Raw genomic sequence first — 57671 nt, 5'->3', positions numbered from 1 at the left:
GATTCGGCCAGGATCAGGCCGTTATCCTCCAGCACCGGGGATTTACCCAGCGGGTGGACTTTGCGCAACGCGGCGGGGGCCATCATGGTTTTATCCCGCTGATAACGTTCAATCTGATAAGGCAGAGCGAGCTCTTCCAGCGCCCAGAGCACGCGCTGGGATCGGGACTGGTTGAGGTGGTGGACCTTAATCATGGTTATCTCCAGTTGGGCTTGTCCACTAACTATAGAAAATTGCACAACCTGGCGAAAAAATTTTGCCGAGATTTTGCGCTGTGGCGCTGGCAAACCCGGGCTCCCGGCCTAGACTTAAATTGTCAGCACAAACCGGAACCTCCAAAGCATGCTCGACTGAGGGGTGTTGATGTCGGGGGAAACCCTCCTGTAAACCAGCGGGATAGAGAGAAAGACAAAGACCGGGAATAAACTAAAGCGCTCAGTTGTGGCGCTTTAGTTTTTTTATGCGTCGGGCTAATCCTCTTCCAGCAGCCGCGCGCCGGTGCCCTGCTCGCCCAGCTTATCGCCAGGGTTACGCAGCGGGCAGTCGCTGCGCGACAGGCATCCGCAGCCAATGCAGCCGTCAAGCTCGTCCCGTAGCGCCTCCAGGGTGTGAATGCGCCGATCCAGCTCGTCGCGCCACTGGGAAGAGAGTGCCTTCCACTCCTTCGTGCTCAGGGTATGCCCCTCCGGCAGGATACCTAAGGCTTCGCCGATGGTGGCCAGCGGGATGCCGATGCGTTGAGCAATCTTAATGATCGCCACATAGCGCAGCACGTCGCGGGTATATCGCCGCTGGTTGCCGGTGTTGCGGATGCTCTTAATTAACCCTTTGCTTTCATAGAAATGCAGTGCTGACACCGCCACACCGCTGCGCCTTGCCACCTCGCCCGGCGTCAGCAGCGGTTTAATCCGCGGTAATTTCTTTTCCATAAAACCTCTTTACCTCAAGTTAACTTGAGGAATTATACTCGCCCGCAGACAAAACGACGAATTAACCGATACAGGTGTAACCAGAAAGAGGCTGCTCTATGTCGCATCAACAGATTATTCAGACACTTATTGAATGGATGGATGACCATATCGATCAACCCTTGAGTATCGATGTGGTGGCAAAAAAGTCGGGTTACTCAAAGTGGTACTTGCAGAGAATGTTCCGCGCCGTTATGCATCAGACGCTGGGCGAGTACATTCGTCAACGCAGATTATTGTTGGCGGCTCAGGCGTTACGCACCACCCAGCGCCCTATTTTTGATATCGCCATGGACCTGGGCTATGTCTCCCAGCAGACGTTTTCCCGCGTATTCCGCCGCGAGTTTGATCGCACCCCCAGCGACTATCGTCATCAGCTGAATTAGTGGCTGTGGGCGAGTGATGGCGTGACAGGCTGTTGCTGCCAGGTCATGAAATCCTGCGGCGACATGGCCTTCGCGAAGTGCCAGCCCTGACAATACTGCACGCCGCGCTTGTTTAACCAGGTGACCTGTTCCGGTGTTTCCACCCCTTCGGCGATGGTTTTTAAGCGCAGGCTTTGGGCCATTTCAATAATGTGCTCGACGATCAGGTGGCTGGTGCTGTTGGTGGTCAGCGTGTCGATAAAGGATTTATCGATTTTCAGGATATCGACGTTCAGCGAGTAGAGGTTGTGCAGGTTGGAATAACCGGTACCGAAATCATCGATCGCCACTTCATATCCCGCCTGACGAAACGCCTGGATCACCGGCGTCGTTTTCGGCACGTCGATAAACCCGCGCTCGGTCACTTCGATTTTGATTTGCTGGGCCCGAACGTTGTAGTGGCGGGCTTTGTCACTGATCATCGCAATCAGGCGTGAAGAGTGGAAGTCCGTGGCCGACAGGTTAATGGAGATATAGATATGCGGGTTGCAGGCCAGGAAAGGGCCCAGATCGCTGAAGACTTCTTCCACCACGTAGTCAGTGATGCGCTCGCTCATGCCCTCCTCTTCTGCCAGCGGGATAAATTCTACCGGGCTCATCACCGGGCCGTTAAAACCTGGCCATCGCAATAGCGCCTCCGCCCCGACACAAACATTGCTTTTAATATCGATAATCGGCTGGTAGTGCAGGCAAAGCTGTCTTTTATTTAATGCCCGATGCAATAAGCGACCCGGAGAGTTAAATTCGCGTCGCGTTCTCGACCACATCAGTAAAATAATAATACTGCTGATCATTCCCAGCGGCAGGGTTAATGTCGCCTGATGATAAAGCACTTCATAAAAACGCTGGTTAGTGGTGGAGACAATGGCGGCAATCGGGCGCTTGTCTGAACGAACAATAGTATAAAAACGGCCTTCATTCTGAAATGCGAGATTGTTCTCGCCAATCAGCGCTTTTAATTGTTTTTGGTTAGCCTGTTCACTAACGGAAAAGAAGGCATTGGTCACCGTATCAAATACGCCCCACGCCAGAGAGCGATCCGAAGACATTACTTCGCTATAGGTCAGAGGGTTAACGACCACCACATAATGACCTAACTGCATATAGATCATTTTATATCCCTCATAAAAGGGCGTGTCGCGGTAATAATAGATAGAGACGTCTGGCTGGCGTTGGTAATTAGCGGCGGAAATCGTATAGGGATCCGCGGGGGTGGTCGTCGTTGAGCAAAGAAATTGACGGCCATCCGCATACAATAGATCGGCAATGTAGAGCCGACCGCGGACGATATTTAACATATATTGCCGGTGTGCTGGCGTGCAAATATCGCCCGAATACTGTTCTGCAGAATGGCGAGCCAGTTCAACCTGCTGAATGACCAGTTCAGTTTTATCTAAAGCGAGTTCCGCAAAGGATCGAAGCTGGCTGCTTGTTTCGTTAACCGCGCGTTGCTGGGCAAACCATAGCGCAAGCATCACAGGTAGCAAAACTACCATGATAACCCCGACTATCCTCAGCACCTTGTCCCGTGCGCTACGATTCATTTCCGCCCTATATCCCTGCTTTTTATGTGCCTGTAATCTTGAAGGCCGGATGCTTTGCTAAACAGGTGATTACGTTGCATGAATCATGCGAAGTTAGCAACTGACTTTTAACACCAATAACCTAATAGTTGGTTATGCCGATAATATTTGTCCGTAAGCCAAACTGAAAGTATTCGTTTCCTGTTTATTAAGGAAAATAATTACCGGTTCTGAAAGCCAGGCTCCCGGATAACTCAACAGAATGTCGTCGATTAAGTCAAACTACCGACAGCGTGAAAAAAGCGCAACTTCATCATGAGATTTTGTGCTATTTATCCCATGATAATGATTAAAGTGATTTATAAATAATCAACCGCGACGATTGTTTTTCCTCTTCCCGCACGCTTGGCATCATAAAGTGCCTTATCTGCGCTAATGAGTAGCGAGGAGGTATCATGCTGTTTGTCGCTCACCTCCACCACTCCCGCGCTAAAGGAGAGAGTCAGCCTCCGGCTGCCGACGTTAAGGGGCGTGATGGACAGCGCCCGGCGCAGCCGGGTAGAGAGCCGCACCGCCGCGTCGCTGCGGGTCTTCGGCAGCAGCAGTAAAAACTCCTCTCCGCCTACCCGACCCAGCGCCGAGCCGGGCGGGATCAGCCCCCGCAGGCAGTCGCAGAAGTGCACCAGGGCGGCATCTCCCACCAGATGACCCCACTGGTCATTAATCTGTTTAAAGAAATCCAGGTCAAACATCAGGACCGAGAAGTGGCTGTCGGCCTCCTGCCGCTGGCTGATCTCCAGGGCAGCGGCAATCTGCTGCAGGATGGCAAAACGATTTAAGCAGCGCGTCAGATCGTCGGTCGTGGCCTTCATCTCCAGCTGCCGCTCCACTTTTTTGCGGGCGGTAATATCGAGCCCGATATTGAGGATCGAGCCGTCCGGCAGGGAGATGTTCGACCACAGGATGGTCAACTGCATCCCGTCCCGGCGCACCGGGTGCCATTCGTACATGTCGTTCAGCGGGGAGGTGTTAACCGACTCGTGGACCCGGCGACGCACCTCCGGGTCAGAATAAAACAGCGCCAGCGGATCGGCATGAGCGTTGATCTCCGCCATCGTCCAGCCAAACACCTTTTCGCATTCAGCATTCCACAATACGCAGCGGCTACTCCGGTCGAAAGAGTTCATCAGCACCGGTGCCCGTTCAAACAGCGTTTTGTACTGGGCGATCATCCGCTGCATCTCTTTTGCCGTACGTTCACGGGCCACCAGCCCGGTGACAAAATCCTTCAGCTTTTCAACAAGGATAATCACCACCTCTTTCAGCACGGTGAGGGTGCTTTGCGGTTGCGTAAACCCGAGGAAGAAGTAGCCGTGCTGATGCGGGGCCATTTTACACAGCACGCCGCACTGTAACTGGTGATGTCCCGGATGCCCGGGAGGAAATATCAGCGTGCCTGTATTCTCTTTCCAGCCGATTATCTGCCATGAACGGGGATGACGTTGCAATAACTGGCTGGCAATAAACCCATTAATTTCCAGCGGATGGCAGGTTAATTCCCCGGCACTGACAAACTGCGGCTGGCCCGTATCATCCTGCATCATCATCCAGCTGAGCTGGGCGCCAAAGGTATGATTAATCGTCTCCAGCAGAGACGTTAAGGTCGCATGGGATGATAATTTTGGCATTAATTTAGCTAATGCGTGCAGGGCCCGGGTACTGTCATTAATATTTTCTCGATTTACTTGCTTCATTGTTTATTCGTAGCTCATTAACGAGACAGAAATACCGCAACGAATTAATCAGGAATAAAATGATATTCAGCCAGCATACATTAATTTGACTGCCTTACCGGGACGCGTGTGTAAAATTAAAATGATAAAAAATAATAAACAGCAAAAGACGTTCAAGCCTGATTTATTTATTACGAACAGAGTAAGCAACCGCAAGAAGCATAAGCTATAGCCCGGAGGCTGTAAATATTGTACATCGCCATCCGGCCTGTACATGTTTTCTTATCCCGATGAATTCTCAGCAAAGTTGTCATAAATAGTCCGCTTAGCAGCCTAAATATATATTTCTGCTCACTATAACCCTGGTGATAATGGGGTTAAGAAAGGCCATTTTTATGCATTTGCCCAGTGGCGAATAAAAGAACAAACGTGATATAGTTCACATATCTTATGTAACAAGAAACATTGTTTCATTGTTGTGAGTCTGAGCCTGCCGATAGCCAGTTTGCCACAGTGTGTGGGCAACGTCGCGCTATCCCCGGCGGCGGTTATCTTTGAGGATCGTTTTTATGGCAGCTATTACCACTGGCGTTGTGTTTGCACGCTGGGAGTTGTTGAGCGCGGTGCTGATGTTTCTGGCCAGCACGCTGAACATTCAGTTTCGTAAATCAGATTACACGGCGCTGGCGGTGATCAGTACCTGTCTCGGTCTGGCGGCGGCATGCTGGTTCGCCACCGGCCTGCTGGGCATCACCCTGCTGGATGTGGCCGTTATCTGGAACAACGTTAAAGCGGTAATGGTTGAGGCGATGAGCCATACGCCACCAGACTGGCCAATGATGTACACCTAGTGAATATAAAAAAACCCAGACCAGTCTGGGTTTTTTGTGGTTGCGAAACGCAGGTTCTGATTATCAGAATGGGATGTCGTCGTCGAAATCCATTGGCGGTTCGTTGGACTGCGCGGGTGCAGACGGCTGCTGCTGCGGACGAGACTGCGCGCCGCCGCTGAACTGGTTGCCGCCCTGTGGCTGCTGAGGCTGACCCCAACCGCCCTGCTGCTGCTGCTGACCGCCACCTGCTGGTGCGCCACCGCCCTGACGGCCACCCAGCATCTGCATGGTGCCGCCGACGTTTACCACCACTTCGGTGGTGTATTTTTCTGCGCCGGCCTGATCGGTCCATTTGCGGGTACGCAGCTGGCCTTCGATATAGACCTGGGAGCCTTTACGCAGATATTCACCGGCCACTTCGGCCAGTTTGCCAAACAGCACAACGCGGTGCCATTCGGTCTGCTCTTTCATCTCACCGGTCGCTTTATCACGCCAGGATTCGGAAGTAGCCAGCGTAATGTTGGCCACTGCACCACCACTCGGCATATAGCGTACTTCCGGGTCCTGGCCCAGATTACCGACGAGAATCACCTTGTTTACGCCTCTGCTGGCCATGATCGTGTCTCCTGAAAACTTGTCTGAATAGTGTAAGCGCGCGAGTGTACCATTTCCACGTGGTCTTTCGATAGTTTCGAAGCATCTTCCAGAGTTCTCACGAAGGTTACATTGTTGCACAAGTAATCAGAAGATGCATTCCAATACTGTATATCCAGCCAGTTCAATTTGTGTCATAATTAATCGTTTCTGCCGGTTGTCCTTCAAACAAACCAGGCATTCCGTGTATCTACCTACCGGGAAAGGTGAATGGATAAGATAGAAGTTCGGGGCGCCCGCACCCACAATCTCAAGAATATCAACCTCGTCATCCCTCGCGACAAACTGATCGTCGTGACCGGGCTTTCAGGCTCAGGCAAATCCTCCCTGGCTTTCGACACCCTGTATGCCGAAGGTCAGCGTCGTTACGTTGAATCGCTTTCTGCTTATGCGCGTCAGTTCCTGTCGCTGATGGAAAAGCCGGATGTCGACCATATCGAAGGGTTGTCGCCAGCTATCTCTATTGAGCAGAAGTCGACCTCCCATAACCCGCGCTCCACCGTCGGGACCATCACCGAAATCCATGACTACCTGCGTCTGCTGTATGCACGCGTGGGTGAGCCGCGCTGCCCGGACCATGATGTCCCGCTGGCGGCTCAGACCGTCAGCCAGATGGTGGATAACGTGCTGGCGCAGCCGGAAGGCAAACGCCTGATGCTGCTGGCGCCAATCATCAAAGAGCGTAAAGGCGAGCACACCAAAACGCTGGAAAACCTGGCCAGCCAGGGTTATATCCGCGCCCGTATCGACGGGGAAGTGTGCGATCTCTCCGATCCGCCGAAGCTGGAGCTGCAGAAGAAACACACCATCGAGGTGGTGATCGACCGCTTTAAGGTGCGTGACGATCTGACCCAGCGCCTGGCTGAGTCGTTCGAAACCGCGCTGGATCTCTCCGGCGGTACGGCGGTGGTTGCCGACATGGACGACCCGAAAGCAGACGAGCTGCTCTTCTCTGCCAACTTCGCCTGCCCGATTTGCGGTTACAGCATGCGCGAGCTCGAACCGCGTCTGTTCTCGTTCAACAACCCGGCCGGTGCCTGCCCGACCTGTGACGGTTTGGGCGTGCAGCAGTATTTCGATCCTGACCGGGTGATCCAGAACCCGGAGCTGTCCCTGGCTGGCGGCGCGATCCGCGGCTGGGATAAGCGTAACTTCTACTATTTCCAGATGCTGAAGTCGCTGGCTGAACACTATAAGTTCGATGTCGAAGCGCCGTGGGGCAGCCTGAGCCCGACCGTGCACAAGGTGATCCTGTTCGGCTCTGCGAAAGAGAACATTGAGTTCAAATACATGAACGATCGCGGCGATACCTCGGTGCGCCGTCATCCGTTCGAAGGCGTGCTGCACAACATGGAGCGCCGTTACAAAGAGACGGAATCCAGCGCGGTACGTGAAGAGCTGGCGAAGTTCATCAGCAACCGCTCCTGCGCCACCTGTGACGGCACCCGCCTGCGTCGCGAAGCGCGCCACGTGTATGTTGAAAACACGCCGCTGCCGACCATCTCGGACATGAGCATCGGTCACGCGATGGACTTCTTCAATAACCTGAAGCTCTCCGGACAGCGGGCGCAAATCGCCGAGAAAGTGCTGAAAGAGATCGGGGATCGCCTCAAGTTCCTGGTTAACGTCGGCCTGAACTATCTTACCCTTTCCCGCTCGGCAGAGACCTTGTCCGGCGGCGAAGCGCAGCGTATCCGTCTGGCGAGCCAGATCGGCGCGGGCCTCGTGGGGGTGATGTACGTGCTGGATGAGCCGTCTATCGGCCTGCACCAGCGCGACAACGAACGCCTGCTCGGGACGCTGATCCACCTGCGTAACCTCGGCAACACGGTGATTGTGGTTGAGCACGACGAAGACGCCATCCGCGCGGCTGACCACGTGATCGACATCGGCCCGGGGGCTGGTGTCCACGGCGGCCAGGTAGTGGCAGAAGGGCCTCTGGACGCCATTATGGCGGTCCCGGAATCCCTGACCGGCCAGTACATGAGCGGTAAGCGCAAGATTGAAGTCCCGCAACAGCGCGTGCCCGCCAATCCGGAAAAGGTGCTGAAGCTTACCGGTGCTCGCGGCAACAACCTGAAAGACGTGACCCTGACTCTGCCGGTCGGCCTGTTCACCTGCATCACCGGGGTGTCGGGTTCCGGTAAATCAACGCTGATTAACGATACCCTGTTCCCGATTGCTCAGACCCAGCTGAACGGGGCAACCCTGGCTGAACCGGCGCCGTATCGCGAGATCCACGGCCTGGAGCACTTCGACAAGGTGATCGATATCGACCAGAGCCCGATCGGTCGTACGCCGCGTTCCAACCCAGCGACCTATACCGGCGTGTTTACGCCAGTACGTGAACTCTTTGCCGGCGTGCCGGAATCGCGTTCACGCGGCTATACGCCGGGCCGTTTCAGCTTTAACGTTCGCGGCGGGCGCTGTGAAGCCTGTCAGGGCGATGGGGTGATCAAGGTCGAAATGCACTTCCTGCCGGATATTTATGTGCCGTGCGACCAGTGCAAAGGCAAGCGCTATAACCGCGAAACGCTGGAGATTAAGTACAAGGGCAAGACCATCCACGAAGTGCTGGATATGACCATCGAAGAAGCGCGTGAGTTCTTTGATGCCGTTCCGGCGCTGGCGCGTAAGCTCCAGACCCTGATGGATGTTGGTCTGACCTACATTCGTCTGGGCCAGTCGGCGACCACTCTCTCGGGCGGCGAGGCGCAGCGCGTTAAGCTGGCGCGTGAGCTCTCCAAACGCGGCACCGGTCAGACGCTGTACATTCTGGATGAGCCGACCACCGGTCTGCACTTTGCTGATATCCAGCAGTTACTCGACGTGCTGCATCAGCTGCGCGATCAGGGCAACACCATCGTGGTGATTGAGCACAACCTGGACGTGATTAAAACCGCGGACTGGATTGTGGATCTCGGTCCGGAAGGCGGCAGCGGCGGTGGCGAAATCCTGGTTTCCGGTACCCCGGAAACCGTTGCGGAGTGCGAAGCCTCGCATACGGCCCGCTTCCTTAAACCCCTTCTGAACTAGTCAGACTGACAGCTGCTGCCGGGTCATCTCCGGCAGCAGTTCCACCGCCTGCTTGTAAGAGGCATCCACCAGATAGTAAATCTGCGAATCCGGTATCGATCCATCCAGATAGACCGTGCTCCAGTGCGCCTTATTCAGGTGCTTGCTGGGACGCACGTCGGTATGCTGCTGGCGCAGCAGATCCGCCAGTTCCGGGCTGGTTTTTAGCGCGGCCGCCGGACGCCCTTCCACATCTTTCACCATCGCAAACAGCACGTCTGCAACCTTAATCTGGGTTGCCTTCCAGTCGCTGTGCACGCTTTGCTCCGCACCCGGCTTATTCATGCAGTACTGAAGTATCTCCGAAATTGTCATCATTATTCCCCTTGTAGCGTCGCGATAATGGTGCGCGAACCGCCATGGATACGGTGTTCTCCCAGCCAGATCCCCTGCCAGGTGCCGAGCTGCACGCGGCCGTGATTGACCGGCAGCAGCAAAGAGACGCCCAGCAAGGAGGATTTAATATGGGAAGGCATGTCGTCTGGCCCCTCGTCATCATGTTCCCAACGGGCATCATCGGGAACGGATTTGAGAAAATGCTGCTCCATATCGGAACGGACGGTGGGATCGCAATTCTCGTTGAGGGTGAGAGAGGCTGACGTGTGTTGCAGTAACAGATGCAGTAAACCGACCTTGATGCGGGATAGATCGCGGATCTGTCCGAGGACCTCGTCCGTCACCAGGTGAAAACCTCGGGACCTGGCGCGCAGGGTCAGGGTTTGCTGATACCACATGTGCTGCTCCGTTCTACAGGATAATCACTCTAAGTGTGCAGCAATACGACGAAAGGTAAAACCCGTAGCGGGTAAATCTGCTTAAAAAAGCGTCTTTCCTGCCGCGATAAGGTACTCAGTATTCTGAATTGACGATCACCTCTTCGCCAAACGCCCCGGCCTGCGGCAGCGGTTTCCAGGTTGAGTTGGAGGCACGCAGCACCCGAATGCCTCTGGCCCCCGCCTCGCGAGCAGCAATGATGTCGCTGTCGGCGTCGCCGTAGTAAATCTTGAGCTGCTTCTGCTCCATCCACGAGGCTTTGTTGTTTCTGCCTGAGCTCTCACCGGCAAAAATAACCGGGTTCATGGCCGCGGCGGGGATCAGAAAGGCGTCCTGCAAGGCTTTGGTGACGGATTCGGTTTTAGTGGCATGACGCCCGGTAATAAACCAGATCCTGTCGCCACGCTTAACGTGCATGGCAATCAGCGCGCGGGCCACCTCTTTCGGAATGCTGAACTCATCCCAGCCGTTGTTCATCTGCTGCCAGAAATCCGGGTTTTTCAGGTAATCGTCGCTTTCCGGCGACCAGCTCTTTTTACCCCGCCAGAAGCCCGGGCTGGAGAACAGCACGGTGTCATCGATATCAAATCCTACCGACATGGGCGCACGTCCCATCAGGCTGTTTTCAATCTGGGCCACGGACACCCAGTGGATTGGGGCCTGCTCGGCCAGCCTGGCGGCATTGGTGCCGGTGTAGAGTGGTGGAGGTGATGAGGGGCGCGCCACCGCCGGGTGGCTGAGTGAGAGCAATAAGCAGACAGCGCTGAGCGCCTGTGTGATCTTGCGCATATTTTCCCCTGAATATTTAAACCGTTATTTTTATTTTGAGCGGATGGTCAAAAACCACATCGAAAATAACCGTAGCCGCAGGGGATTGAAAGGGGATTTTTTATATAAGCCGTAATAAAAAGAGGGATATCACAACACGGGGTTTTACCCATTCCGGCCCCCTCGCAAAAGAAGGAGGCCGTGAGTAAGTACTTACATTACAGCGGCAAAGGCCTGCGCTACGCGCTGAACATTGCTGCTGTTCAGGCCCGCCACGCACATGCGTCCGCTGGCAATCAGGTAGACACCAAACTCATCCCGCAGGCGATCCACCTGCTGCGCGCTAAAGCCGGTGTAGCTGAACATGCCGCGCTGCTGCAGCAGGTAGTCGAAATTATGCCCTGGAACCGCCTCTTTCAGCACCTCGACCAGCGTCTGACGCATGGAAAGGATACGGGTACGCATCGCCTCCACTTCCGCCAGCCATTCGGCTTTGAGCTCGTCATCGCCCAGCACGGTCGCCACCACTTGCGCACCAAAGTTTGGCGGGCTGGAGTAGATACGACGCACGGTGGCTTTCAGCTGGCCCAGCACGCGTCCGGCGGCATCCTGATCTTCGCAGACCACCGACAGGCCACCGACACGCTCGCCATACAGCGAGAAGATTTTGGAGAAGGAGTTGCTGACCAGCGCCGGCAGGCCTGCGCTGGCGATGGCGCGAATGGCGTAGGCGTCCTCTTCCATCCCGGCGCCAAAGCCCTGATAGGCAATGTCGAGGAACGGGATCAGGTTGCGGGCCTTCAGCACTTCAATCACCGCATCCCACTGATCGTTGGTCAGATCGGCACCGGTCGGGTTATGGCAGCACGGGTGCAGCAGCACGATACTGCGCTCCGGCAGGGTGCTCAGTTTTTCCAGCAACGCGCCAACGCGCACGCCGTTGGTCTGATCGTCAAACCATGGGTAGGTGTTAACCGTGAAGCCCGCGCCTTCAAAGATGGCGACATGGTTTTCCCAGGTCGGGTCGCTCACCCAGACAGCGGATTCCGGGAAATACTTGTGCAGGAAGTCGGCACCCACCTTCAGCGCGCCTGAGCCGCCCAGGGTCTGGATGGTGGCAACACGCTTTTCCACCAGCACCGGATGATCTGCGCCAAACAGCAGCGGAGCAATGGTGTGACGATAGCTGTTCAGCCCTTCCATCGGCAGATAGAACGACGCACCGTGCGGCGTGGCATTGAGACGTGCTTCGGCTTTGGCCACCGCCTGCAGCTGCGGAATAATGCCTGCTTCGTTGTAGTACAGACCGATACTGAGGTTAACTTTATCGCCCCGGGGATCTTCTTTGAAACGCTCCATTAAGGAGAGGATGGGGTCGCCAGCATAGGCGTCGACTTTCTGGAACACGCGATGGTTCTCCGGATAATAATGAGGCAGGGAATTCAACAATAAACCGGAAGCAGAAGAAGATCGAGAGGATGTTAAGGAAGATGGGGTGTGGGCGGCAGAACCTGCTTTACTCCCTCTCCCTGGAGGGAGAGGGAAAGTCGGGATCAATCGAGGTAGTGCATCGCCACCCGCGACGTCAGTCGGGTAATAAGTTCGTAAGCACTCACTTTTGTTATTTCTGCAATCCGCTCCACGGGTAATCCTTCACCCCACAGGGTCACCGGATCGCCCGCTCTCTCCTGCGCCTCTGGCCCGAGGTCAACGCAGATCATGTCCATCGCCACGCGTCCGACGATAGTCACTTCCCGACCGTTGACCAGCACTGGCGTACCGGAGGGAGCAGCGCGCGGGTAGCCGTCGCCATAGCCCATCGCCACCACGCCCAGACGGGTGTCACGCTCGCTGACCCAGGTGCCGCCGTAGCCTACCGGCTCCCCGGCTTTGTGCTCGCGCACCGCAATCAGGCTGGAGGTGAGCGACATCACCGGCTGAAAACCGAAGTCCGGCCCCCAGGGTTGGCCCTCCAGCGGCGAAACGCCGTACAGGATTATGCCAGGACGCGCCCAGTCGAAGTGGGACTGCGGCCACAGAAGAATACCGCCGGAGGCCGCGATCGAGCGCATCCCCGGCTTGCCTTCGCAGAAGGTGTTGAAGATATCGAGCTGCTGTTCGGTCGCGCCGCACTCGGGCTCGTCGGCCCGGGCGAAATGGCTGACGATATTGACCGGCTGGCGAACGTTCTGGCACTGGCTTAAGCGCTGATAAAAGGCCTCCGCCTGTTCCGGACGCACGCCCAGGCGGTGCATGCCGGTGTCGAGCTTCATCCACACGGTGACAGGCTCGCAGAGCACCGTGTTCTCCAGTGCCTCGAGCTGCTCCATGTTGTGCACGGCGGTATGCAGCTGTTTTGCGGCGATGGTCGGCAGGTCGGCACCATTAAAGAAGCCTTCGAGCAGCAGGATCGGCTGGGTGATGCCCCCTTCGCGCAGGCGCAGGGCTTCTTCGAGACGGGCGACGCCAAAGGCGTCGGCATCGGGGAGCGTTCGCGTGGTCTCGATCAGACCGTGTCCGTAAGCGTTCGCTTTCACGACTGCAACCAGTTTGCTGGCGGGAGCCAGTTCACGCAGGCGTTGCAGGTTGTGTCGCAGAGCGCGGCGGTTAATGACTACAGTTGCCGCTTGCATTTGAATTCCTTAGAAATCACTCATCATCATATTGCGGTCCCGCATAGTTATCAAAGCGTGACCATTGGCCGTTAAAGGTCAGACGCACCGTACCGATGGGGCCGTTACGCTGCTTACCAATAATAATTTCTGCGATGCCTTTCAGGTCGCTGTTCTCGTGATAAACCTCATCACGGTAGATGAACATGATTAAGTCGGCATCCTGCTCGATGGAGCCCGATTCACGCAGATCGGAGTTGACCGGACGCTTGTCGGCACGCTGCTCCAGGGAGCGGTTAAGCTGCGACAGCGCCACCACCGGCACCTGCAACTCTTTCGCCAGCGCTTTCAGCGAGCGGGAGATTTCGGCAATTTCCAGGGTACGGTTGTCCGACAGCGATGGAACGCGCATCAGCTGGAGGTAGTCGATCATGATCAGGCCAATGCCGCCGTGCTCACGGGCGATTCGGCGCGCGCGGGAGCGCACTTCCGTTGGCGTCAGGCCGGAGGAGTCATCGATATAGATGTTCCGTTTTTCCAGCAGAATGCCCATGGTGCCGGAGATCCGCGCCCAGTCCTCGTCGTCCAGCTGGCCGGTACGAATGCGGGTCTGGTCCACGCGGGACAGCGAAGCCAGAGAACGCATCATGATCTGGTCTGATGGCATCTCCAGACTGAAGATTAATACTGGTTTATCCTGCAACATCGCCGCGTTTTCGACGAGGTTCATCGCAAAGGTGGTTTTACCCATCGACGGACGCGCGGCGACGATGATCAGATCCGACGGCTGAAGACCGGCGGTCTTTTTATTCAGATCGTCATAGCCGGTGTTAACCCCGGTAACCCCGTCGTGCGGCTGCTGGAACAGCTGTTCGATACGCGCAATGGTCGAATCGAGAACGTCGGCAATGTTCTTCGGCCCTTCGTCTTTATTGGCGCGGCTTTCGGCGATTTTAAAGACCCGGGACTCGGCCAGGTCGAGCAGTTCGTCGCTGTTACGCCCCTGCGGATCAAAACCAGCTTCGGCGATCTCGTTGGCGACGGAGATCATGTCACGCACCACCGCACGTTCGCGTACGATATCAGCATAGGCGCTGATGTTCGCTGCACTTGGCGTGTTTTTCGATAATTCGGCCAGATAGGCGAAGCCGCCAACGGTCTCCAGTTGCCCCTGACGCTCCAGCGATTCCGCGAGGGTGATCAGATCGATGGGGCTACCCGACTCCTGCAGACGCGCCATCTCGGTAAAGATATGGCGGTGCGGGCGGGTATAGAAGTCGTCTGTGACGACGCGCTCGGCAACGTCGTCCCAGCGCTCGTTATCCAGCATTAAACCGCCCAACACCGACTGTTCCGCTTCAATCGAGTGCGGCGGGACTTTTAACCCGGCTAACTGCGGATCGCGTTCACGGGGTTCAGTCTGTTTGTTGAAGGGTTTGTTTCCTGCCATAGTGAATGGAGTTACCGAGATAGAGAGTGGGTCGAAAGATTACCATATTTTCTAATTCTAATGGAGGGAGCATGGCAACGCGTATTGAATTTCATAAGCACGGCGGCCCGGAGGTTTTGCGGGCGGTAGAGTTTACGCCCGCCGCGCCAGGCGAGCAGGAAATCCAGGTCGAAAACAAAGCCATTGGCATTAACTACATTGATACCTATATCCGCGGGGGCCTCTATCCGCCTCCGGCCCTGCCTAGCGGGCTGGGTACCGAGGCGGCCGGTGTAGTGGTGAAAGTGGGCAGCGCCGTTAAGCATATAAAGGAGGGCGACCGCGTGGTGTATGCGCAATCCGCCCTCGGCGCCTACAGCTCGGTTCACAACGTGCCGGCGGATAAAGCCGCCATTCTGCCGGATGCCATCTCCTTCGAGCAGGCCGCCGCCTCCTTCCTGAAAGGGCTGACGGTCTTTTATCTGTTGCGCAAAACCTATGAGATCAAACCTGACGAACAGTTCCTGTTCCACGCGGCCGCAGGCGGCGTCGGGCTGATTGCCTGCCAGTGGGCAAAAGCGCTGGGGGCCAAGCTGATCGGCACCGTTGGCAACGCGCAAAAGGCGCAGCGCGCGCTGCAGGCGGGTGCCTGGCAGGTAATTAACTACCGCGAAGAGAGCATCGTTGAGCGGGTGAAAGAGATCACCGGCGGTAAAAAGGTGCGCGTGGTGTATGACTCGGTGGGCAAAGATACCTGGGAAGCCTCGCTGGACTGTCTGCAGCGCCGGGGCCTGATGGTCAGCTTCGGCAACGCCTCCGGCCCGGTGACCGGCGTCAATCTGGGCATTCTTAACCAGAAAGGCTCGCTGTTTGCCACCCGCCCTTCGCTGCAGGGTTACATCACTAATCATGACGAACTGGTTGAGGCCAGCAACGAGCTGTTCTCGTTGATTGCCAGCGGGGTGATTAAGGTGGATGTGGCTGAGGCGCAGAGGTATCCGCTGAGTGACGCGCAACGCGCGCATGAGGTGCTGGAGAGCCGGGCGACGCAGGGTTCGAGTTTACTGATCCCCTAAAAAGAAATTGGGCTTCCCGAAGGAAGCCCTTTTCTTTTCTTTTTTTAGTTCGGCTGTATGTAGGGTACAGCGCGATGAATTCTTTAACGGCGGCAATAGTGACAGATTCGATAAGTAAATCCTATTCCGTTCTAAGCAATGCTGCCGTAAAAGTTGCAAGGATGTGACGAACCACTCAATACCTTAGTAACGAAAGCGGTTATTGCGCTGATAGCGTGGGATTTTTGGCGATTTAATCGCCCGTATCGCCCACACCACCGCCACGGCCAGCAGCAACCACGGCAGCAGTTTCAGCATCAGGGCAAACAGTCCGCCGATAAACATCACCACGGTGGCGACCACCAGCGCGGCAATGATCCCCAGCAGCGAGACGCCGGTTGCCATCAACATGACAAAAAATCCAATCACAAAAAGTAGTTCCAGCATGGCTCTCTCCCGAAATGCATCACAACGATACGCTGAGTAATACCATTACAAGATCCGTGCCAAAATATAACTCATTGAGTTAAAAGCAAAACGCCCGACGATATTGCGCCGGGCGTGGTGAATTTGACGAAGTTTTAGTGAAAATTATCGCTTGTCTGCCACCAGACGCAGCGCCTGTTCCAGCACTTCAATATCGGCACCGGCTTTATGAGCATTTTCACTCAGGTAACGGCGCCACTGGCGCGCGCCCGGGATCCCCTGGAACAGACCCAGCATGTGGCGGGTCACGTGGCCCAGATAGGTACCGTTGCTCAGCTCGCGTTCAATGTAGGGATACATCGCCCGCACCACTGCCACCGGATCGCGATCGGCGCTGTCCACACCGAAGATCTCACGATCCACCGCTGCCAGCACGCCCGGGTTCTGGTACGCCTCGCGCCCCACCATCACGCCATCCATATGCTGTAAATGCGCTTTGGCCTCGTCAAGGGACTTGATGCCGCCGTTGATCGACATCGTCAGCTGCGGGAAATCACGCTTCAGCTGATAAACGCGGGGGTAGTCCAGAGGCGGGATCTCCCGGTTCTCTTTCGGGCTCAGGCCAGAGAGCCAGGCTTTACGGGCGTGGATGATAAACATCTCGCACTCGCCCTTGCCGGCCACCGTGCCGATGAAGTCGCAGAGAAATTCGTAGCTGTCCTGATCGTCGATGCCGATACGGGTTTTGACCGTCACCGGAATGGAGACCACATCGCGCATCGCTTTCACGCAGTCGGCCACCAGTTGCGCATTGCCCATCAGGCAGGCACCGAACATACCGTTCTGCACGCGATCGGAAGGGCAGCCGACGTTGAGGTTGATCTCGTCGTAGCCGCGCGCCTCTGCCAGCTTCGCGCAGTGCGCCAGCGCGGCCGGATCGCTGCCGCCGAGCTGCAACGCTACCGGATGCTCCTCTTCGCTGAAGGCGAGGTAGTCGCCCTTGCCATGAATAATCGCCCCGGTGGTCACCATCTCGGTATAGAGCAGGGTATGGCGCGACAGCAGGCGCAGGAAGTAGCGGCAGTGTCTGTCTGTCCAGTCGAGCATCGGCGCGATGGAGAAACGGTGCGGCGGGAATTCAGCTGATTTCTCAGGTATCACGCTGGTTTTCAACGCGTTTATGGACTCTTTGATATGATGCATTTTTAAACTTTATTGGCGTATTTCTAATTCCTCAGTACACCAAACAGTACACCGCATAAGGGGTGTACTCAGATACAGAGGCCGACGAAAATAGGGCTTACTATAACATAGTCAACCGCCCTCACAGGGAAGGGACTAGATGGTTTTAAGCTGATTGATAATAAAAGGGTTGGTCTGTAACAACAGCAAGAGTTTTCGCGGTGCGCCAGTAGGCTGCCGCCGTTTTGTCTCCCAGCTTCTTACAAGGTCATAGCTGACGCCAACGGCCGCCGCGAAATCCTGCTGTTTTAACCCAGTCGCCTCTCGAATTGCCTTAACATCAATCGGGCTAAACGTATGAACGTGCTCCGGCTCTGGCGTCTGTTCACCCTTTTCAATTCTTACCATTTCTTCTGCACTGGCCAGCAGATCGGCAAATAATTCATCTTTCATCTGTACCTCATTGCCCTCGTAGATATCGCACCGGGCCTTATTCTTCACCCATATGGGAGTTACAGAACCTCAGGGCTATGCCAGCATATCGGATAACTGCTTGAGAACTTTCTTTTGCTCTTCAGTTAAATCATCCTGCTCATTTTTTGGATAAACCAGAGCCAGATAAATTCGCCCTTTACGCGTCACATTATAGTAAATCACCCGCACGCCACCGCGTTTTCCCATTCCCGGGCGACTCCAGCGGATCTTCCGAAATCCCCCCGTCCCTGCGATAGTGTCTCCGGCTTCAGGGTCTTCAATCAATGCTTCCTGAAAGGCCCGAAACTCGTCATCTGGCAGAAGCGCCTGGCGCTGTTTACTAAAACCCTGCAGTTCAATAAAAGTAAACATCTCGCTCCCTGAGGTTACTTAATTCTTATAGCACCTTAAGTGTACCCCGTACATTATTCAAGTTATTTAATGTACCCGGTACATATTTACAGAAAGAACATTGATATGAGAAAGCGTTAACCCTCTGATAAAAAATCAGATTGCGTCCGGATCCGGTCAGAACCGCACGCTGAATTGCGCCCCGGCACCCCAGGTTTCATCCTCCCCGACAATGCCGGTGAGATCGAAATGCACGGTGTTAAACGGGGCGAAACCGAAACCGCCGGTAAAGACGTTGCTGTCGTTGCCCTTCACGTCCCCACGAAAGCCGCCGCGCACCGCCAGCCAGCCGAGCAGGGACACCTCCGCCCCCACCCCGATATACTGCGAGTCGTCTTCGCTCCTGAAGCCCCGGGTTTCGGTCAGATCGCCATCGGCGCTGAGGGTGAGAAGATCGGTATGCCAGGCCACGCCTGCCGTGACAAGGGGCCGGATTTGGTAGGTGTCCTGATAACTCACCTCTTCCCCGGTGCGCCCGTTGAGAATGCGGATATCATTGGTATCAATGTCACGTGAGAACAGGTTCTGCCCGCTGAGGCCCACTGTCCAGTTTTCACCAAAGTCGACCGCCACGCCGACATCAACGTTAAAACTGGTGTCGTCATTCCGGTAGCGGCTGCTGTTAAAGTCGCTGCTGTCGTAGGTATAGATGGAGGTGGTGTAGTTGTAGAGCCAGGTTTGCTGCAGTTTTGGCGTCACGCCGACCGAAACAGGCAGACCGTTGAACTCAAACTGGCGGGCCACCGCCACGCCGTAGTCAGAGACGATCGCCGCCCTGCCCAGGGCGACAGAGTTAAGGTTGCGGGTAATCACGTCGCTGCCGTTTCGCGCCGCCCCCAGCGCCATCTGGTTGGTCATCCCTGCATTGCCCTGCAACCTGCGCAGGAACGCAATATCCTGCGGATCGATCTCCGAACTGACGCGCGCATGGGCATTGGCCTTAGCGACAAACGCCAGCGACAGTCCCGAGCCCGGAATACTGACGGCTATTCCTGCCCCGGCGTTGCCGTGGGCGGTTTTGCCCTCTAGGAACTCCAGCTGATCGGCCAGACTGCCTGCTGCGCCCTGAAGATCGCTGAGCGTCCCCTGTGGATCGGCCAGGATCTGCGCCACGGTGAGATCGTCGATCATCTCCCGATCGGCGCGGATCTCATCGCTGATTTCATCGATCTTGTCCTGCAGATTGTCCTTATCGCTGATTTGCGCCCCGACCGAGGGAAATATAATGGCGACATCATCCTCTGCTTGCGATTTTGCCAACAGGGCCGGGTTGATCAGCACCCCGCTGCTATAATGCGCCGCCGCAACGCCCGCCCCACCCATGGCATCGCCGCGTGCTTCCGTCCAGGTATTTGCTGCTCCAGCGTGATTAGGCAAAAGAAAAGCGGTGGCAATTCCCGCCACAGAAAGTTTGAATTTAATTTTCACAGGACACCTGACTTATTGTGGGTGAATAAACCCCGGCGGCTAAATACCGCGCAGGGGCATACGTCCTTTGTGAAAAAAGTATGAGAAGCCGAATTTATCTAAACTTTAGTATTAGATTAAGTTATTGATTTCATTATTTCTTTAATATGTATAGAACAAGAAATTACTTTTGCCCTGGTTTTCCATCATGAGGACCAAAAAATTGCGGAGGATGATCTATCCAGCGATCTTCGCGCGTGGCGGCATATACCGCATTCAGCGGATAATAAATACGGTTATATTTTTTATTCGCTTCTCCCACGACTAATAACCGTACCTCTTCACTGGTGTTATTAATAAAGGTGTGGCAGACCCCTGTCCCGGCAGGAAAACCGACGCTGTCCCCCGGCTCCAGTTTCCATAAATAACCGTTGACCCAGACTTCGGGATAACCTTCGAGCACAAAGATGAACTCTTCTTCGTCGCTTTCGGCATGCGGGTACGAAGTACGGCGCCCGGGCGGAAGGCGCTCATGATGGATACCGAGGCGGCCCAGCCCCAGTGCTCGGGCCAGCGGTGCGCCAATGGAGAAACGCTCTGCGCTGTCGGGATAGGTTGAGTTGTCAGCGCCTTCTACTTCGCGCCAGTGCCGAATACAGTCAGGTCTTTTCATCTTTTCATCCCCTGTGGTTTTTGGTGAGGGTAGCACACCCGGGGGATCTCGGCGTTTAGGCCAGAACATGGTAAACTGGCGGTTTGTTATTCCACGTTATTCGAGGTGCAAAATGGAAACGACCACAATGCAGGCACTGTTAGCGCAAGCCGAAAAGCTGTGCGCGCAACGCAATGTGCGCCTGACTCCGCAGCGCCTTGAAGTGTTGCGTCTGCTGAGCCTGCAAAACGGGGCCATCAGCGCCTACGACCTGCTCGACCTGCTGCGCGAAAGCGAGCCGCAGGCTAAACCGCCTACCGTCTATCGGGCGCTCGATTTTTTACTCGAGCAGGGTTTTGTACATAAGGTGGAATCGACCAACAGCTATGTGCTGTGCCATCTGTTCGATCAGCCGACCCACACCTCAGCGATGTTTATCTGTGACCGCTGTGGCAGCGTGAAGGAAGAAGGCGCGGAAGGAGTGGAAGATATCATGCATACCCTGGCGGCGAAGATGGGGTTTGCTCTGCGCCACAACGTGATTGAAGCGCACGGTCTGTGCCGCAACTGCGTGGAAGTGGAAGCCTGTCGCCATCAGGAAGATTGTCAGCACGATCACTCTATCCAGCTGAAGAAAAAGCCGCGCTGAGGGCAAAAAAACGGGCGACCTGAAAGGTCGCCCTGGGCATACATCCGTGTACCTGCGGGTATAGGTTAATTACCAGCGATAGTTGTTACGGGTTTCCCAGTCACCAACTTCTTTCTCCGCCTGGTCTTTCTCATAACCATAGCGTTCCTGGATTTTACCCACCAGCTGGTCACGTTTACCTTCAATGACGGTCATATCGTCATCAGTCAGATCGCCCCACTGTTCTTTTACTTTACCTTTAAATTGCTTCCAGTTACCGCCGACTTGGTCTTTATTCATCATCGATTCCTCTTCGTTCGGTCGTTAAGGTTAAGTTCGTCCTGAAATACGTTTCGTGCTGGACGTGATAATAATTATAGATAAGCCTGCGGCGTTAGGTTTGTTATTCGGAATCTTTTACCATTTGGTCAGGCGAAGCCGCTACAGAAACCAGGTTCCGTTGCGCCAGTGCCGGTGCCAAATCCACGCCAGAGAGAGCCCACGCAGGGCCAGGAACACGCTCAGGGCCAGCCACAGACCGTGATTACCCAGCCACGGCAGGGTGAACAGCGTCAGGCCAAACCCGGCGGCCGCAACGGCCATGCTGTTGCGCATCTCTGCTCCGCGGGTTGCGCCGATAAACATGCCATCCAGCAAATAGCACCAGACGCCCACCACCGGTAACACCACCTGCCAGATAAGATAGTGGCTTGCCAGCGCGCGCAGCTCGGGCAGCGAGGTCAGCAGGGCAATGATGTTGTCGCCTGCCAGGGCATAGATGAGCGCAAAGGCCAGCGCCACCAGGCCGGACTGACGGCAGGCCGCCCGCCACACTTCCCGCAGTTGACCGCTTTCCCGGGCACCATAGGCCTGCCCGGAGTGCGCTTCGACCGCATAGGCGAAGCCATCCAGGGCGTAGGCGGTAAAGGTCAGCAGGGTCATCAGCACAGCGTTGACCGCAATAATCTCCGGCCCCAGCCGCGCCCCCATTACCGTCAGCGCCCCGAAACAGAGTTGCAGCAGCAGCGAGCGCAGCATGATGTCGCGATTGAGGGCCAGCAGCTTGCGGATATTGCCCCGCCAGCTTGCCTTCAGCAACGCCAGCGAAATACCGCGCAGGGCCAGCACCCGCCAGACCATCCACAGGCCGATCGCCAGGGTGGCATATTCTGCGATAGCGGTCGCCAGGGCCGCGCCCTGCACGTTCATCTGCAGGCCCATCACCAGCCAGAGATCCAGCACGATATTGAGCAGGTTACCCACCACCAGCAGGATCACCGGCGCCCGGGCATACTGGACGCCCAACAGCCAACCGAGCAGGACCAGGTTAGCCAGCGATGCCGGGGCGCTGAGCCAGCGGATCTCAAGGAAGCGTCGCGCCTGATAGAGAACGGCCTCGCTGCCACCGACGATATGCAGGGCCAGATCGATAAGCGGCGTGCGCAACAGCACAATCAATAATCCGGCACCCAGAGCCAGGATCAGCGGCTGTACCAGCGCCCGGGCCAGACGCAGCGGATCTTTCGCGCCATAGGCCTGGGCGGTAAGCCCGGTTGTGCTCATGCGCAAGAAGAGCAGCAGCATAAACAGGAAGCTGGTTGCCGTCGCGCCGATGGCGACACCGCCCAGATAGACGGGCGAATCGAGATGACCAATTACTGCCGTATCCACCAGCCCAAGCAGAGGGACGCTGATATTGGAGACGATCATAGGAAGTGCAAGACGCCACAACGCCTTGTCGGAAGCAGTCAGGAGAGACATGGGAATGTTCGCCAGAGGCAGAAGAAACAGACTGCGACAGGGCCGCAGTCTGTCAGAAAGGAGTTATAACCACTCACCGTTGCGGATGACGCCAACCGCCAGGCCTTCGATGGAGAAGTTATTTTCACGCAGGTCGACAACAATCGGGGAAAACTCACTGTTTTCCGGCAGCAGTTGTACGGTGTTGCCCTGCTTTTTCAGGCGCTTAACGGTCACTTCGTCGTCGATACGCGCCACAACCACCTGGCCGTTACGCACGTCCTGCGTTTTATGAACCGCCAGCAGATCGCCGTCGAGAATACCGATGTCTTTCATCGACATGCCGCTTACGCGCAGCAGAAAATCTGCGCTCGGTTTAAACATGCCAGGATCGACCTGATAGTGGCCTTCGATGTGCTGTTGCGCCAGCAGTGGTTCACCAGCGGCGACGCGACCGACGAGCGGAAGGCCCTCTTCGGCTTCAATCAGCAGACGTATACCGCGAGACGCACCGGAGACAATCTCAAGCACACCCTTGCGCGCCAGTGCCTTAAGGTGCTCTTCAGCGGCGTTTGGAGAACGGAAGCCCAGACGCTGCGCGATTTCTGCACGCGTCGGCGGCATACCCGTCTGGCCGATATGATCCCGAATGAGATCAAACACCTCTTGCTGCCTGGTCGTTAACGCTTTCATTCCGCCCCCTGGGTGTATATACAGTTATGCTGTGAGTATATACAGCTAAAGGTGATTTTGGAACCACAAACCGCATAAAAAACCAGAGACTTGTTCGGTTTCTGAAGGCTTATCGTAAATGTCCCCAAAGCAGCGTGACCCAGGTAAACAACGCAACGATAATCGCCATCAGCACCGCGGCAGAGCCCATATCTTTCGCCCGACCCGAGAGCTCGTGAAAATCAGTGCCAATGCGGTCGACTACCGCCTCAATCGCACTGTTCAGAATTTCGACTATCATCACCAACATCACCGAGCCAATCAGCAATACGCGGGTGATAGGATCAACATCCAGCCAGCAGGCAATAATAATCGCCACGGCGACCGCAACCCCCTCCTGGCGAAATGCGGCTTCATTGATCCAGGCAGCACGGATGCCTTTCCATGAATAACCGGCAGCTTTAATGATTCGGGTTAACCCAGTGGTATTATTGGCCATTAAAAGAAACCTTTCTTCGAAAATAGCGTCAGAAACGGTGGCTTAAGCGCTATGCGCCGCCCCCGGAAGTATGACGGGTAACAACAGAAATCTTGCGCGCTTTCTGTTATCCTTGCGCCGCAATTGCATTTTTAACCAGAGGCTTTACATCGTTTATGTCTGGCTGGCCACGAATTTACTACAAATTACTTAATTTACCATTAAGCGTCCTGGTAAAAAGCAAGTCTATCCCGGCGGTTCCCACGCTGGAATTAGGACTCGATACCTCGCGTCCTATTATGTATGTGTTGCCTTATAACTCGAAGGCCGACTTGCTGACGCTGCGCGCCCAATGCCTGGCGCACGATCTTCCCGATCCGCTGGAGCCGCTGGAGATCGATGGCACCCTGCTGCCGCGCTACATCTTTATCCACGGTGGCCCTCGTGTGTTCACCTGGTACACGCCGAAAGAAGAGTCTATCAAGCTGTTCCACGACTACCTCGATCTGCACCGCAGCAACCCGCTGCTGGACGTGCAGATGGTCCCGGTGTCGGTGATGTTTGGCCGTCGTCCGGGGCGCGATAAGGGCGAAGAGAATCCGCCGTTGCGCATGCTCAACGGGGTGCAGAAATTTTTCGCCGTCAACTGGCTGGGCCGCGACAGCTTTGTCCGTTTTTCGCCGTCAGTCTCACTGCGCCGGATGGCCGATGAGCACGGCACGGATAAGACCATCGCCCAGAAGCTGGCCCGCGTGGCGCGCATGCACTTTGCCCGTCAGCGTCTGGCTGCGGTAGGCCCACGCCTGCCCGCTCGTCAGGATCTGTTTAATAAGCTGCTGGCCTCAAAAGCCATTGCCCGCGCCGTTGAAGACGAAGCGCGCAGCAAAAAAATCTCCCATGAGAAGGCGCAGCAAAACGCCATCGCCCTGATGGAAGAGATTGCGGCTAACTTCTCCTACGAGATGATCCGCCTTAGCGACCGTATCCTGAGCTTTACCTGGAACCGGCTCTATCAGGGCATTAACGTGCACAATGCCGAGCGTGTGCGCCAGCTTGCTCACGATGGCCATGAGATTGTCTATGTGCCCTGCCACCGCAGCCACATGGACTACCTGCTGCTCTCGTACGTGCTCTATCACCAGGGGCTGGTGCCGCCGCACATTGCAGCGGGGATCAACCTCAACTTCTGGCCGGCAGGCCCGATCTTCCGCCGTCTGGGTGCGTTCTTTATTCGCCGTACCTTTAAAGGCAATAAGCTCTACTCGACGGTGTTCCGTGAATATCTGGGCGAGCTGTTCAGCCGTGGCTACTCGGTGGAATATTTCGTGGAGGGTGGCCGTTCCCGTACCGGGCGTTTGCTCGATCCGAAGACCGGCACCCTGTCGATGACCATTCAGGCGATGCTGCGTGGCGGTACGCGTCCAATCACCCTGGTGCCGATTTACATTGGTTACGAGCACGTGATGGAAGTGGGTACCTACGCCAAAGAGCTGCGCGGCGCCACCAAAGAGAAAGAGAGCCTGCTGCAGATGCTGCGTGGTCTGAGCAAACTGCGTAACCTCGGTCAGGGGTATGTTAACTTCGGTGAACCGATGCCGCTGATGACCTACCTGAACCACCGGGTACCGGAGTGGCGCGAGTCTATCGATCCGATCGAAGCGGTACGTCCGGCCTGGCTGACGCCAACGGTGAATGCCATTGCTGCCGATCTGATGGTGCGTATTAACAACGCCGGGGCGGCTAACGCCATGAACCTGTGTTCTACCGCCCTGCTGGGCTCTCGCCAGCGCTCGCTCACCCGCGAACAGCTGCTCGAGCAGCTCGACTGCTACCTGAACCTGTTGCGCAACGTGCCGTACGCGGAAGATGCCACGGTGCCGACCGCCAGCGCCAACGAGCTGCTCGAGCACGCGCTGCAGATGAACAAGTTCGAGGTCGAGAAGGACACCATCGGCGATATCATCATTCTGCCGCGCGAGCAGGCGGTACTGATGACCTACTACCGCAACAACATTGCGCATATGCTGATGCTGCCTTCGCTGATGGCGGCCATCATCACCCAGCATCGCCAGATCACCCGTCAGGCGCTGCTGGAGCATGTGACTGCCCTCTACCCTATGCTGAAAGCGGAGCTGTTCCTGCGCTGGGATAACGACGAGCTGGCAGAGGTGCTGGATAAGCAGATTGAAGAGCTGACCCGCCAGGAGCTGATTTCGCAGAGAGATGACATTCTGCTGATCAATCCGTCCCGGGCACGCACGCTGCAGCTGCTGGCGGCGGGGGCACGCGAAACCGTGCAGCGCTACGCCATTACCTTCTGGCTGCTGAGCGCCAACCCGTCGATCAACCGCGGGACGCTGGAGAAAGAGAGCCGCACCCTGGCACAGCGCCTGTCGATGCTGCACGGCATCAACGCGCCGGAGTTCTTCGATAAAGCGGTGTTCAGTTCGCTGGTGTTGACGCTGCGCGACGAGGGCTATATCAGCGACAGCGGTGATGCCGAGCCGGCCGAGACGATGAAGGTGTACCAGATGCTGGCGGACCTGATTACCTCTGACGTGCGCTTAACGATTGAGAGCGCGACGCAGGGCGAGTAGTGCGTAAAAAAGCCGGGTGGCGCTCACGCTTACCCGGCCTACGATTCTGCACAATATGTAGGCCGGGTAAGGCGAAGCCGCCACCCGGCTTTTTTTACGCCATGTAACTCACCGCCAGCCCCAGGAACAGCACCAGACCGACGTAGTTATTGTTCAGAAACGCTTTAAAACAGGCTTCGCGCTCGCGGTTGGCGATAAGTTTCTGCTGGTAGATAAACAGCACGCCCGCCGCCGCAACCGCCGCGTAAAACGCCCCGTTGAGCTGGTTCAGGTAACCAATTGCCACCATTAGCCCCAGCACGGCCACCTGCAAAATCCCGATGATCAGCTTGTCCTGCCGACCAAACAGAATGGCAGTGGATTTGATGCCGATTTTCAGATCATCATCCCGATCGACCATCGCGTATTGCGTATCGTAGGCCACCGCCCAGAGGATGTTGGCCAGGAACATCAGCCAGCAGCTCAAGGGTACGCTCTCGCTGACGGCGGCAAACGCCATCGGAATCGACCAGCCAAAAGCGGCGCCCAGCACCACCTGCGGCAGATGGGTGTAGCGCTTCATAAACGGGTAGACCCAGGCCAGAGCCAGTGCTGCCACGGAGAGCAGGATGGTCATGGTATTCAGGGTTAACACCAGCAGGAACGACAGCAGGACCAGCACCACAAACAGCGTGCGCGCCTCTTTCTCGGTGACATCGCCGCTCGGCAGCGGGCGATTAGCGGTGCGTTTTACATGGCCATCAAACTTACGGTCGGCATAGTCGTTGACGACACAGCCTGCCGCACGCATCAACCAGACGCCCGCCACAAACACCGCCAGGATCCACAGCGGCGGCAGTCCGGGGGTCGCCACCCATAGCGCCCACAGCGTCGGCCACAGCAGCAGCAGCGCCCCGATCGGCTTGTCGGTTCGCATCAGACGGTGGTACGCCAGCAGCTTGTTCTGCGTCAGACTCCACTCCATTTTCTCTTCCTCTTAGTACAACGGCGACGCCGGTAAAAACAGCTCGGTCAGCATCAAGGGTTTACCACTCAGGCGCAGGCGGGAACGACGTCCCAATAGCCCGGCATCGCGACCAATCTCAATAAAATCACGGGTAAGCTCGGAGGAGGTGAACAGATAACGTCCCAGCGGGGTTTTGCCCATCTGCTGCAGCGCCAGCTCCGGCCCGGTAAGAGTAGATTCCGGCACCACGGTGCGCCCGGCCAGCCACGGCTCGCCGTCGGCACAGAGCAGGATCTCCCGCAGCCAGTAACGGGCCTCTTTCGGCAGCAACGGCAGTTCATCCGCTACCGCGTCAGGCGTGACGAATCCTTCCTGAATAAGGGTCACGGTGACCTTTTTGCCCTGCTGCTCAAAACGTTTGGTCATGGAATCTTCCAGCAGCAGCCAGTCGAGCTGCTCCGGTTCCAGCGCAGGGATTTCGTCAAAATAACGCAGCGCGCGCAGTTGCGTTAGCGCGGGGTGTGACATGCCAGACTCTCCGATACATAACGTGAAGCTATTGTATCGCAGAAACGCGGAATGGGGGCGGGCAAACGTGAACTAGCGAACATTATCGCAACAGAGATGCAACAGCGGCAGACCGTGCAAAAAAAGTGCGCCCGTAAGGGCGCACCAAACTACTGACAAAATCAGCACTGTGGGGAGACGGTCACCCCTTGCCTTTTACACTGCTGATAAAGGTGGAACGGGCAGTGGTCGAGCCTAAACGCTCGGCTTCATCAAGAAGTTTCAGCGCCTTGTCGACGTCGCCTTTAGCAACTGCCTGTTTAATCGCCTGATTGAAGTAGGTTTCGGTGTCGTTAAGCACCGGCTCGCTCTTCTTCGCGGCAACCGGGGCAGCGACTGGGGCAGCAGCGGTAGTCGGTGCAGCGACTGGCGCGGCATAGACCGGAGCTGGCGCTGCGGTGTTACCCACTGTGACCGGACCCGGGCCGGAAGAGCCAAACAGCGGGCCGACCAGCACGCTGGAGGCGTTGTTGGTCGAGACTTTCAGCTTCAGCTCACCCTCGGTAACGTGGCGGGCAAGCGGGTCCGGAATATCCGGTACGGCGTTGCCGGTGCCTTTGGCATAGGCTTTTGCCGGGTTGAGAAGTTTGGTGGTGTGCTGCAGATCTTTATCGGTAGTAAACACCAGCACATAGAGTTTTTGCTGACCCAGCGCTGGCGTCAGGCGCATGACCCCTTCCAGGCGGTCCGCGCTCATCACGCCCGGCTCCTGGTAGGTGAAGTATTCGCTCGGGAAGTAAGCCGATGGCGTCAGGTTCTGATCCAGAATCAGCACGTTCGGGGCAAATACGCTGGTTTGTTTATTGACAATACTGGTCAGCGTGAGGGTGATTTCACCGATATTGGCAGGCACGCTGTAGGCGGCCACCGGGCCGGCAATCCCCGGCACATTAAGCGACTGACCGCCGGTAGAGAGCTGGGTGGTCTGGGTTTTAGACTGGTCGACAGGCGTCCAGACCAGCTGTTGCAGCGCGGCGGCCGGAACAGCAGGCGCGGCGCTGGTGTTTTGTGGAACAAAATTGACGTTCGCCAGGGTGATGGCGGGAGCACTTGCCAGCAACCCTGCAGAGAGGCACAGCGCGACGAGACTTTTCTTCATTTTCATTGTTATTACCTCAGATAGCATAAGCACTGCGGTGGCCAGGCAATAGCGCGCAGGACTCTATGAAGAGAGGGGCTTGCGCCCCTCTTTTAGGTCAATACATCAGAGACTACGTCTTACCACCAGATTTCCATCTGGGCACCGAAGGTCCACTCATCGTTGTCGCCGCGGCTGAAGGTCTTCGCGGAGGTGTCGTTATACGCTACGCCAGAGGAGTAACCGGTATCGCCATTGTTAGCGTAACCCCATTTCTCATCCCACTTGGCGTAGGTTGCGAAGACACGGATAGCCGGACGAGACCAGATGCTGTCGCCAGCCTGCCACTGTTGTGCCAGGGTGATTTTGTACTGGTTGTTGTTGTCTTCAGTACGCTGGGATTTCACGTTGTCATAGCCAACTTCCAGCAGGGTGGACATGATTGGTGTCCATTTGTACATAGGACGAATACCGACGGTCCACCACTCGGTACCGTTGTTGTTGTCCAGATCGATATTCTGGTACATACCGACGTACATCAGATCCCACTGGTCTGCCAGGGTGATGGCACCGTGGTCGAGAACGCGGATCAGAGAACCGTTGTTGTTCAGGCCAGCACCCTGCGGAATACCTTTCCCGTTAGAGGTCATGGAATCCGTTGCGTACTGCAGCACAAACTTGTTGAAGCCTTTCAACATGCTCTGGGTATGTTCAGCGGTGAACATCCAGCCATCTTTAGAGGCGCCAGGTTGCAGGTAGTAGTCGTCTGGAATGTTGGTGTGACCGTAGTCAACGCCCAGCTCCAGGGTACCGCCTGGGTTGATTTCCATACCGGCTAAACGAACGTCGAAGACATCGTTCGGCACGATATTGTCGTAAATACGGTTGCCATCAGTATCGAAGTCAGCGAACGCAGAAGAGCCGCCGGATTCAGAAGAACGGGTCGCTGCCAGAGAGAGTTTACCGAAGCCCAGATCGATGTTTTCGATACCCGCACCAGGGCCGGAGATATCCCAGTAGTAGAAGTCGATCATGTGAACGTCATGACGCTGATAGAAGCGCTTACCGGCCCAGATGGTGGAGCCTGGCAGCCATTCAATCAGGTTTTTACCCTGCACGTTTGCTTCACGGAATGCCGGGTCAGTGGCTTCCCAGTCATTACGCTGAGAAACGGAATACGCTACGTTGGTGTCGAAATAGAAGCTCTTGTCGCCCTCTTTCCACACTTCCTGGCCCAGTTTAATCTCGGCATAGGTTTCACATTCGTTACCAAGACGGTATTTACTTTGTGCACCTGTTGCCTGGAAACACTGCTGTTCGCCACCACTCCCGGTCCAGCCAATGCCAGAACGAGCATAACCTTTAAAGTCTACAGCGCCGGCCTGGGCAGACAGGATGCCTGCCGCAATGGCGACCGCCAGAGGGACTTTGCGCAGAGTAATCATTGTTCTATCTCCTGAGATCATTGCTTTTCTTTGAACACTTCACCTGATGGTTTCGTGCTTATTATTGGGATTGCTTAAACGCCGGGCTCCTGATGCAGCCGACGACATGCAGTGCCATCTTCTCGGAAGAGATGGCAGCGCTCTGGCGGCAAGCCGATAGCGAATGTGGCACCCTCTTTTACCAACACCACGTCATTCTGGCGGTACACCAGGTTCTGACGAATGGCGGGGATCTGGATATGAATCTGTGTTTCGTGACCAAGTTGCTCAACCACCTGAACCTCGCCTTCAAGCGTCACATCAGCGATGTGGCTCGGCAGCAGGTGCTCAGGACGGATCCCGAGGGACATGTTGGCCCCGACATTGACGTTTGCGCTGTCGACCGGTAACCACACCTGCTGGCGGTTCGGCAGTTCAACCTGAACCTGTTCAATGGCGGTGGCGGTGACTTTGACCGGCAGGAAGTTCATCTTTGGCGAGCCAATAAAGCCCGCAACAAAGCGGTCTGCTGGGTAGTGATAGAGTTCCAGCGGTTTGCCAACCTGCGCCACGCGGCCAGCATCCAGCACCACAATCTTGTCGGCCAGAGTCATCGCTTCGACCTGATCGTGGGTGACGTAAATCATGGTGCGGCCCAGACGCTTGTGCAGGCGGGAGATTTCAATACGCATCTGCACGCGCAGTGCGGCGTCGAGGTTCGACAGCGGCTCATCGAGCAGGAACACGCGCGGTTCCGCCACCAGCGTACGGCCAATCGCCACACGCTGACGCTGACCACCGGAGAGCGCCTTCGGCTTACGCTCCAGCAGGTGCGCCAGCTGGAGCACTTCGGCGACCTGAGTTACGCGCTGGTTAATGACCTCTTTTTTGGCGCCGGCCAGCTTCAGGCCGAACGACATGTTCTCGGCAACGGAGAGATGGGGATAGAGCGCATAGGACTGGAAGACCATCCCGACGCCACGTTCCGCAGGCGGGATATCATTCATCCGGGTATCGCCAATCATCAAATCACCGCTGGTGATGGTTTCCAGACCGGCAATCATGCGCAGCAGCGTCGATTTACCGCAGCCTGACGGGCCAACAAAAACCACGAATTCGCCTTCCTGGATATCGAGGTTGATATCTTTTGACACCACCACGTCACCCCAGGCTTTCGTTACGTTACGCAGTTCTACGCTCGCCATGCCCTACTCCCTTCGTTACAACCTGTCGCCGACAGAAACATTCAAGATAAGTTCACTATGGGGTATCACGCGGCGTCGCAAATCCTCCACCCCCAGCCTTTTTTATGGGGGAGGAGGCGGGAGGATGAGAGAGAGGGCTCCGCCAGCGCGACCGGGGGGGTGAGGCTAAATTCGTGATGTCACTGGCAAAATTCACCGTAGTTTTATGTGCGCTGGGACACATAACTTAAATTTATGCAACGCAGATCACATAAAGCGGGGGTGGGGCGTAGGGGACAGGAGGATGGAAAGAGGATGTCAAATAAGGAGACTGAGCGACGTTGAACCACCTCATGTATCCACAGCACATCACCAAAAAGGATGGCAGATATGAATATCAAGACTGGCGCACGCGTTTTCGCATTGTCCGCCCTTGCAGCAATGATGATCTCCGCTCCGGCGCTCGCCAAAATTGAAGAAGGTAAGCTGGTAATCTGGATTAACGGCGACAAAGGCTACAACGGCCTGGCCGAAGTGGGTAAAAAATTCGAGAAAGACACCGGCATCAAAGTTACCGTTGAACACCCGGACAAGCTGGAAGAGAAATTCCCGCAGGTTGCGGCGACCGGCGACGGCCCGGACATCATCTTCTGGGCGCATGACCGTTTCGGCGGCTATGCACAGTCTGGCCTGCTGGCGGAAGTCTCCCCGGATAAAGCCTTCCAGGACAAACTGTTCCCATTCACCTGGGATGCCGTACGTTACAACGGCAAGCTGATCGCTTACCCGGTCGCGGTTGAATCCCTCTCCCTGATCTACAACAAAGACCTCGTACCGAACCCGCCGAAAACCTGGGAAGAGATCCCGGCTCTGGATAAAGAGCTGAAGGCGAAAGGTAAGAGCGCGCTGATGTTCAACCTGCAAGAGCCGTACTTCACCTGGCCGCTGATTGCTGCCGATGGCGGTTACGCGTTCAAATTTGCTGACGGCAAATACGACGTGAAAGATGTCGGCGTGGACAACGCAGGGGCGAAAGCCGGTCTGACCTTCCTGGTTGACCTGATCAAGAACAAGCAGATGAACGCGGATACCGATTACTCCATCGCTGAAGCGGCCTTCAACAAGGGCGAAACCGCGATGACCATCAACGGTCCGTGGGCGTGGTCCAACATCGATAAGAGCAAGATTAACTACGGCGTGGCGGTGCTGCCAACCTTCAATGGCAAGCCGTCTAAACCCTTTGTTGGCGTACTGAGCGCCGGTATCAACGCTGCTAGTCCGAACAAAGAGCTGGCGAAAGAGTTCCTCGAAAACTACCTGCTGACCGATCAGGGTCTGGAAGAAGTGAACAAGGACAAACCGTTGGGTGCCGTGGCGCTGAAATCCTTCCAGGAAACGCTGGCGAAAGATCCACGTATCGCCGCCACCATGAGCAACGCCGAGAAAGGCGAAATCATGCCGAACATCCCACAGATGGCTGCCTTCTGGTATGCCACCCGTACTGCGGTGATCAACGCCGCCAGCGGTCGTCAGACTGTGGATGCCGCGCTGAAAGATGCTCAGGGTCGTATTACCAAGTAAGACTGGCTGTAACCCCCTCATCCCGGCCTTCTCCCTCAAGGGAGAAGGAGAAAACCGCCCCCTCTCCCTCAGGGAGAGGGTTGGGGTGAGGGTTGTTTAATTGTTGTAGAGGAAGATCCCCATGGATGTCGTTAAAAAGAAACACTGGTGGCAAAGCGACACGCTGAAATGGTCAGTGATTGGTCTGCTGGGCTTGCTGGTGGGTTACCTTATCGTTGTAATGTACGCCCAGGGGGAGTACCTGTTTGCCGCCATGACGCTGATCTTAAGCGCAGTCGGCCTCTATATTTTCGCCAATCGTAAAGCCTACGCCTGGCGTTATGTCTATCCGGGCGTGGCCGGGATGGGACTGTTTGTCCTGTTCCCCCTGATCTGCACCATCGCCATTGCCTTCACCAACTACAGCAGCACCAACCAGCTCGCGCAAGAGCGCGCCCAGCAGGTGCTGATGGATCGTTCATATCAGGCCGGTAAGACCTTCAACTTTGGCCTCTACCCGTCCGGCGACGAGTGGAAGCTGGCCCTGACCGACGATGCCGCAGGCAAATACTACGTTTCCGACGCCTTCAAGTTTGGCGGCGAGCAGAAATTGGCCCTGAAAGAAGCGGATGCGTTGCCGGAAGGGGAACGCGCTAACCTGCGTGTTATCACCCAGAACCGTCAGGCGCTGACCCAGATTACCGCCGAGCTGCCGGACGAAAGCAAAGTGATCATGAGCTCGCTGCGCCAGTTCTCCGGCACCCGCCCGCTCTATACCCTGGGCGATGACAGCACGCTCACCAACAACCAGACCGGCGTGAAGTACCGCCCGAACAACGAGATTGGCTTTTACCAGTCTGTGAATGCCGACGGCAACTGGGGCGACGATAAACTCAGCCCGGGCTATACCGTGACCATCGGCTGGGACAACTTTACCCGCGTCTTTACCGATGAAGGCATTCAGAAGCCGTTCTTCGCTATCTTTGTCTGGACGGTGGTCTTCTCGGTACTGACCGTGATCCTGACCGTGGCCGTTGGGATGGTGCTGGCCTGCCTGGTGCAGTGGGAAGCGTTAAAAGGAAAAGCGATTTATCGCGTCTTGCTGATCCTGCCGTATGCCGTGCCGTCGTTCATCTCGATTCTGATTTTCAAGGGTCTGTTCAACCAGAGCTTTGGTGAAATCAACATGATGCTGAGCGGGCTGTTTGGCATCAAGCCGGCCTGGTTCAGCGACCCGACCACCGCCCGCACCATGATCGTTATCGTCAACACCTGGCTCGGCTACCCGTACATGATGATCCTGTGCATGGGGCTGCTGAAAGCTATCCCGGATGACCTGTACGAAGCCTCGGCGATGGACGGTGCGACCCCGTTCCAGAACTTCTTTAAGATTACGCTCCCGCTGCTGATCAAGCCGCTGACGCCGCTGATGATCGCCAGCTTCGCCTTTAACTTTAACAACTTCGTGCTGATTCAGCTGTTAACCAACGGTGGCCCGGACCGTCTCGGCACCACCACGCCAGCCGGTTATACCGACCTGCTCGTGAGCTACACCTACCGTATCGCCTTCGAAGGCGGCGGTGGTCAGGACTTCGGTCTGGCGGCGGCGATTGCCACCCTGATCTTCCTGCTGGTAGGCGCGCTGGCGGTGGTAAACCTGAAAGCCACACGCATGAAATTCGACTAAGGAGGGCACAGAATATGTCTATGGTCCAACCCAAATCTCAGAAGCTGCGCCTCTTCGCCACGCACTTAGGCCTGCTGATTTTTATCGCGGCGATCATGTTCCCGCTGCTGATGGTTATCGCCATCTCCCTGCGTTCGGGTAACTTCGCCACCGGGAGCCTGATCCCGGAGCAAATCTCCTGGGAGCACTGGAAACTGGCGCTGGGCTTCAGCGTGGAACACGCTGATGGCCGCGTCACGCCGCCGCCGTTCCCGGTCCTGCTGTGGCTGTGGAACTCGGTAAAAGTCGCCACCATCACCGCGATTGGTATCGTGACCCTATCCACTACCTGCGCCTACGCATTTGCCCGTATGCGCTTCAAGGGGAAAGCGACGCTGCTGAAAGGGATGCTGATTTTCCAGATGTTCCCGGCGGTACTGTCGCTGGTGGCCCTGTATGCCTTGTTTGACCGCCTCGGCCAGTACGTGCCGTTCATCGGTCTGAACACCCACGGCGGGGTGATCTTCGCCTATCTCGGCGGCATCGCACTGCACGTCTGGACCATCAAGGGCTATTTCGAAACCATCGACAACTCGCTGGAAGAAGCAGCCTCGCTGGATGGCGCCACCCCATGGCAAGCGTTCCGCCTGGTGCTGCTGCCGCTCTCCGTGCCGATTCTGGCGGTGGTCTTTATTCTGTCGTTTATCGCCGCCATCACTGAAGTGCCGGTCGCGTCACTGCTGCTGCGTGATGTGAACAGCTACACCCTGGCGGTAGGGATGCAGCAATACCTCAACCCACAAAACTACCTGTGGGGCGACTTTGCCGCAGCCGCCGTACTTTCCGCTATCCCGATCACCGTCGTGTTCCTGCTGGCTCAGCGCTGGCTGGTGAACGGCCTGACCGCGGGGGGTGTGAAAGGGTAAGTTTCATCGTTATGCCACTGCAACCCTCAACTTTGCCTTGATGTACTAATCCAACTTGTGACTGTTTTCGGCGGCCCTCGGGCCGCCCTTTTTTATTCCCGTTTCAGTCGCTTCGAGTTGCACAGCCAGAGTGTGACCACCAGCAGCAGGATAGCCGCCGAGTAGAGCAACACGTCGAGGGGCGATTTATGATCGACGATAATCAGTCGCACAATCGCGGTGATACCAATGTAGACAAAGTAGCGCAGCGGGAAGTGAAAGCCAGACTGAAAGTACTTCACGATCAGGGCGATAAATTCGAAGTAGAGAAAGTAAACCACCAGCCCTTCAACCAGCTCGTATTTGCTGGTTTGCTCAGGGGCAAAAAGCACATCAGCCAGATGCACCGTCTCTTTACCGAGGAAGACCACCAGGATCAGGCCAAGGCTCAGCAGGCCCAGGTTCAGCACGGTCTGCAGAATGGTTGCGATAAATTCAACGCGTGGGCGAGTCAGGGATGTCATACAGCACCTCATTCTCCGGGGCGAGGTTCCTGTATAACGCAAAAATGTGACGGGGATCTATATTTTTTGTTTATGTTTTGTGCAGATCTGCCGGGCGGCACTTCGTTTGCCCGGCCTACGGGGTTTTGTAGGCCCGGTAAGCGTAGCGCCACCGGGCACACAGACCGCAGCAGACTTACTTATGCACGCCAGGCTTTATAACGGTTAATCAGACCGTTGGTGGAGCTGTCGTGGCTGTTGATATCCTGGTTATCACCCAGCTCTGGCAGAATGCGGTTTGCCAGCTGTTTGCCCAGCTCAACGCCCCACTGGTCGAAGGTGAAGATGTTCAGGATCGCGCCCTGGGTGAAGATTTTGTGCTCATACAGGGCAATCAGCGCGCCCAGGCTGAACGGGGTGATCTCACGCAGCAGGATGGAGTTGGTCGGACGGTTGCCTTCGAACACTTTGAACGGCACCACGTGGTCCAGGGTCGCCGGATCTTTACCCTGATCGCGATACTCTTGCTCAACCACATCACGCGCTTTACCGAACGCCAGCGCTTCAGTTTGCGCGAAGAAGTTCGACAGCAGTTTCGGATGGTGATCGGACAGTGGGTTGTGGGTAATGGCCGGCGCGATAAAGTCGCACGGAACCATTTTGGTGCCCTGGTGGATCAGCTGATAGAACGCATGCTGGCCGTTGGTGCCTGGCTCACCCCAGATGATTGGGCCGGTCTGGTAATCCACGGCGTTGCCGTTACGGTCAACGTATTTACCGTTGGATTCCATGTTGCCCTGCTGGAAGTAGGCCGCAAAACGGTGCATGTACTGATCGTACGGCAGGATCGCTTCGGTTTCAGCGCCGAAGAAGTTGTTGTACCAGATGCCGATCAGCGCCAGCAGAACCGGCAGGTTTTTCTCTGCTGGAGTGGTGGCGAAGTGGTTATCCATCGCATGCGCGCCGGAGAGCAGCTCAACAAAGTTGTCGTAGCCCACGGAGAGGATGATCGACAGACCGATGGCTGACCACAGGGAGTAACGACCGCCCACCCAGTCCCAGAATTCAAACATGTTGGCGGTGTCGATGCCGAACTCGCCTACCGCTTTGGCGTTAGTGGAGAGCGCCGCGAAGTGTTTCGCTACGTGCTGCTGGTCACCGGCTGTTTCCAGGAACCAGTCGCGCGCGCTGTGGGCGTTGGTCATGGTTTCCTGAGTGGTGAAGGTTTTGGACGCCACCAGGAACAGGGTGGTTTCCGGATTGACGTTTTTCAGCACTTCGGCGATGTGGGTACCATCGACGTTAGAGACAAAGTGCATGTTGAGGTGGTTTTTGTACGGACGCAGCGCTTCGGTCACCATGAACGGGCCGAGGTCGGAGCCGCCGATACCGATGTTCACCACGTCAGTGATCGCCTGGCCGGTATAGCCTTTCCAGCTACCTGAGATGATCGCTTCAGAGAAGGTCTTCATCTTTTCCAGCACCGCGTTCACTTCCGGCATTACATCTTTGCCGTCAACGATAATCGGCGTATTGCTACGGTTACGCAGGGCCACGTGCAGCACAGCGCGGTCTTCGGTGCGGTTGATCTTCTCACCGGAGAACATGGACTTGATGGCACCGCTCAGATCGGTCTCTTTCGCCAGATCCTGCAGTTTTGCCAGCGTCTCTTCAGTGATGCGGTTTTTGGAAAAATCTACCAGCATCTGATCGTCGAAGGTCGCGGAGAACTTGCTGAAACGATCGGCGTCTTTCGCGAACAGCTCTGCGATGGTGACGTCTTTCATTTCATCAAAGTGTTTCTGTAATGCCTGCCAGGCTGAAGTCTGCGTTGGATTGATATTTTTCATAGCAATACTCTTCTGAATTGAGAATTGTGACCTCGGTCGATTGTAGCCTCTGTCGCTAAAAATTGTGATGGTTTTTATGCCATTGGCCTGGCCTGTATCAAGTGCAGCGCAAAAGCTCCAAAAGTATAGCTGTTATAAGTCCTGTTTCTCATATGGAAGGCAGCATGAAAAATCCGCATAATCCCGGCGTTGACAGGATCCCCTGCACATTTTATTTATACACACGGTATTTGCGCCTGCACCGATAAAACTATTTTGTCCTTGTGCCATGGTCGCTTTTTTCCTTCCCTGACACGAGGTTGTTATGACGAGTTTTGTTGTCGCCAAATTTGGCGGTACCAGCGTGGCCGATTTTGATGCCATGAACCGCAGCGCCGATGTGGTGCTGGCCGATCCTGATACCCGCCTGGTGGTGTTGTCCGCTTCGGCTGGCGTCACCAATCTGCTGGTCGCCCTTGCTGAAGGGCTGGAAGCGAGCGAGCGCCAGGCGAAGCTCGCAGCTCTGCACAAGATTCAGTTCGATATTCTTGGCCGTCTGCGCAATCCGAGCGTCATCAGCGAAGAGATTGAGCGACTGCTGGAAAATATCATCACCCTGGCGGAAGCGGCCTCGCTGGCAACCTCCACCGCCCTGACCGACGAGCTGGTCAGCCACGGCGAGCTGATGTCGACCCTGCTGTTTGTTGAAGTGCTGCGCGAGCGTAACGTTCAGTCGCAGTGGTTTGACGTGCGTAAAGTGCTGCGCACCAGCGACCGCTTTGGCCGTGCCGAGCCGGACGTTACCGCCATTGCCGAACTGACCACCCAACAGCTGGCACCGCGTCTGGCGGAAGGGATTGTCATCACTCAGGGCTTTATCGGCAGCGAAGCCAAAGGCCGTACCACCACGCTGGGCCGTGGCGGCAGCGACTACACCGCAGCCCTGCTGGGTGAAGCCCTGCAGGCCTCCCGCGTCGATATCTGGACGGACGTACCGGGTATCTACACCACCGACCCGCGCGTGGTGCCAGCGGCAAAACGTATTGACGTGATCGCCTTTGAAGAAGCCGCTGAGATGGCAACCTTTGGCGCAAAAGTACTGCACCCGGCGACGCTGATGCCTGCGGTACGCAGCAATATCCCGGTCTTCGTCGGTTCCAGCAAAGATCCCAAAGCGGGCGGCACTATCGTGTGCAACACCACTGAAAACCCACCGCTGTTCCGCGCCATCGCCCTGCGTCGCAAACAGACCCTGCTGACCCTGCACAGCCTGAGCATGCTGCACTCCCGCGGCTTCCTGGCGGAGGTGTTTAGCATTCTGGCGCGCCACAGCATCTCGGTGGATCTGGTGACCACCTCAGAAGTGAACATCGCCCTGACCCTGGATACCACCGGCTCAACCTCTACCGGGGATACCCTGCTGACCCAGTCCCTGCTGATGGAGCTGTCGGAACTGTGCCGCGTCGAGGTGGAAGAAGATCTCGCCCTGGTGGCGATCATCGGTAACGAGCTGTCCCGCGCCAGCGGCGTGGGCAAAGAGGTGTTTGGCGTGCTGGATCCGTTTAACATCCGCATGATTTGCTACGGCGCATCAAGCTACAACCTGTGCTTCCTGGTACCAGGCCATGAAGCCGAGCAGGTCGTGCAGAAACTGCATCACAATTTATTTGAGTAACAGGAAAGGGCCCGGGAAACCGGGCCCTTTTTTTATCCCGCCAGCACCGTTCTCATCAGCAGCGAATCCAGCGAGGCTATCTTGCCATCCCGGCTATCCGGCAGCGTGGGCGGGTTTTCGCCTCGCGCCAGCTCCCGGGTGATGAATGCGTGCAGCAAGGGGCGTCTCGGGCCGTACTGCGCCTCTCCCCCACGCTGTTTTATCGCCAGCAGCGCATCGATCTCCTGACGTAACGGCGTATCGAGATCGCTTCCCGCCAGCAGTTCGGCAAAGCGCATCGGCGGCATACCTTTTCCGGCCTCTATCCAGCGCACCGCTAACAGTGGACGCAGGACGTAAAAGTACTTCTTCAGCCGCACCTCTTCGCCCTGTAAATAACCGCGGAAGTTTTTGCGCGCCATGGAGTAGTAGTGCCAGCGCGCACGAACCGGGGAAAACCAGGCGGGTACCTGTGCGCGTAGTTCTGTTATCACGGTTTCGCTCTGCTGATAGACCACCGGCGAATCCAGCCACTCGATAAGCGTAGGGTTAGCCGCTTTCAGCAGGCCAAGCGCCTTGCGCCACTCCCAGCCGCTCACCTCCAGCTCATCGTCGACAGGCAGCTCGATCACGTCCCGCTGCGGCTCTACGCGCAAATACCAGTCAGGTTTATGCACATACAGAAAGCGCACGTCATAATCGCTGTCCGGCGACGCAAAGCCCCAGCCCCGGCTGCCCGATTCACAGGCGTACAGCACGGTCACATTAAATCGTTGTTCTATTTCGTTGAGTTGCTGCCGCACGCGCTCGCGCATGACAGTATCTACACCATTATCAGCCATCTGCTTTATCCTTTTACACATACCACCTGGCGCAACGTATGGACGATTTCGACCAGGGATGCTTGCGCCGCCATGACCGCATCGATGTCTTTATAGGCCATCGGGATCTCATCGATGACCTCGTTGTCTTTTCTGCACTCGACGTGGGCCGTGGCGCGGATCTGATCGGCCACGGTGAAGCGTTTTTTAGCTGCCGTGCGGCTCATCACCCGCCCTGCCCCATGGCTGCAGGAGCAGAAGCTCTCTTCATTGCCCAGACCGCGCACGATAAAGCTCTTCGCCCCCATCGAGCCGGGGATGATCCCCATCTCGCCCTTCTGCGCCGACACCGCCCCTTTGCGCGTCACCAGCACCTCTTCACCAAAATGACGCTCTTTCTGCACATAGTTGTGATGGCAATTCACCGCCTCCTGCTGGGTCAGGAAAGGCTTTGGTACGATGCGCGACAGCGCGGCCAGCACCCGCGACATCATCGCCTCGCGGTTATGGCGGGCAAAATCCTGCGCCCACTCCACGGCTTCGATGTAGTCGTTATAGTGCCGGCTCCCCTCCTGGAAATAGGCCAGGTTTCTGTCCGGCAGGTTGGCAATGTGCTGCTGCATATCCTTCTGCGCCAGGGCGATAAACACGTTGCCGATCGCGTTGCCCACGCCACGCGAGCCGCTGTGCAGCATGACCCACACCCGTTGCTGCTCGTCCAGACAGATCTCGATAAAGTGGTTCCCGGTGCCCAGTGTCCCCAGGTGCTGATGGTTATTGGTTTTCAGCAGTTGCGGATACTTATCCGTCAGCCGTTTGAAGCGCGGCGCCAGCTGTCGCCAGTGGTTATCCACTTCATCCGGCGTCTTTTCCCACGCCCCTTTGTCGCGACGGGAGCGGGTGTTGGTGCGCCCGTGTGGCACGGCCTGTTCAATGGCGCTGCGCAGTCCGTGGAGGTTATCCGGCAGATCGCCTGCCAGTAGTGAGGTCCGCACGGCGATCATCCCGCAGCCGATATCCACCCCTACCGCCGCGGGAATAATGGCCCCTTTGGTGGGAATTACGCTGCCAATGGTGGAGCCTTTTCCGAGATGCACATCCGGCATTACCGCCAGATGTTTAAAAATAAACGGCATCTTCGCGGTATTCAGCAGTTGCTCGCGCGCCTCTGGCTCAACGGGCACCCCGTGCGTCCACATTTTTACCGGGGCGCTGTGTTGCGCCTTTAATACATCAAAATCATTCTGTTTCATGGTGCTCACCCTCAGGGCTGTCTGTTACTGAGAAGTATTGCCAGAAGCGTGCCAGATTACTCATCCTGCTCATAAAAAATACATGCCATTGATTATGTTATCTTTTATTTGCAACACTTTTTCGGACATTGCGTAACCCGCAGAACCTTTTTATCTTTTAGTATGGGTTTTTATCTTGCAGGATAAACATGAAAAAGCGGCGAGTGGTTATTGGGGTACTGGGTACGGTGATGGACAAACGCGGCAAGCGGGCCAACCGCTTACGTAAATGGCGCCCAACGGTCGCGCTTTGCCAGCAGCCCGATCTCCCCGTCGACAGGCTTGAACTGCTCCACCAGCCCCAGGATCGGGGGATGGCGGAACAGCTAACGGAAGATATCAGGCTGCTCTCACCCCATACCACCGTGCGCCCGTGTCCCGTCACCATCGCCGATCCCTGGGATTTTGAAGAGGTCTACGCCGCGTTTCTCGATTTCGCCACACGCTATAAGTTTGACACCGAAAATGAGGAGTACCTGGTGCATATCACCACCGGCACCCACGTGGCGCAGATCTGCTGGTTTTTGCTGACCGAAGCGCGGTACCTCCCCGCCAGTCTGATCCAGACCGGTCCCGCCAGCAGGGACGCGCCGGAAGAGGCCGTGCCCGTCGGACGCTACTCGATCATCGATCTGGATTTAAGCCGCTATGCCACGCTGACCAGCCGCTTTCAGCGTGAACAGCAGGAGTCCATTTCGTTCCTCAAAGCCGGGATTGAGACCCGCAATGCCACCTTTAACGCCTTGATCGATCAGATTGAACGTGTGGCGCTGCGCTCGACCGCTCCTGTTCTGCTGACTGGCCCAACGGGGGCCGGAAAATCCTTCCTCGCCAACCGTATCTACCAGCTTAAGCAATCCCGCCATCAGCTGACAGGCAGGCTGGTGGCGGTAAACTGCGCCACGCTGCGGGGTGACAACGCCATGTCGACCCTTTTCGGTCATGTCAAAGGCGCCTTTACCGGAGCAGCAACGGCCCGCGCCGGGCTGCTACGTGAGGCCGACGGCGGCGTGCTGTTTTTAGATGAGATCGCCGAACTGGGCCTCGACGAACAGGCCATGCTGTTGAAGGCTATCGAAGAAAAAACCTTCTTCCCGTTTGGCTCCGACAAAGAGGTCAGGAGCGATTTTCAGCTGATTGCCGGCACGCACCGGGATATGCGTCAGTGGGTAGCGGAAGGCCGTTTCCGGGAGGATCTCTTCGCCCGTATCAATATGTGGAGTTTTGCCCTGCCCGGCCTGGCGCAGCGCCGGGAAGATATCGCCCCGAACGTGGAGTATGAACTGCAACGCTTCGCGGCCGAAGCCCAGTCTCAGGTTCGCTTCGACAAAGAGGCGCGCGAGCGCTATCTGCGTTTTGCTGACTCGCCTCAGGCGTTATGGCGGGGTAACTTTCGTGAACTGGGCTCCTCGGTGGCGCGGATGGCCACGCTTGCGGATCAAGGGCGCATCACCTTAGCGCTGGTTGAGGAAGAAATTGCCAGGCTGCAGGCGAACTGGCAGACCGCCACGCCAGCAGTGGCGATGGATCTCGATCTCTTCGACCAGCGGCAGCTGGAAACCGTGCTGGAGGTGTGCCGCCGTAGCGCCTCATTATCCGAGGCCGGCCGCGAACTCTTTGCGGTCTCCCGGATGAAAAAGGTCAATCCTAACGATGCTGACCGGCTGCGCAAATATCTCGCCCGCTTTGGGCTTAGCTGGGAAAGCCTGCACCCGGGATCATGAAGAAAATTTGGTTGAATAAAATTAGTTAGCAGGATAAACACTATCTCTAAGCCGGGCTCGAACCCGGCTTTTTTTATAACTACATGACACAACACAATCGCAAGGAATCCGTATGTTATCCGCCATCACCCGGCTGTTCCCGTTATGGGCGCTGCTGCTCTCTGTATTAGCGTATTACACGCCAACCACTTTTACTCCTATCGGCCCGTGGGTCACCACGCTGCTGATGCTCATCATGTTCGGCATGGGCGTACACCTGAAAATCGACGATTTTAAACGCGTCCTGTCACGCCCGGCACCGGTCGCGGCAGGGATTTTCCTGCACTACCTGGTGATGCCGCTGGCGGCATGGTTGCTGGCTATTGCTTTTAAGATGCCGCCGGACCTTTCCGCCGGGATGGTACTGGTGGGCAGCGTCGCCAGCGGGACGGCCTCCAACGTGATGATCTATCTGGCGAAAGGCGATGTGGCCCTGTCGGTGACCATCTCTTCTGTCTCCACGCTGGTGGGCGTAGTGGCGACCCCGCTGCTGACGCGTCTGTACGTGGATGCCCACATTCAGGTGGATGTGATGGGGATGCTGCTGAGCATTCTGCAGATCGTGGTGATCCCGATTGCGCTGGGGCTGGTTATCCACCACCTGTTCCCGCGGCTGGTGAAAGCCGTGGAGCCGTACCTGCCGGCATTTTCAATGCTGTGTATTCTGGCGATCATCAGCGCCGTGGTGGCCGGTTCTGCGGCGCATATCGCCTCGGTTGGTTTTGTGGTGATTATCGCCGTGGTGCTGCACAACACTATCGGCCTGCTGGGCGGTTACTGGGGCGGGAAGCTGTTCGGCTTTGACGAATCCACCTGCCGCACGCTGGCGATTGAGGTGGGGATGCAGAACTCCGGCCTGGCCGCGGCGCTCGGCAAAATCTACTTCTCACCGCTGGCGGCACTGCCTGGCGCGCTGTTCTCGGTATGGCATAACCTGTCCGGCTCGCTGCTGGCGGGTTACTGGTCGGGTAAGCCGATCGATGACCAAAAGAAACGCGATGTGGTGAAGGAAGGTTAATTCAGCTTCGCGACAGCGAAGGCATGCTTTACACTGAAGCCTCGTCCACAGGAGGCTTCAGGTATGTCCACACCGAGATTGACCCAGAAAGAGATGACGGAAAGCGAGCAGCGCGAACTGAAAACCCTGCTCGATCGCGCCCGTATCGCCCATGGCCGACTGCTGACCAACGCCGAAACCAATCACGTTAAAAAAGAGTACATCGATAAACTGATGGCTCAGCGTGAAGTGGAAGCCAAAAAAGCCCGCAAACTTAAAAAAGAGCAGGCTTATAAAGTGGATAAAGAGGCAACGTTTTCCTGGTCGGCCAGTACCCCAACCCGTGGAAGGCGCTGATTAGCGCCCTTTCTTTTTGCGCCCTGGCTGGGTAAAGCGTTTTCCGTTCCCGGCCGGTTTGGCTTTGCTTTTCTCTTCCCCCTGCGGGGCTTTAACCACCGGGCGTTTAATGCCCTGCGTTTTCGGTTTTGCCTTCGCTTTCGGCTTCGCTTCTGAGGACGAATTCTCGATCAGCTTAAACAGCTCAATCAACTCATCCCCGGTCAGATCGCGCCATTCACCCAGCGGGATGCCGGAGAGACTAACGTTCATGATGCGGGTACGTTCCAGCCTGGTCACTTCGAAACCAAAATGTTCGCACATGCGGCGGATCTGGCGGTTTAAGCCCTGAACCAGGGTGATACGAAACGCGAACGGCGCTTCTTTCTTCACCTTGCACTTTTTCGTCACCGTACCGAGGATCGGCACGCCCGCCCCCATCCCGCGAATAAAGTCGTCCGTGACCGGCTTGTTGACCGTGACGATATACTCTTTCTCGTGGTCGTTACCGGCCCGCAGGATTTTATTCACCAGATCGCCGTGGTTAGTGAGGAAAATCAGCCCCTGGGAGTCTTTATCCAGACGGCCAATCGGGAAGATACGGCTGCTGTGGTTGACGAAATCGACGATGTTGTCGCGCTCGCCATCTTCTGTAGTACTGACAATGCCAACCGGTTTATTCAGCGCGATAAACACCAGGTCTTCTTCGTCCCGGGGCTCGATCAGTTGACCATTCACTTTGACCACGTCGCCAGGGGCGACCTGATCGCCAATGGTGGCGCGTTTACCATTGATAAACACGTTGCCCTGTTCGATGTAACGGTCAGCCTCGCGACGCGAGCAGATCCCGCTCTCGCTAATGTATTTGTTTAATCGGGTGGATTGAGTTGGCAGCATAATTTCTCCTGTAGAGGCGAAATATACCTTAGGTTGCGGGCAACAAAAATGGGTTAGTATCCATTGATGAGAAAATCGAGAGCATCCCGTAACGCGGTTCGTTCATGGGTTAAATCAGCAATACGCTCTCCGACCTCCTTTGCCGGGATCCCCGCCATCATATGCGTCATCACCACATGTGGCTTTTCGGCTATGTCGACAACAGGACAAATTTTGGCAGGTGGTTTATTACCTGACAATTGAGCTAATTCGATCGCTGGCGCCACCAGCACATGCTTTAACACACTGGCTATCGGATGCTGAAGATTAACCAAATAAGGATAAACTCCTTTTCCGGGTCCTTTATTCTGGTACGCAAAGTACTGTTCCATCAGAACGATCGCTGAAAATCACTGAATGAGCCGTTTTCATCTACCCACTGATTAACCGCTTCTATAGAAGAGGTGTTGTCCTGCAACCACTCCGCACGGTTATTTTCATGAAATTTCTCCATCAACGCTTCGGTCAAAACTGCGGACAGGTTGATGTTAAGTTGACGTGCATGCTCCAGTACCTCTGGCGACAGAGAGACATTCACAGATTTTTTAATGCCTGGTCTGGTGCGCATGATAACTCCCGTAGCAATGCGCATGATGTGTTGCAGCGTAGCGTAGTAAATGAGCATTTTCTATACCCTCCGGGAAAATAAGGGCTTCACGGTAGCGTGCCAGAGGACTGTCGTCACGCCCCGCAGTTCACTTCTGCGAGGCGTTATCCAGATTAATACTCATCCCGGCCATCATCTTCATCCGGCTGCTCCATCACGCTGTACGCCACCGCGCAGAACAGGGAGTTGAGACGTTTCATATCCCCCAGCAGCCCCATATGCAGGGAGCTGGTCTCGATACTTTGCACGTTCTGCTGGTGCAGCCGGTCAACGTGCGCGTGGGAATAGCGGCGGTTGAGAATACGGAAACGGTGCTTGTTACGGCGCAGACGACGGGCGCTGGCCAGATCGCTGGAGAAGAAGACCGACATGGCCAGCTTCAGGTTGGCGAGCAGCTGATCGTGCAGCGCATCCAGCTCTTTAACGCCTTCGAGGGAAAACGCCCGGCGAGCCGCCAGTGATTTATCCGCGATTTCACTTCCCATGCGCTCGACAATATCAGAGGCCTGCTCGAGGTTGAGCGACATCTCGATGATCTCCGCCCAGCGGCGGGACTCCTCCTCCGCCAGCTCATCTTTTGGCATCCGCGCCAGATAGAGCTTGATGGCGGTATAGAGCACGTTGATGTCATCCGCGAGCTTGCGCAACTCTTTCTCTTCTCGCGGTTCGCCGTGCATCACCTTTTTCAGCCCCTCCAGCATCTGCTCCATGGCATCGCCCATGCGCAGCGTTTCCCGGGCGGCATTAGCCAGTGCCAGCGCCGGGGTATCCAAGGCTGATGTGTCCAGATGCTTGGGTTTCAGGCGCGCATCCAGCTCGGGTTCATCGCGGATAATCCGTTCACAGAATCGTGCCATCACGCCGGCAAAGGGCACCATCACCAGGCAGCGCACCAGGTTGTAGAAGACGTGGAAGTAGATCACCAGCTCCGATTTCGGCAGCGGCAGGTTGTCCATCAGATTCGCCAGCGGATAAATGAACGGCAGAATGGCCAGGCTACCCACCAGCTTGAACAGCAGGCTGCCAAGCGCCACCCGACGGGCTGCGGCGTTAGCGGCGCTGTTGTTGAGTACTGCCAGCAGGCCGGAACCGAGGTTGGCGCCAATCACCAGACAAAGCGCCACCGGGAAGGAGATGATCCCCGCCGCGGTGAGTGTGGCGGTTAACAGCACTGCCGCCAGGCTGGAGTAACTGATCAGGGCAAACACCGCGCCAATCAGCGCATCCAGCAGGATATCGCCGGTCAGCGAGGCGAAAATGACCTGCACGCCGCTGGCCTGGGTGATAGGGGTGACGGCCTGGACGATCAGCTCCAGCGCCAGCAGAATCAGCCCAAGGCCGATTCCCACCCGTCCCAGTTGCCCGGCGCGGGTCTGCTTGCGGCCAAGGAAGAAAATCACGCCGATGAAAATCAGCAGCGGCGACAGCCAGGAGAGATCGAAGGTTAACACGCGCGCCATCAGGGCGGTGCCGACATCAGCGCCAAGGACAATCACCAGCGCAGGGGTCAGCGCCACCAGATCCTGAGCCACAAATGAGGTGACCAGCATGGTGGTGGCGTTGCTGCTTTGCACCAGCGCGGTCACGCCAATGCCGGCGCAGAAGGCGAGCGGCTTTTTCTCAACGCTGCGGCTGAGGACGGTACGTAAACGGGCACCAAAAACACGCATCACGCCGGTACGGACAATGTGCGTGCCCCAGACCAGCAACGCCACGGCAGAAAGCAGATGTAGCAGAGTCAGCACGGATGTAGGTTCTCCTTTTCGTTATCAGTTCCTTAAGCCCATGCCAGAAACGCCGGATGGCGCTTCGCTTATCCGGCCTACGCCTGACCTGAGCTCTTCTCAAGTATAAGGGGTCAAACGTAAGAAAGAGACAGGGCACCCTGTAGGTGCCCTGTTTGTTGTAAGGAAACGTGACCTTAATCTGCGTCGTACCCCAGATTCGGTGCCAGCCAGCGCTCAACTTCAGAAACGCTCATCCCTTTACGCAGAGCATAATCCTCCACCTGATCGCGCTGGATCTGCGCCACAGCATAATACTTGCTGTCAGGATGGCTGAAATACCAGCCGGAGACCGACGCCCCCGGCCACATGGCGAACGACTCGGTGAGTTTCATCCCGGTATGGGTTTCAACATCCAGCAGCTGCCAGATGGTGCCTTTCTCGGTATGCTCCGGGCAGGCCGGATACCCTGGCGCCGGGCGAATGCCCTGGTAGTTCTCGCGGATCAGCTCCTCGTTGCTGAGGTTCTCGTTCGGCGCATAGCCCCAGTGCACTTTACGTACCCGCTCATGCAGGTATTCGGCAAAGGCCTCGGCCAGACGGTCGGCGATCGCTTTGACCATGATTTTGTTGTAATCATCGTGCTGCGCTTCAAAAGCCTCCGCCAGCGCGTCCTCCTCCAGCCCACCGGTGACGGCAAAGGCACCGATGTAGTCGGCTTTGCCGCTCAGCTTCGGCGCGACGAAATCGGCCAGACAATAGTTGGCGAAACCGACCTTCTCGGTCTGTTGACGCAGATGATGGCTGACCGTCAGTACATGGGTGCGGGTTTCATCGCGATAGATTTCGATGTCATCCCCCACGCGGTTGGCCGGGAACAGCCCTACCACGCCGCGCGGGTTGAGGGTTTTCTCAGCGCTGAGCTGATCGAGTAGGTCATTAGCGTCTTTAAACAGGCGCTGGGCCTCTTCACCCACCACCTCATCTTCGAGAATGCGCGGATATTTTCCGGCCAGCGACCAGGTCATAAAGAACGGCGTCCAGTCGATGTAGTTGCGCAGGGTCTCGATGCTGGCCGTCACCTCCTGCACGCCCAGACGATGGGCAACCGGCGGCGTATAGCTTGACCAGTCAAAGGCCAGGTCGTTATCCCGTGCCGCGGCCAGGGTAACCGGCGGGGTACGCGGCTTTTTGCGTGCGTGCTGGATACGCACCGTTTCGTACTCTTTGCGGGTTCGGGCGACAAAGTCGTCCCGCTGGGTTGCCGACAGCAGCGCCGAAACCACGCCCACCGTGCGCGAGGCGTTCTGCACATACACCGTCGGCCCGCTGTAGTTCTGCTCGATCTTCACTGCGGTGTGCGCTTTCGAGGTAGTCGCGCCGCCAATCAGCAGCGGCAGGGTAAAGCCCTGGCGCTCCATCTCTTTTGCCACGTTGACCATCTCGTCCAGCGACGGGGTGATCAGCCCTGAGAGGCCTATCAGGTCGGCATTCACTTCCCGCGCGGTTTTGAGGATTTTATCCGCCGGCACCATCACGCCCAGATCGATAATCTCGTAGTTATTACACTGCAGCACCACGCCGACGATGTTTTTGCCGATGTCATGCACGTCGCCTTTCACGGTGGCGATCACCATCTTGCCGTTACTGGAGCCTTTCTCTTTGCTGGCTTCGATATAAGGTTCCAGATAGGCCACCGCCTGTTTCATCACGCGGGCAGATTTGACCACCTGCGGCAGGAACATTTTGCCTTCACCGAACAGATCGCCCACCACGTTCATGCCGTCCATCAGCGGGCCTTCAATCACCTCAATCGGACGCGCGGCCTGCTGGCGGGCCTCTTCGGTATCCAGCTCGATAAACTCGGTGATGCCTTTTACCAGCGAATATTCGAGACGCTTTTTCACGTCCCAGGAACGCCACTCCGCCTGCTGGACGTTGGCGCTGTCATCAGCTTTGCTGCCGCGATATTTTTCGGCCAGCTCCAGCATGCGTTCGGTGGCGTCGTCGCGACGGTTGAGGATCACGTCTTCAACGCCCTCGCGCAACTCCGCTGGCAGGTCGTCATAAATCGCCAGCTGACCGGCGTTAACGATCCCCATGTCCATTCCGTTACGGATGGCGTAGTAGAGGAACACCGCGTGGATCGCCTCACGCACCGGGTCGTTGCCGCGGAACGAGAACGAGACGTTGGAGACGCCGCCGGAGATCAGGGCATGCGGCAGCTCGCGTTTGATGTCTTCGCAAGCGCCGATAAAGTCCTGGGCATAGTTGTTGTGCTCTTCAATCCCGGTCGCAACGGCAAAAATGTTCGGGTCAAAGATAATGTCTTCCGGTGGGAAGCCGACCTCTTCGGTCAGAATCTGGTACGCGCGGCGGCAGATCTCAATTTTGCGCTCGCGGGTATCGGCCTGGCCGACTTCATCAAAGGCCATTACCACCACGGCGGCACCGTAGCGGCGCACCAGTTTGGCGTGATGGATAAAAGGCTCAACCCCCTCTTTCATCGAGATGGAGTTGACGATGCCCTTGCCCTGGATGCACTTCAGGCCTTTCTCGATCACTTCCCATTTTGAGGAGTCGATCATAATCGGCACGCGGGCAATGTCCGGCTCACCGGCAATCAGGTTGAGGAAACGCACCATCGCCGCTTCGGCGTCGAGCATCCCCTCATCCATGTTGATATCGATAATTTGCGCGCCGCTCTCTACCTGCTGGCGGGCAACATCCAGCGCTTCGCTGTATTTCTCTTCTTTGATCAGGCGCTTGAACTTCGCGGAGCCGGTGACGTTGGTACGTTCCCCGACGTTCACAAACAGGCTGTCATCGCCGATGTTCAACGGTTCAAGACCAGCAAGACGGCAGGCAACCGGCAGCTCGGGCAATTTACGCGGTGGCAGCCCCGCCACGGCATTGCTCATGGCGGCGATATGCTCTGGCGTGGTACCGCAGCAGCCGCCGACAATATTCAGGAATCCGGACTCTGCCCACTCGCGGATCTGCTCCGCCATCGTCGCGGCGTCGAGATCGTATTCACCAAAGGCGTTTGGCAGGCCAGCGTTCGGGTGGGCGGTCACGTAGCAATCAGCGATACGGGACAGCTCCTGCACATACTGGCGCAGTTCGTCCGGCCCCAGGGCACAGTTCAGGCCGAAGCTCAGGGCATCGGCATGGCGCAGGGAGTTGTAAAACGCCTCGGTGGTCTGCCCGGAGAGGGTACGGCCCGAGGCATCGGTGATGGTGCCGGAGATCATGATCGGCAGGTCCACGCCCAGGGCGTCGAACTCCTCTTTAACCGCATAGATTGCGGCTTTGGCGTTGAGGGTATCGAACACCGTCTCGATCATGATCAGATCGGAACCGCCTTCCACCAGCGCGCGGGTGGACTCGCGGTACGCGGCCACCAGCTGGTCAAAGGTGACATTACGGAACGCCGGATCGTTCACATCCGGTGAGATAGAGGCGGTGCGGTTGGTCGGGCCAAGTACCCCGGCAACGTAGCGCGGTTTCTCTGGCGTGCGGGCCGTCCACTCGTCGGCATAGGCACGCGCCAGTTTGGCCGCCTCGTAGTTAATCTCCGCCGACAGGGATTCCATCTGGTAATCCGCCATGGCGATGGTTGTCGAGTTGAAGGTGTTGGTCTCAACGATATCCGCACCCGCCTCGAAATAGGCGTAATGAATGGCGGCGATAATCTCTGGCTTGCTGAGCACCAGCAGGTCGTTGTTACCTTTCAGATCGCAGGGCCAGTCGGCGAAGCGGTCGCCGCGAAAGTCGTCTTCACTCAGACGATAGCTCTGGATCATGGTGCCCATACCGCCATCCAGCACCAGAATGCGTTCATTTAACTGCGCACGAAGTTGATCTACTTTGCTGCTCACACTTGCTCCCGACAACACTCAACCAGGCCAAAAGGCCAGCAGACCATACTGGCATAATCTTGCAAAGGGGAAAAGTCACACCGCGGTAACATGAGACATGTTCACTATAACTCCTCCGATCAGTAAGGATAGCGGTTGCAAAACAGCCAAATAAAACGAAAATGATTTCCACGATACAGAAAAAGGAGCCTGTCATGGTTGCCACCGTTCCCGCTAAACGCGGCAGAAAACCTGCCGCCGCAACCGCCCAGCCGGGCGGACAAGTCCAGTCCCTGACGCGGGGCCTTAAACTGCTGGAGTGGATAGCCGAGTCGCACAGCAGCGTGGCGCTAACCGAGCTGGCCCAGCAGGCAGGTCTGCCGAACTCCACTACCCATCGCCTGCTGACCACCATGCAGCAGTTGGGCTTTGTCCGGCAGGTAGGCGAGCTGGGCCACTGGTCCGTGGGTGCCCACGCGTTTATCGTCGGCAGCAGCTTTTTGCAGAGCCGTAACCTGCTCGCCATCGTCCATCCGATCCTGCGCAAGCTGATGGAGGATTCCGGGGAGACGGTCAACCTGGCGGTGCTCGACCAGAGCGATCACCAGGCGATTATTATCGACCAGGTGCAGTGCACCCAGCTGATGCGCATGTCTGCGCCGATTGGCGGCAAGCTGCCGATGCACGCCTCCGGGGCAGGAAAAGCGTTCCTCTCCCAGCTCAGCGAGGAGCAGGTCACCGGGCTGCTGCACCGCAAAGGCTTACATGCTTATACCCACGCGACGCTGGTTTCCCCACTGCATCTGAAAGAGGATTTAGCCCTGACGCGCAAGCGCGGTTACTCCTTTGATGATGAAGAGCATGCCCTCGGCCTGCGCTGTCTTGCCGCCTGCATTTATGACGAGCATCGCGAACCCTTTGCCGCCATCTCCATTTCCGGGCCGATTTCACGAATGACCGACGATCGCGTGACCGAGTTGGGGGCGCTGGTGATCAAAGCGGCGAAGGAAGTGACGCTGGCGTATGGTGGGATTCGTTAAGATGGTTTTGCCGGGTGGCGGCTGCGCCTTACCCGGCCTACATTCGGATCGTAGGCCCGGTAAGCGCAGCGCCACCGGGCACTAAACCGCAAATCTGATGCTAAACCGCTGCTTGCGCCGGTAAGCGTACACATCTTCCACATGCCCGTTCTGGATGCGCGTCTGCAGGCTCCGCCAGTAGTCAGCGCGAAACAGATCGGCATGCATCTCTTCAAACAGCGCTCCGATGCGCGGGTCGGCGCAGAGCCAGTGCCGAAACTCCTCCGGGAAAACGTCCCCCGGCGAGACGCTATACCACGGCTCGCTGGCGAGCTCATCCTCCGGATAACGCGGGGGCGGGATCTGGCGGAAATTCACTTCCGTCATGTAGCAGATTTCGTCGTAATCGTAGAACACCACCCGCCCGTGCCGGGTGACGCCGAAGTTTTTAAACAGCATATCACCCGGAAAGATGTTGGCCGCCGCCAGCTGGCGGATAGCGTTGCCATATTCTTCGATGGCATCGTGAAGCGCCTGCCCCTCCGCCTGCTCCAGCCAGATATTGAGCGGCACCATCCGCCGTTCGATATAGAGATGGCTGATGGCGATCCGGTCGCCCAGATCGGTAATCTTGCCAGACGCTTCCTGCAACAGCAGCGCCATCAGTTCCGGCGCAATCTGCCGCTTGTCGAGCACGAAGTTCTCAAACTCCTGGGTATCCGCCATTCGCCCGACGCGATCGTGCTCCTTCACCAGCTGATAGCAGGCGCGCACGTGGGCGGCCGTCATCTCTTTTTGCGGGGCGAATTTATCCTTAATCACCTTAAACACCCGATCAAACCCCGGCAGGGTAAAGACCAGCATCACCATGCCGCGAATGCCCGGCGCCTCGATAAACTGCTCATCAGCACGGTTGATATAGTGCAGATACTCCCGGTAACTCTCAGTTTTGGCGTGTTTCTGGCAGCCTATCGCCATGTACAGTTCGGCGGTGGTTTTACCAGGCAGGATCTCCCGCAGCCACTCTACCAGCGCCCCCGGCAGCGGGGCATACACCATAAAATAGGAGCGGGCGAAGCCGAAAACGATGCTCGCCTCGGCGCTGGTGGTCAGACAGGTATCGACCGCCAGCTCCCCTTCATCGCTGCGGTGAATGGGCAGCAAAAACGGCAGCGTGGCGTCCGGCGTAATCAGCTTACCTACCAGCCAGGCGGCTTTGTTGCGATAGAAAAGCTCGTTAGCGATTTGAAGATGGCAGTTCTGCAGGTTATCGGTCCCGAGCGTTTCCGAGAGATGAGCAATGATATACCCGACATCACGCGGGCGATTTTGCCACGGCAGACGCAGGGGCAGATCGGCTAACACCTTGGTTAACAGCGCCTCCCAGCCGTGATCGGGAAAAAATGCTTTCGCCAGCGGACGCGGCAAGGCACGAAGGCGTTGCTCAGGCTGAGAGCTAAAAATAAAGAGCCGCTCCGGTGACAGGGAACGGTGGTCAAACAGCCGACAATAGACGGAATTGAAAAAGCTTTCCGCAATTTCAAAGCGAGGGTAATCCGGCAGCAGATGGGTGTAATGCTCTTTCACCCGCAGCGAGAATGCGGCATCGGTACTGGTATGGCCGGTGATGCAGCGCAATTGCTCCACCACCAGGCCAACGTGATGATCGTAAAGGTGGATACGCTGCTTCATGGCCTGCTGCACCGCATGCCAGTCGGCCTGCTCAAAGCGCTGCTGCGCCCCGGACGTTACTTCAAGGAAACGACCATACTGGGCATCAAAGCCCTGCAGGATGGTCTGTGCAATCAATAATTCCAGGCCACGCGACATTTATTCCCCCTCACCCTAACCCTCTCCCCAGAGGGGAGAGGGGAAAAATATCAGAACTGTGCTTCTTCGGTTGACCCGGTCAGGGCAGTGACGGAGGAGGCGCCGCCCTGAATAATAGTGGTCACTTTATCGAAGTAGCCCGTGCCCACTTCCTGCTGGTGCGAGGCGAAGGTGTAGCCCTGTTTGCTGGCCTCAAATTCCGGCTGTTGGACCTTCTCAACGTAGTGCTTCATGCCTTCACCCTGGGCATAAGCATGCGCCAGGTCGAACATGTTGAACCACATGCTGTGAATACCCGCGAGGGTGATGAACTGATATTTGTAGCCCATGTCCGACAGCTCCTGCTGGAAGCTGGCGATAGTTTTATCGTCCAGGTTCTTCTGCCAGTTGAAGGACGGAGAGCAGTTATAGGCCAGCAGTTTGCCCGGGTATTTCGCATGGATGGCGTCAGCGAAGCGTTTAGCCAGGGCCAGATCCGGAGTGGAGGTTTCGCACCACACCAGGTCGGCATAAGGGGCGTAGGCCAGGCCGCGGCTGATCGCCTGCTCAATGCCGGCATGGGTACGATAGAAACCTTCGCTGGTGCGCTCGCCGGTAATAAACTGGCTGTCGTAAGGGTCACAATCGGAGGTGATCAGGTCCGCCGCATCGGCATCGGTACGGGCAATCACCAGCGTCGGGACGCCCAGCACGTCAGCGGCCAGACGAGCTGCCACCAGTTTCTGGATCGCTTCCTGAGTCGGGACCAGCACCTTGCCGCCCATGTGTCCGCACTTCTTCACTGAGGCCAGCTGATCTTCAAAGTGAACAGCCGCTGCACCGGCCTCGATCATCGATTTCATCAGCTCGAAGGCGTTCAGTACCCCGCCAAAGCCCGCTTCCGCATCGGCAACAATCGGCAGGAAGTAATCCACAAAGCGCGGATCGTTTGGCTCAATACCGGAGGCCCACTGGATCTGATCCGCACGACGGAAGGTGTTGTTGATGCGCTCCACCACGGCCGGAACGGAGTTTGCCGGGTAGAGGGACTGGTCCGGGTACATGCTGGACGCCAGGTTGGCGTCCGCCGCGACCTGCCAGCCTGAGAGATAGACCGCTTCAATCCCCGCTTTCGCCTGCTGCAAGGCCTGGCCGCCGGTCAGCGCGCCGAGGCTGTTGATGTAGCCCTTTTTCGATTCGCCGTGCAGCAGACGCCACATTTTGGCCGCCCCAAGCTGCGCCAGGGTGCACTCCGGGTTGACCGAGCCGCGTAACTTCACCACTTCCTCTGCGCTGTACGGGCGTTCAATGCCTTCCCAGCGCGGTTGAGTCCACTCGTTCTGTAATGCTTCGATTTGTTGGGTACGGGTTTTCATGTGCAGATGCTCCATTATTGTTATGTGGTGAAATCAGGCCAGCAGGCGGTAGCCAGGCAGCGTCAGGAAGTCGATTAAGTCATCTGAGGTAGTGATCTGTTCCATCAGGCGTGCGGCGGCATCGAAGCGACCGCTGCTGAAGCGGTGCTCGCCCAGTTCTTCCTGAATGTTCAGCATCTCTTCCGACAGCATCTGGCGGAACAGGGCTTTAGTCACCGGTTTGCCGTTGCTGAGGGTCTTCTGATGGTGGATCCACTGCCAGATAGAGGTACGTGAGATCTCGGCGGTGGCGGCATCCTCCATCAGACCGTAAATCGGCACACAGCCGTTGCCGGAGATCCATGCCTCGATGTACTGCACCGCCACGCGGATATTGGCGCGCATCCCCTCTTCGGTGCGCTCGCCCTCGCACGGCTCGAGCAGCTGAGCGGCGGTGATGGGCGCATCGTCTTCGCGGGTCACGTGCAGCTGATTTTTGTTATCGCCCAGGATACGGTTGAACACCTCCATAGCGGTATCGGCCAGCCCAGGGTGCGCCACCCAGGTGCCGTCATGGCCGTTGCTGGCTTCCAGCTCTTTGTCGGCCTTCACCTTGTTCAGCACCTGATTGTTACGTTCGCTGTCTTTGCTCGGAATAAAGGCCGCCATGCCGCCCATCGCGAAAGCGCCGCGTTTGTGGCAGGTTTTGATCAGCAGACGCGAGTAGGCACTGAGGAATGATTTATCCATAGTGACCACCTGACGGTCCGGCAGGACGCGATCCGGGTGGTTTTTCAGGGTCTTGATATAGCTAAAGATGTAATCCCAGCGGCCGCAGTTCAGGCCCACAATGTGGTCGCGCAGGGCATGCAGAATTTCATCCATCTGGAACACAGCTGGCAGGGTTTCAATCAGCAGGGTGGCTTTGATGGTGCCGCGCGGCAGATCGAAACGATCCTCGGCATAGCTGAAGACCTCACTCCACCAGGCCGCTTCCTGCCAGGCCTGCGTTTTCGGCAGGTAGAAGTAGGGACCGCTGCCTTTGGCCAGCAAGGTCTTATGGTTGTGGAAAAAGTAGAGGGCAAAGTCGAACAGGCTGCCGGGGATCGCTTCCCCGTTCCAGGTAACATGCTTTTCCGGTAAATGCAGGCCACGCACGCGACAGACCAGTACTGCCGGGTTGGGCTTGAGCTGATAAATTTTGCCGGCTTCATTGGTGTGGCTGATGGTGCCGTTCACCGCGTCGCGCAGGTTGATCTGCCCTTCGATCACTTTGCTCCAGTCAGGTGCCAGCGAATCTTCAAAATCCGCCATAAAGAC

General features: G+C 56.7%; 52 protein-coding genes (2 of these 52 running past the window's edge). 14 read left to right on the top strand and 38 right to left on the bottom strand.

The features are described 5' to 3' along the window. Positions 1-194, bottom strand: the start of a protein-coding gene (locus G7090_RS01345) for a glutathione S-transferase family protein (RefSeq protein ID WP_166181311.1). The gene continues 478 nt to the left of window position 1, outside the view; the window shows 194 of its 672 coding nt (coding positions 1-194); it begins with the start codon at positions 192-194; the stop codon falls past the left edge of the window. A 276-nt stretch (positions 195-470) separates the two neighbouring features. Beyond that, positions 471-929: a redox-sensitive transcriptional activator SoxR gene (gene soxR, locus G7090_RS01340; RefSeq protein ID WP_166181310.1), complete on the bottom strand. Its 459-nt coding sequence runs from the start codon at positions 927-929 to the stop codon at positions 471-473. A 98-nt stretch (positions 930-1027) separates the two neighbouring features. Here soxR and soxS point away from each other — a divergent pair, with 98 nt between their 5' ends. Continuing rightward, positions 1028-1354 (top strand): superoxide response transcriptional regulator SoxS, encoded by a 327-nt coding sequence (gene soxS / locus G7090_RS01335; RefSeq protein ID WP_039031951.1) that lies wholly within the window; start codon positions 1028-1030, stop codon positions 1352-1354. Here soxS and G7090_RS01330 read toward each other — a convergent pair. Then, on the bottom strand, positions 1351-2937 hold the full coding sequence (locus tag G7090_RS01330) for an EAL domain-containing protein (protein WP_166181309.1): 1587 nt from the start codon (positions 2935-2937) through the stop codon (positions 1351-1353). The two genes, soxS and G7090_RS01330, sit on opposite strands and share 4 nt — an antisense overlap. A 338-nt stretch (positions 2938-3275) precedes the next feature. Continuing rightward, positions 3276-4670, bottom strand: a complete 1395-nt coding sequence (locus G7090_RS01325) for a sensor domain-containing diguanylate cyclase (protein WP_166181306.1) — start codon at positions 4668-4670, stop codon at positions 3276-3278. A 548-nt stretch (positions 4671-5218) separates the two neighbouring features. On the opposite strand from G7090_RS01325, the gene G7090_RS01320 reads away from it, so the two are divergent. After that, positions 5219-5500, top strand: coding sequence for a YjcB family protein (locus G7090_RS01320; RefSeq protein ID WP_106993942.1), 282 nt, complete (start codon positions 5219-5221; stop codon positions 5498-5500). Positions 5501-5563: 63 nt separating this feature from the next. Here the strand turns inward: G7090_RS01320 and ssb1 are convergent, their stop codons facing one another. Next, positions 5564-6097: a single-stranded DNA-binding protein SSB1 gene (gene ssb1, locus G7090_RS01315; protein ID WP_106993941.1), complete on the bottom strand. Its 534-nt coding sequence runs from the start codon at positions 6095-6097 to the stop codon at positions 5564-5566. A 249-nt stretch (positions 6098-6346) separates the two neighbouring features. Between ssb1 and uvrA the strand changes: the two genes are divergently transcribed. Then, complete coding sequence (uvrA, locus tag G7090_RS01310) at positions 6347-9172, top strand: excinuclease ABC subunit UvrA (protein WP_106993940.1); 2826 nt, start codon at positions 6347-6349, stop codon at positions 9170-9172. Here the strand turns inward: uvrA and G7090_RS01305 are convergent, their stop codons facing one another. From G7090_RS01305 to dnaB, 6 genes are all read right to left on the bottom strand, one after another. Further along, a complete protein-coding gene (locus G7090_RS01305) occupies positions 9173-9526 on the bottom strand; it encodes an MmcQ/YjbR family DNA-binding protein (RefSeq protein ID WP_106993939.1) in 354 nt (117 codons plus the stop codon). Between the two features lie 2 nt (positions 9527-9528). Further along, a complete protein-coding gene (locus G7090_RS01300; protein ID WP_166181304.1) occupies positions 9529-9945 on the bottom strand; it encodes a secondary thiamine-phosphate synthase enzyme YjbQ in 417 nt (138 codons plus the stop codon). A 115-nt stretch (positions 9946-10060) separates the two neighbouring features. Further along, on the bottom strand, positions 10061-10774 hold the full coding sequence (gene aphA / locus G7090_RS01295; RefSeq protein ID WP_166181302.1) for an acid phosphatase AphA: 714 nt from the start codon (positions 10772-10774) through the stop codon (positions 10061-10063). A gap of 192 nt (positions 10775-10966) precedes the next feature. After that, complete coding sequence (gene tyrB, locus G7090_RS01290) at positions 10967-12160, bottom strand: aromatic amino acid transaminase (protein WP_166181300.1); 1194 nt, start codon at positions 12158-12160, stop codon at positions 10967-10969. Between the two features lie 146 nt (positions 12161-12306). Next, positions 12307-13386 carry an alanine racemase gene (gene alr / locus G7090_RS01285; RefSeq protein ID WP_166181298.1) on the bottom strand — a complete coding sequence of 360 codons (1080 nt, stop codon included), beginning with the start codon at positions 13384-13386 and terminating at the stop codon, positions 12307-12309. 16 nt (positions 13387-13402) lie between these two features. Continuing rightward, a complete protein-coding gene (dnaB, locus tag G7090_RS01280) occupies positions 13403-14815 on the bottom strand; it encodes a replicative DNA helicase (RefSeq protein WP_106993934.1) in 1413 nt (470 codons plus the stop codon). A 71-nt stretch (positions 14816-14886) separates the two neighbouring features. Here dnaB and G7090_RS01275 point away from each other — a divergent pair, with 71 nt between their 5' ends. Beyond that, complete coding sequence (locus G7090_RS01275) at positions 14887-15870, top strand: quinone oxidoreductase (RefSeq protein WP_166181296.1); 984 nt, start codon at positions 14887-14889, stop codon at positions 15868-15870. A 183-nt stretch (positions 15871-16053) separates the two neighbouring features. Here G7090_RS01275 and pspG read toward each other — a convergent pair whose 3' ends face one another. The 6 genes from pspG to G7090_RS01245 form a co-directional block, all read right to left on the bottom strand. Then, a complete protein-coding gene (gene pspG, locus G7090_RS01270) occupies positions 16054-16296 on the bottom strand; it encodes an envelope stress response protein PspG (RefSeq protein ID WP_106993932.1) in 243 nt (80 codons plus the stop codon). 144 nt (positions 16297-16440) lie between these two features. Beyond that, positions 16441-17478 carry a tRNA dihydrouridine(20/20a) synthase DusA gene (gene dusA, locus G7090_RS01265; RefSeq protein WP_166181294.1) on the bottom strand — a complete coding sequence of 346 codons (1038 nt, stop codon included), beginning with the start codon at positions 17476-17478 and terminating at the stop codon, positions 16441-16443. A gap of 135 nt (positions 17479-17613) precedes the next feature. Then, positions 17614-17910, bottom strand: a complete 297-nt coding sequence (gene nadS / locus G7090_RS01260) for a NadS family protein (protein ID WP_166181292.1) — start codon at positions 17908-17910, stop codon at positions 17614-17616. A gap of 75 nt (positions 17911-17985) precedes the next feature. Beyond that, on the bottom strand, positions 17986-18303 hold the full coding sequence (locus tag G7090_RS01255) for a type II toxin-antitoxin system RelE/ParE family toxin (protein ID WP_166181290.1): 318 nt from the start codon (positions 18301-18303) through the stop codon (positions 17986-17988). A gap of 156 nt (positions 18304-18459) precedes the next feature. Continuing rightward, positions 18460-19770, bottom strand: a complete 1311-nt coding sequence (locus tag G7090_RS01250) for a conjugal transfer protein TraF (RefSeq protein WP_166181288.1) — start codon at positions 19768-19770, stop codon at positions 18460-18462. Positions 19771-19933: 163 nt separating this feature from the next. Then, positions 19934-20422: a cupin domain-containing protein gene (locus G7090_RS01245; protein WP_166181286.1), complete on the bottom strand. Its 489-nt coding sequence runs from the start codon at positions 20420-20422 to the stop codon at positions 19934-19936. Between the two features lie 112 nt (positions 20423-20534). On the opposite strand from G7090_RS01245, the gene zur reads away from it, so the two are divergent. Further along, positions 20535-21050, top strand: a complete 516-nt coding sequence (gene zur / locus G7090_RS01240) for a zinc uptake transcriptional repressor Zur (protein ID WP_032615974.1) — start codon at positions 20535-20537, stop codon at positions 21048-21050. 69 nt (positions 21051-21119) lie between these two features. On the opposite strand, the gene G7090_RS01235 is transcribed toward zur, so the two are convergent. The 4 genes from G7090_RS01235 to G7090_RS01220 all read right to left on the bottom strand — a co-directional run bounded on the left by G7090_RS01235 (position 21120) and on the right by G7090_RS01220 (position 23940). After that, on the bottom strand, positions 21120-21329 hold the full coding sequence (locus tag G7090_RS01235; RefSeq protein WP_032615972.1) for a CsbD family protein: 210 nt from the start codon (positions 21327-21329) through the stop codon (positions 21120-21122). Positions 21330-21470: 141 nt separating this feature from the next. Next, positions 21471-22790 (bottom strand): MATE family efflux transporter DinF, encoded by a 1320-nt coding sequence (gene dinF, locus G7090_RS01230; RefSeq protein ID WP_166181283.1) that lies wholly within the window; start codon positions 22788-22790, stop codon positions 21471-21473. A gap of 63 nt (positions 22791-22853) precedes the next feature. Next, positions 22854-23462, bottom strand: coding sequence for a transcriptional repressor LexA (gene lexA / locus G7090_RS01225; RefSeq protein ID WP_166181281.1), 609 nt, complete (start codon positions 23460-23462; stop codon positions 22854-22856). 109 nt (positions 23463-23571) lie between these two features. Next, the gene (locus G7090_RS01220; RefSeq protein ID WP_106993926.1) at positions 23572-23940 is read right to left on the bottom strand and encodes a diacylglycerol kinase; all 369 of its coding nucleotides are present in this window, start codon (positions 23938-23940) and stop codon (positions 23572-23574) included. 155 nt (positions 23941-24095) lie between these two features. Between G7090_RS01220 and plsB the strand changes: the two genes are divergently transcribed. Beyond that, positions 24096-26516, top strand: coding sequence for a glycerol-3-phosphate 1-O-acyltransferase PlsB (gene plsB / locus G7090_RS01215; RefSeq protein ID WP_166181279.1), 2421 nt, complete (start codon positions 24096-24098; stop codon positions 26514-26516). A gap of 94 nt (positions 26517-26610) precedes the next feature. Here the strand turns inward: plsB and ubiA are convergent, their stop codons facing one another. From ubiA to malK, 5 genes are all read right to left on the bottom strand, one after another. Further along, the gene (gene ubiA, locus G7090_RS01210) at positions 26611-27480 is read right to left on the bottom strand and encodes a 4-hydroxybenzoate octaprenyltransferase (protein ID WP_166181276.1); all 870 of its coding nucleotides are present in this window, start codon (positions 27478-27480) and stop codon (positions 26611-26613) included. A 12-nt stretch (positions 27481-27492) separates the two neighbouring features. Then, positions 27493-27990, bottom strand: coding sequence for a chorismate lyase (gene ubiC, locus G7090_RS01205; RefSeq protein WP_106993923.1), 498 nt, complete (start codon positions 27988-27990; stop codon positions 27493-27495). Positions 27991-28171: 181 nt separating this feature from the next. Further along, complete coding sequence (malM, locus tag G7090_RS01200) at positions 28172-29134, bottom strand: maltose operon protein MalM (protein ID WP_166181274.1); 963 nt, start codon at positions 29132-29134, stop codon at positions 28172-28174. A gap of 113 nt (positions 29135-29247) precedes the next feature. Continuing rightward, positions 29248-30552: a maltoporin gene (locus G7090_RS01195; protein WP_225759802.1), complete on the bottom strand. Its 1305-nt coding sequence runs from the start codon at positions 30550-30552 to the stop codon at positions 29248-29250. Between the two features lie 74 nt (positions 30553-30626). Further along, on the bottom strand, positions 30627-31736 hold the full coding sequence (gene malK, locus G7090_RS01190; RefSeq protein ID WP_106993920.1) for a maltose/maltodextrin ABC transporter ATP-binding protein MalK: 1110 nt from the start codon (positions 31734-31736) through the stop codon (positions 30627-30629). Between the two features lie 369 nt (positions 31737-32105). On the opposite strand from malK, the gene malE reads away from it, so the two are divergent. The 3 genes from malE to malG all read left to right on the top strand — a co-directional run bounded on the left by malE (position 32106) and on the right by malG (position 35867). Continuing rightward, positions 32106-33296, top strand: coding sequence for a maltose/maltodextrin ABC transporter substrate-binding protein MalE (gene malE / locus G7090_RS01185; protein ID WP_106993919.1), 1191 nt, complete (start codon positions 32106-32108; stop codon positions 33294-33296). A 121-nt stretch (positions 33297-33417) separates the two neighbouring features. Next, the gene (gene malF / locus G7090_RS01180; protein WP_166181271.1) at positions 33418-34962 is read left to right on the top strand and encodes a maltose ABC transporter permease MalF; all 1545 of its coding nucleotides are present in this window, start codon (positions 33418-33420) and stop codon (positions 34960-34962) included. Between the two features lie 14 nt (positions 34963-34976). Further along, positions 34977-35867: a maltose ABC transporter permease MalG gene (malG, locus tag G7090_RS01175; protein ID WP_106993917.1), complete on the top strand. Its 891-nt coding sequence runs from the start codon at positions 34977-34979 to the stop codon at positions 35865-35867. A gap of 92 nt (positions 35868-35959) precedes the next feature. Here the strand turns inward: malG and psiE are convergent, their stop codons facing one another. Next, positions 35960-36370 (bottom strand): phosphate-starvation-inducible protein PsiE, encoded by a 411-nt coding sequence (gene psiE / locus G7090_RS01170; protein WP_106993916.1) that lies wholly within the window; start codon positions 36368-36370, stop codon positions 35960-35962. A gap of 179 nt (positions 36371-36549) precedes the next feature. Further along, positions 36550-38199 carry a glucose-6-phosphate isomerase gene (gene pgi / locus G7090_RS01165; RefSeq protein ID WP_166181269.1) on the bottom strand — a complete coding sequence of 550 codons (1650 nt, stop codon included), beginning with the start codon at positions 38197-38199 and terminating at the stop codon, positions 36550-36552. 304 nt (positions 38200-38503) lie between these two features. Between pgi and lysC the strand changes: the two genes are divergently transcribed. Then, positions 38504-39853: a lysine-sensitive aspartokinase 3 gene (gene lysC / locus G7090_RS01160; RefSeq protein ID WP_106993914.1), complete on the top strand. Its 1350-nt coding sequence runs from the start codon at positions 38504-38506 to the stop codon at positions 39851-39853. 32 nt (positions 39854-39885) lie between these two features. Here the strand turns inward: lysC and G7090_RS01155 are convergent, their stop codons facing one another. Then, positions 39886-40674, bottom strand: coding sequence for a nucleotidyltransferase domain-containing protein (locus G7090_RS01155; protein WP_166181267.1), 789 nt, complete (start codon positions 40672-40674; stop codon positions 39886-39888). Between the two features lie 5 nt (positions 40675-40679). Further along, positions 40680-41906: an RtcB family protein gene (locus G7090_RS01150; RefSeq protein WP_166181265.1), complete on the bottom strand. Its 1227-nt coding sequence runs from the start codon at positions 41904-41906 to the stop codon at positions 40680-40682. Between the two features lie 188 nt (positions 41907-42094). Between G7090_RS01150 and rtcR the strand changes: the two genes are divergently transcribed. The 3 genes from rtcR to G7090_RS01135 all read left to right on the top strand — a co-directional run bounded on the left by rtcR (position 42095) and on the right by G7090_RS01135 (position 45062). Further along, the gene (gene rtcR / locus G7090_RS01145; protein WP_166181262.1) at positions 42095-43669 is read left to right on the top strand and encodes an RNA repair transcriptional activator RtcR; all 1575 of its coding nucleotides are present in this window, start codon (positions 42095-42097) and stop codon (positions 43667-43669) included. A 112-nt stretch (positions 43670-43781) separates the two neighbouring features. Next, a complete protein-coding gene (gene panS / locus G7090_RS01140; RefSeq protein WP_166181260.1) occupies positions 43782-44726 on the top strand; it encodes a ketopantoate/pantoate/pantothenate transporter PanS in 945 nt (314 codons plus the stop codon). Between the two features lie 63 nt (positions 44727-44789). After that, positions 44790-45062, top strand: a complete 273-nt coding sequence (locus tag G7090_RS01135) for a DUF3811 domain-containing protein (RefSeq protein ID WP_106993910.1) — start codon at positions 44790-44792, stop codon at positions 45060-45062. Here the strand turns inward: G7090_RS01135 and rluF are convergent, their stop codons facing one another. The 5 genes from rluF to metH all read right to left on the bottom strand — a co-directional run bounded on the left by rluF (position 45063) and on the right by metH (position 52189). Then, on the bottom strand, positions 45063-45938 hold the full coding sequence (rluF, locus tag G7090_RS01130; protein WP_106993909.1) for a 23S rRNA pseudouridine(2604) synthase RluF: 876 nt from the start codon (positions 45936-45938) through the stop codon (positions 45063-45065). A 53-nt stretch (positions 45939-45991) separates the two neighbouring features. Then, positions 45992-46309, bottom strand: coding sequence for a CcdB family protein (locus G7090_RS01125; RefSeq protein ID WP_106993908.1), 318 nt, complete (start codon positions 46307-46309; stop codon positions 45992-45994). Continuing rightward, positions 46309-46602, bottom strand: a complete 294-nt coding sequence (locus tag G7090_RS01120; protein WP_166181258.1) for a type II toxin-antitoxin system CcdA family antitoxin — start codon at positions 46600-46602, stop codon at positions 46309-46311. Before G7090_RS01120 ends, G7090_RS01125 begins: the two co-directional genes overlap by 1 nt. Before the next feature lie 95 nt (positions 46603-46697). Continuing rightward, the gene (locus G7090_RS01115; RefSeq protein WP_106993906.1) at positions 46698-48329 is read right to left on the bottom strand and encodes a Na/Pi cotransporter family protein; all 1632 of its coding nucleotides are present in this window, start codon (positions 48327-48329) and stop codon (positions 46698-46700) included. 176 nt (positions 48330-48505) lie between these two features. After that, complete coding sequence (gene metH / locus G7090_RS01110; protein ID WP_166181255.1) at positions 48506-52189, bottom strand: methionine synthase; 3684 nt, start codon at positions 52187-52189, stop codon at positions 48506-48508. A 194-nt stretch (positions 52190-52383) separates the two neighbouring features. Here metH and iclR point away from each other — a divergent pair, with 194 nt between their 5' ends. Beyond that, a complete protein-coding gene (gene iclR, locus G7090_RS01105) occupies positions 52384-53208 on the top strand; it encodes a glyoxylate bypass operon transcriptional repressor IclR (RefSeq protein WP_146145521.1) in 825 nt (274 codons plus the stop codon). Between the two features lie 81 nt (positions 53209-53289). Here iclR and aceK read toward each other — a convergent pair whose 3' ends face one another. The 3 genes in view from aceK to aceB are tightly spaced (at most 50 nt apart) and all read right to left on the bottom strand, a layout consistent with a single transcriptional unit that may run on beyond the window. Continuing rightward, entirely contained in the window at positions 53290-55017 is a 1728-nt protein-coding gene (gene aceK / locus G7090_RS01100; RefSeq protein WP_166181253.1) for a bifunctional isocitrate dehydrogenase kinase/phosphatase, read from the bottom strand. A gap of 50 nt (positions 55018-55067) precedes the next feature. After that, positions 55068-56372 (bottom strand): isocitrate lyase, encoded by a 1305-nt coding sequence (gene aceA, locus G7090_RS01095; protein WP_106993901.1) that lies wholly within the window; start codon positions 56370-56372, stop codon positions 55068-55070. Between the two features lie 33 nt (positions 56373-56405). Further along, positions 56406-57671 carry the 3' portion of a malate synthase A gene (gene aceB, locus G7090_RS01090; RefSeq protein WP_166181251.1) on the bottom strand. The gene runs 336 nt beyond the window's last position, so 1266 of the gene's 1602 nt are visible here — the last part of the coding sequence; the start codon falls outside the window, past its right edge; the stop codon is at positions 56406-56408.

Source organism: Leclercia sp. 29361 (genome assembly GCF_011290365.1).
Taxonomy (GTDB): Bacteria; Pseudomonadota; Gammaproteobacteria; order Enterobacterales; family Enterobacteriaceae; genus Enterobacter; species Enterobacter tamurae.
The sequence above is the reverse complement of the archived record's forward strand: the minus strand, read 5'-3'. Positions and strand labels throughout refer to the sequence as shown.

Coding starts and splice junctions, on each gene's coding strand:
- soxR (WP_166181310.1), bottom strand. CDS start 929: ATGGAAAAGAAATTACCGCGGATTAAACCGCTGCTGACGCCGGGCGAG.
- soxS (WP_039031951.1), top strand. CDS start 1,028: ATGTCGCATCAACAGATTATTCAGACACTTATTGAATGGATGGATGAC.
- G7090_RS01330 (WP_166181309.1), bottom strand. CDS start 2,937: ATGAATCGTAGCGCACGGGACAAGGTGCTGAGGATAGTCGGGGTTATC.
- G7090_RS01325 (WP_166181306.1), bottom strand. CDS start 4,670: ATGAAGCAAGTAAATCGAGAAAATATTAATGACAGTACCCGGGCCCTG.
- G7090_RS01320 (WP_106993942.1), top strand. CDS start 5,219: ATGGCAGCTATTACCACTGGCGTTGTGTTTGCACGCTGGGAGTTGTTG.
- ssb1 (WP_106993941.1), bottom strand. CDS start 6,097: ATGGCCAGCAGAGGCGTAAACAAGGTGATTCTCGTCGGTAATCTGGGC.
- uvrA (WP_106993940.1), top strand. CDS start 6,347: ATGGATAAGATAGAAGTTCGGGGCGCCCGCACCCACAATCTCAAGAAT.
- G7090_RS01305 (WP_106993939.1), bottom strand. CDS start 9,526: ATGACAATTTCGGAGATACTTCAGTACTGCATGAATAAGCCGGGTGCG.
- G7090_RS01300 (WP_166181304.1), bottom strand. CDS start 9,945: ATGTGGTATCAGCAAACCCTGACCCTGCGCGCCAGGTCCCGAGGTTTT.
- aphA (WP_166181302.1), bottom strand. CDS start 10,774: ATGCGCAAGATCACACAGGCGCTCAGCGCTGTCTGCTTATTGCTCTCA.
- alr (WP_166181298.1), bottom strand. CDS start 13,386: ATGCAAGCGGCAACTGTAGTCATTAACCGCCGCGCTCTGCGACACAAC.
- dnaB (WP_106993934.1), bottom strand. CDS start 14,815: ATGGCAGGAAACAAACCCTTCAACAAACAGACTGAACCCCGTGAACGC.
- G7090_RS01275 (WP_166181296.1), top strand. CDS start 14,887: ATGGCAACGCGTATTGAATTTCATAAGCACGGCGGCCCGGAGGTTTTG.
- pspG (WP_106993932.1), bottom strand. CDS start 16,296: ATGCTGGAACTACTTTTTGTGATTGGATTTTTTGTCATGTTGATGGCA.
- dusA (WP_166181294.1), bottom strand. CDS start 17,478: ATGCATCATATCAAAGAGTCCATAAACGCGTTGAAAACCAGCGTGATA.
- nadS (WP_166181292.1), bottom strand. CDS start 17,910: ATGAAAGATGAATTATTTGCCGATCTGCTGGCCAGTGCAGAAGAAATG.
- G7090_RS01255 (WP_166181290.1), bottom strand. CDS start 18,303: ATGTTTACTTTTATTGAACTGCAGGGTTTTAGTAAACAGCGCCAGGCG.
- G7090_RS01245 (WP_166181286.1), bottom strand. CDS start 20,422: ATGAAAAGACCTGACTGTATTCGGCACTGGCGCGAAGTAGAAGGCGCT.
- zur (WP_032615974.1), top strand. CDS start 20,535: ATGGAAACGACCACAATGCAGGCACTGTTAGCGCAAGCCGAAAAGCTG.
- G7090_RS01235 (WP_032615972.1), bottom strand. CDS start 21,329: ATGAATAAAGACCAAGTCGGCGGTAACTGGAAGCAATTTAAAGGTAAA.
- dinF (WP_166181283.1), bottom strand. CDS start 22,790: ATGTCTCTCCTGACTGCTTCCGACAAGGCGTTGTGGCGTCTTGCACTT.
- lexA (WP_166181281.1), bottom strand. CDS start 23,462: ATGAAAGCGTTAACGACCAGGCAGCAAGAGGTGTTTGATCTCATTCGG.
- G7090_RS01220 (WP_106993926.1), bottom strand. CDS start 23,940: ATGGCCAATAATACCACTGGGTTAACCCGAATCATTAAAGCTGCCGGT.
- plsB (WP_166181279.1), top strand. CDS start 24,096: ATGTCTGGCTGGCCACGAATTTACTACAAATTACTTAATTTACCATTA.
- ubiA (WP_166181276.1), bottom strand. CDS start 27,480: ATGGAGTGGAGTCTGACGCAGAACAAGCTGCTGGCGTACCACCGTCTG.
- ubiC (WP_106993923.1), bottom strand. CDS start 27,990: ATGTCACACCCCGCGCTAACGCAACTGCGCGCGCTGCGTTATTTTGAC.
- malM (WP_166181274.1), bottom strand. CDS start 29,134: ATGAAAATGAAGAAAAGTCTCGTCGCGCTGTGCCTCTCTGCAGGGTTG.
- G7090_RS01195 (WP_225759802.1), bottom strand. CDS start 30,552: ATGATTACTCTGCGCAAAGTCCCTCTGGCGGTCGCCATTGCGGCAGGC.
- malK (WP_106993920.1), bottom strand. CDS start 31,736: ATGGCGAGCGTAGAACTGCGTAACGTAACGAAAGCCTGGGGTGACGTG.
- malE (WP_106993919.1), top strand. CDS start 32,106: ATGAATATCAAGACTGGCGCACGCGTTTTCGCATTGTCCGCCCTTGCA.
- malF (WP_166181271.1), top strand. CDS start 33,418: ATGGATGTCGTTAAAAAGAAACACTGGTGGCAAAGCGACACGCTGAAA.
- malG (WP_106993917.1), top strand. CDS start 34,977: ATGTCTATGGTCCAACCCAAATCTCAGAAGCTGCGCCTCTTCGCCACG.
- psiE (WP_106993916.1), bottom strand. CDS start 36,370: ATGACATCCCTGACTCGCCCACGCGTTGAATTTATCGCAACCATTCTG.
- pgi (WP_166181269.1), bottom strand. CDS start 38,199: ATGAAAAATATCAATCCAACGCAGACTTCAGCCTGGCAGGCATTACAG.
- lysC (WP_106993914.1), top strand. CDS start 38,504: ATGACGAGTTTTGTTGTCGCCAAATTTGGCGGTACCAGCGTGGCCGAT.
- G7090_RS01155 (WP_166181267.1), bottom strand. CDS start 40,674: ATGGCTGATAATGGTGTAGATACTGTCATGCGCGAGCGCGTGCGGCAG.
- G7090_RS01150 (WP_166181265.1), bottom strand. CDS start 41,906: ATGAAACAGAATGATTTTGATGTATTAAAGGCGCAACACAGCGCCCCG.
- rtcR (WP_166181262.1), top strand. CDS start 42,095: ATGAAAAAGCGGCGAGTGGTTATTGGGGTACTGGGTACGGTGATGGAC.
- panS (WP_166181260.1), top strand. CDS start 43,782: ATGTTATCCGCCATCACCCGGCTGTTCCCGTTATGGGCGCTGCTGCTC.
- G7090_RS01135 (WP_106993910.1), top strand. CDS start 44,790: ATGTCCACACCGAGATTGACCCAGAAAGAGATGACGGAAAGCGAGCAG.
- rluF (WP_106993909.1), bottom strand. CDS start 45,938: ATGCTGCCAACTCAATCCACCCGATTAAACAAATACATTAGCGAGAGC.
- G7090_RS01125 (WP_106993908.1), bottom strand. CDS start 46,309: ATGGAACAGTACTTTGCGTACCAGAATAAAGGACCCGGAAAAGGAGTT.
- G7090_RS01120 (WP_166181258.1), bottom strand. CDS start 46,602: ATGCTCATTTACTACGCTACGCTGCAACACATCATGCGCATTGCTACG.
- iclR (WP_146145521.1), top strand. CDS start 52,384: ATGGTTGCCACCGTTCCCGCTAAACGCGGCAGAAAACCTGCCGCCGCA.
- aceK (WP_166181253.1), bottom strand. CDS start 55,017: ATGTCGCGTGGCCTGGAATTATTGATTGCACAGACCATCCTGCAGGGC.
- aceA (WP_106993901.1), bottom strand. CDS start 56,372: ATGAAAACCCGTACCCAACAAATCGAAGCATTACAGAACGAGTGGACT.